The sequence below is a fragment of the Streptomyces sp. NPDC006602 genome, from assembly GCF_042870385.1.
Classification (GTDB): Bacteria; Actinomycetota; Actinomycetes; order Streptomycetales; family Streptomycetaceae; genus Streptomyces.
In genome coordinates this window covers 1-57357 of the sequence record NZ_JBIAHG010000005.1, presented here as the reverse complement: position 1 = coordinate 57357, position 57357 = coordinate 1, and the positions used below count along the sequence as shown (strand labels likewise).

At 70.0% G+C, this 57357-nt stretch carries 49 protein-coding genes, 1 tRNA gene and 4 pseudogenes (1 of these 54 only partly in view); 39 read left to right on the top strand and 15 right to left on the bottom strand.

Annotated features, from left to right (window positions below; all coding sequences use genetic code 11):
* The 7 genes and pseudogenes from ACFYO2_RS15360 to ACFYO2_RS15330 form a co-directional block, all read left to right on the top strand.
* Nucleotides 1-294, top strand: the end of a protein-coding gene (locus tag ACFYO2_RS15360; RefSeq protein ID WP_388348731.1) for a hypothetical protein. It extends 576 nt beyond the left edge of the window; only the last 294 of its 870 coding nucleotides appear in the window; the start codon falls outside the window, past its left edge; it ends in the stop codon at nt 292-294.
* A gap of 318 nt (nt 295-612) precedes the next feature.
* Nucleotides 613-2070, top strand: coding sequence for a peptidoglycan-binding protein (locus tag ACFYO2_RS15355; protein WP_388348729.1), 1458 nt, complete (start codon nt 613-615; stop codon nt 2068-2070).
* A 77-nt stretch (nt 2071-2147) separates the two neighbouring features.
* On the top strand, nt 2148-2837 hold the full coding sequence (locus tag ACFYO2_RS15350) for an ABC transporter ATP-binding protein (protein ID WP_388348727.1): 690 nt from the start codon (nt 2148-2150) through the stop codon (nt 2835-2837).
* Nucleotides 2838-2841: 4 nt separating this feature from the next.
* The gene (locus tag ACFYO2_RS15345) at nt 2842-4170 is read left to right on the top strand and encodes an ABC transporter permease (protein ID WP_388348725.1); all 1329 of its coding nucleotides are present in this window, start codon (nt 2842-2844) and stop codon (nt 4168-4170) included.
* Between the two features lie 978 nt (nt 4171-5148).
* Entirely contained in the window at nt 5149-6717 is a 1569-nt protein-coding gene (locus ACFYO2_RS15340; protein WP_388348723.1) for a serine/threonine-protein kinase, read from the top strand.
* A 497-nt stretch (nt 6718-7214) separates the two neighbouring features.
* On the top strand, nt 7215-8741 hold the full coding sequence (locus tag ACFYO2_RS15335; RefSeq protein ID WP_388348721.1) for an SDR family oxidoreductase: 1527 nt from the start codon (nt 7215-7217) through the stop codon (nt 8739-8741).
* A 30-nt stretch (nt 8742-8771) separates the two neighbouring features.
* Nucleotides 8772-9332: pseudogene (locus ACFYO2_RS15330) on the top strand (FAD-binding domain-containing protein); the annotation flags it as partial.
* 44 nt (nt 9333-9376) lie between these two features.
* On the opposite strand, the gene ACFYO2_RS15325 reads toward ACFYO2_RS15330, so the two are convergent.
* Nucleotides 9377-9450 (bottom strand) — tRNA-Gly (locus ACFYO2_RS15325).
* Between the two features lie 520 nt (nt 9451-9970).
* Here ACFYO2_RS15325 and dcd point away from each other — a divergent pair.
* Together dcd and ACFYO2_RS15315 are read left to right on the top strand one after the other, a co-directional pair.
* Nucleotides 9971-10546 (top strand): dCTP deaminase, encoded by a 576-nt coding sequence (gene dcd, locus ACFYO2_RS15320; RefSeq protein WP_388348719.1) that lies wholly within the window; start codon nt 9971-9973, stop codon nt 10544-10546.
* The gene (locus tag ACFYO2_RS15315) at nt 10543-11040 is read left to right on the top strand and encodes a phosphoribosyltransferase (protein ID WP_388348717.1); all 498 of its coding nucleotides are present in this window, start codon (nt 10543-10545) and stop codon (nt 11038-11040) included. Before dcd ends, ACFYO2_RS15315 begins: the two co-directional genes overlap by 4 nt.
* An 88-nt stretch (nt 11041-11128) precedes the next feature.
* On the opposite strand, the gene ACFYO2_RS15310 is transcribed toward ACFYO2_RS15315, so the two are convergent.
* A complete protein-coding gene (locus ACFYO2_RS15310; RefSeq protein ID WP_388348715.1) occupies nt 11129-12118 on the bottom strand; it encodes a YIP1 family protein in 990 nt (329 codons plus the stop codon).
* 142 nt (nt 12119-12260) lie between these two features.
* Here ACFYO2_RS15310 and ACFYO2_RS15305 point away from each other — a divergent pair, with 142 nt between their 5' ends.
* Nucleotides 12261-13328, top strand: a complete 1068-nt coding sequence (locus ACFYO2_RS15305) for a hypothetical protein (RefSeq protein WP_388348713.1) — start codon at nt 12261-12263, stop codon at nt 13326-13328.
* A gap of 72 nt (nt 13329-13400) precedes the next feature.
* Here ACFYO2_RS15305 and ACFYO2_RS15300 read toward each other — a convergent pair whose 3' ends face one another.
* The gene (locus ACFYO2_RS15300) at nt 13401-15677 is read right to left on the bottom strand and encodes a heterodisulfide reductase-related iron-sulfur binding cluster (protein ID WP_388348711.1); all 2277 of its coding nucleotides are present in this window, start codon (nt 15675-15677) and stop codon (nt 13401-13403) included.
* A gap of 241 nt (nt 15678-15918) precedes the next feature.
* On the opposite strand from ACFYO2_RS15300, the gene ACFYO2_RS15295 reads away from it, so the two are divergent.
* The 6 genes from ACFYO2_RS15295 to ACFYO2_RS15270 all read left to right on the top strand — a co-directional run bounded on the left by ACFYO2_RS15295 (nt 15919) and on the right by ACFYO2_RS15270 (nt 23087).
* Nucleotides 15919-16959, top strand: coding sequence for an MraY family glycosyltransferase (locus ACFYO2_RS15295; protein WP_388348709.1), 1041 nt, complete (start codon nt 15919-15921; stop codon nt 16957-16959).
* Between the two features lie 96 nt (nt 16960-17055).
* Nucleotides 17056-18900, top strand: a complete 1845-nt coding sequence (dnaK, locus tag ACFYO2_RS15290) for a molecular chaperone DnaK (RefSeq protein WP_388348707.1) — start codon at nt 17056-17058, stop codon at nt 18898-18900.
* Entirely contained in the window at nt 18897-19577 is a 681-nt protein-coding gene (gene grpE / locus ACFYO2_RS15285; RefSeq protein ID WP_388348705.1) for a nucleotide exchange factor GrpE, read from the top strand. Before dnaK ends, grpE begins: the two co-directional genes overlap by 4 nt.
* Before the next feature lie 45 nt (nt 19578-19622).
* Nucleotides 19623-20819, top strand: coding sequence for a molecular chaperone DnaJ (dnaJ, locus tag ACFYO2_RS15280; RefSeq protein ID WP_388348703.1), 1197 nt, complete (start codon nt 19623-19625; stop codon nt 20817-20819).
* Nucleotides 20820-20824: 5 nt separating this feature from the next.
* Nucleotides 20825-21277: a heat shock protein transcriptional repressor HspR gene (locus tag ACFYO2_RS15275; protein WP_053751876.1), complete on the top strand. Its 453-nt coding sequence runs from the start codon at nt 20825-20827 to the stop codon at nt 21275-21277.
* Nucleotides 21278-21980: 703 nt separating this feature from the next.
* Entirely contained in the window at nt 21981-23087 is a 1107-nt protein-coding gene (locus ACFYO2_RS15270) for a sugar ABC transporter substrate-binding protein (RefSeq protein WP_388348700.1), read from the top strand.
* Between the two features lie 42 nt (nt 23088-23129).
* On the opposite strand, the gene ACFYO2_RS15265 is transcribed toward ACFYO2_RS15270, so the two are convergent.
* Together ACFYO2_RS15265 and ACFYO2_RS15260 are read right to left on the bottom strand one after the other, a co-directional pair.
* Entirely contained in the window at nt 23130-23312 is a 183-nt protein-coding gene (locus ACFYO2_RS15265) for a DUF397 domain-containing protein (protein WP_388348699.1), read from the bottom strand.
* 10 nt (nt 23313-23322) lie between these two features.
* Nucleotides 23323-24204, bottom strand: a complete 882-nt coding sequence (locus tag ACFYO2_RS15260) for a helix-turn-helix domain-containing protein (RefSeq protein WP_388348697.1) — start codon at nt 24202-24204, stop codon at nt 23323-23325.
* Between the two features lie 230 nt (nt 24205-24434).
* Here ACFYO2_RS15260 and ACFYO2_RS15255 point away from each other — a divergent pair, with 230 nt between their 5' ends.
* Together ACFYO2_RS15255 and ACFYO2_RS15250 are read left to right on the top strand one after the other, a co-directional pair.
* Nucleotides 24435-24896 carry an ATP-binding protein gene (locus ACFYO2_RS15255; RefSeq protein WP_388348695.1) on the top strand — a complete coding sequence of 154 codons (462 nt, stop codon included), beginning with the start codon at nt 24435-24437 and terminating at the stop codon, nt 24894-24896.
* Nucleotides 24897-24999: 103 nt separating this feature from the next.
* Nucleotides 25000-25659 (top strand): Uma2 family endonuclease, encoded by a 660-nt coding sequence (locus ACFYO2_RS15250; RefSeq protein ID WP_388348693.1) that lies wholly within the window; start codon nt 25000-25002, stop codon nt 25657-25659.
* 28 nt (nt 25660-25687) lie between these two features.
* Here ACFYO2_RS15250 and ACFYO2_RS15245 read toward each other — a convergent pair whose 3' ends face one another.
* Genes ACFYO2_RS15245 through ACFYO2_RS15235 form a run of 3 tightly spaced genes read right to left on the bottom strand, consistent with a single transcriptional unit; the run spans nt 25688 to nt 29035 of the window.
* A complete protein-coding gene (locus ACFYO2_RS15245; protein ID WP_388348692.1) occupies nt 25688-26560 on the bottom strand; it encodes a transglutaminase domain-containing protein in 873 nt (290 codons plus the stop codon).
* Between the two features lies 1 nt (nt 26561).
* Nucleotides 26562-27494, bottom strand: a complete 933-nt coding sequence (locus tag ACFYO2_RS15240; protein ID WP_388348690.1) for an alpha-E domain-containing protein — start codon at nt 27492-27494, stop codon at nt 26562-26564.
* On the bottom strand, nt 27491-29035 hold the full coding sequence (locus tag ACFYO2_RS15235) for a circularly permuted type 2 ATP-grasp protein (RefSeq protein ID WP_388348688.1): 1545 nt from the start codon (nt 29033-29035) through the stop codon (nt 27491-27493). The genes ACFYO2_RS15240 and ACFYO2_RS15235 overlap by 4 nt, the downstream gene beginning before the upstream one ends.
* A 514-nt stretch (nt 29036-29549) precedes the next feature.
* Here ACFYO2_RS15235 and ACFYO2_RS15230 point away from each other — a divergent pair.
* Entirely contained in the window at nt 29550-30620 is a 1071-nt protein-coding gene (locus ACFYO2_RS15230; RefSeq protein WP_388349585.1) for a LuxR C-terminal-related transcriptional regulator, read from the top strand.
* On the opposite strand, the gene ACFYO2_RS15225 is transcribed toward ACFYO2_RS15230, so the two are convergent.
* Together ACFYO2_RS15225 and ACFYO2_RS15220 are read right to left on the bottom strand one after the other, a co-directional pair.
* A complete protein-coding gene (locus ACFYO2_RS15225; protein ID WP_388349583.1) occupies nt 30583-31563 on the bottom strand; it encodes a LuxR C-terminal-related transcriptional regulator in 981 nt (326 codons plus the stop codon). The genes ACFYO2_RS15230 and ACFYO2_RS15225 overlap by 38 nt on opposite strands.
* A 29-nt stretch (nt 31564-31592) precedes the next feature.
* Nucleotides 31593-32603 carry a helix-turn-helix transcriptional regulator gene (locus ACFYO2_RS15220; protein WP_388348686.1) on the bottom strand — a complete coding sequence of 337 codons (1011 nt, stop codon included), beginning with the start codon at nt 32601-32603 and terminating at the stop codon, nt 31593-31595.
* Between the two features lie 360 nt (nt 32604-32963).
* Here ACFYO2_RS15220 and ACFYO2_RS15215 point away from each other — a divergent pair, with 360 nt between their 5' ends.
* Entirely contained in the window at nt 32964-33299 is a 336-nt protein-coding gene (locus tag ACFYO2_RS15215; protein ID WP_388348684.1) for a hypothetical protein, read from the top strand.
* 228 nt (nt 33300-33527) lie between these two features.
* Here ACFYO2_RS15215 and ACFYO2_RS15210 read toward each other — a convergent pair.
* Nucleotides 33528-33942: pseudogene (locus ACFYO2_RS15210) on the bottom strand (pyridoxamine 5'-phosphate oxidase family protein).
* Nucleotides 33943-34120: 178 nt separating this feature from the next.
* Here ACFYO2_RS15210 and clpB point away from each other — a divergent pair.
* A complete protein-coding gene (gene clpB / locus ACFYO2_RS15205) occupies nt 34121-36727 on the top strand; it encodes an ATP-dependent chaperone ClpB (protein ID WP_388348682.1) in 2607 nt (868 codons plus the stop codon).
* Nucleotides 36728-36876: 149 nt separating this feature from the next.
* Nucleotides 36877-37404, top strand: a complete 528-nt coding sequence (locus ACFYO2_RS15200) for a YbjN domain-containing protein (protein ID WP_388348680.1) — start codon at nt 36877-36879, stop codon at nt 37402-37404.
* A 132-nt stretch (nt 37405-37536) separates the two neighbouring features.
* Here ACFYO2_RS15200 and ACFYO2_RS15195 read toward each other — a convergent pair whose 3' ends face one another.
* Nucleotides 37537-38724, bottom strand: coding sequence for a pyridoxal phosphate-dependent aminotransferase (locus ACFYO2_RS15195; RefSeq protein WP_388348678.1), 1188 nt, complete (start codon nt 38722-38724; stop codon nt 37537-37539).
* A gap of 129 nt (nt 38725-38853) precedes the next feature.
* On the opposite strand from ACFYO2_RS15195, the gene ACFYO2_RS15190 reads away from it, so the two are divergent.
* The 11 genes and pseudogenes from ACFYO2_RS15190 (at nt 38854) to kynU (ending at nt 50602) form a co-directional block, all read left to right on the top strand.
* The gene (locus ACFYO2_RS15190; protein WP_388348676.1) at nt 38854-39207 is read left to right on the top strand and encodes a hypothetical protein; all 354 of its coding nucleotides are present in this window, start codon (nt 38854-38856) and stop codon (nt 39205-39207) included.
* Nucleotides 39208-39641: 434 nt separating this feature from the next.
* Nucleotides 39642-40166: pseudogene (locus ACFYO2_RS15185) on the top strand (DUF2617 family protein); the annotation flags it as partial.
* 614 nt (nt 40167-40780) lie between these two features.
* The gene (locus ACFYO2_RS15180; protein WP_388348675.1) at nt 40781-42418 is read left to right on the top strand and encodes a polyamine aminopropyltransferase; all 1638 of its coding nucleotides are present in this window, start codon (nt 40781-40783) and stop codon (nt 42416-42418) included.
* A gap of 171 nt (nt 42419-42589) precedes the next feature.
* Nucleotides 42590-43468 (top strand): SRPBCC domain-containing protein, encoded by an 879-nt coding sequence (locus ACFYO2_RS15175; protein WP_388348673.1) that lies wholly within the window; start codon nt 42590-42592, stop codon nt 43466-43468.
* Nucleotides 43469-43627: 159 nt separating this feature from the next.
* Entirely contained in the window at nt 43628-44416 is a 789-nt protein-coding gene (locus ACFYO2_RS15170) for an aldose 1-epimerase (protein WP_388348671.1), read from the top strand.
* 10 nt (nt 44417-44426) lie between these two features.
* Nucleotides 44427-44975: an orotate phosphoribosyltransferase gene (gene pyrE, locus ACFYO2_RS15165; protein ID WP_388348669.1), complete on the top strand. Its 549-nt coding sequence runs from the start codon at nt 44427-44429 to the stop codon at nt 44973-44975.
* A 159-nt stretch (nt 44976-45134) separates the two neighbouring features.
* Entirely contained in the window at nt 45135-46166 is a 1032-nt protein-coding gene (fbaA, locus tag ACFYO2_RS15160; protein ID WP_388348667.1) for a class II fructose-bisphosphate aldolase, read from the top strand.
* Nucleotides 46167-46236: 70 nt separating this feature from the next.
* Nucleotides 46237-47703 (top strand): MFS transporter, encoded by a 1467-nt coding sequence (locus ACFYO2_RS15155; RefSeq protein WP_388348665.1) that lies wholly within the window; start codon nt 46237-46239, stop codon nt 47701-47703.
* A 282-nt stretch (nt 47704-47985) separates the two neighbouring features.
* Complete coding sequence (locus tag ACFYO2_RS15150; RefSeq protein ID WP_388348663.1) at nt 47986-48399, top strand: DUF3151 domain-containing protein; 414 nt, start codon at nt 47986-47988, stop codon at nt 48397-48399.
* Nucleotides 48400-48549: 150 nt separating this feature from the next.
* Nucleotides 48550-49389 carry a tryptophan 2,3-dioxygenase family protein gene (locus tag ACFYO2_RS15145; protein WP_388348661.1) on the top strand — a complete coding sequence of 280 codons (840 nt, stop codon included), beginning with the start codon at nt 48550-48552 and terminating at the stop codon, nt 49387-49389.
* Nucleotides 49382-50602 (top strand): kynureninase, encoded by a 1221-nt coding sequence (gene kynU / locus ACFYO2_RS15140; RefSeq protein ID WP_388348660.1) that lies wholly within the window; start codon nt 49382-49384, stop codon nt 50600-50602. Before ACFYO2_RS15145 ends, kynU begins: the two co-directional genes overlap by 8 nt.
* 51 nt (nt 50603-50653) lie before the next feature.
* On the opposite strand, the pseudogene ACFYO2_RS15135 reads toward kynU, so the two are convergent.
* Nucleotides 50654-51033: pseudogene (locus tag ACFYO2_RS15135) on the bottom strand (TetR-like C-terminal domain-containing protein); the annotation flags it as partial.
* 138 nt (nt 51034-51171) lie between these two features.
* On the opposite strand from ACFYO2_RS15135, the gene ACFYO2_RS15130 reads away from it, so the two are divergent.
* From ACFYO2_RS15130 to ACFYO2_RS15120, 3 genes are all read left to right on the top strand, one after another.
* A complete protein-coding gene (locus ACFYO2_RS15130; protein WP_388348658.1) occupies nt 51172-52095 on the top strand; it encodes an alpha/beta hydrolase in 924 nt (307 codons plus the stop codon).
* A gap of 97 nt (nt 52096-52192) precedes the next feature.
* A complete protein-coding gene (locus ACFYO2_RS15125) occupies nt 52193-53554 on the top strand; it encodes a sensor histidine kinase (RefSeq protein ID WP_388348656.1) in 1362 nt (453 codons plus the stop codon).
* Entirely contained in the window at nt 53551-54237 is a 687-nt protein-coding gene (locus ACFYO2_RS15120; RefSeq protein ID WP_388348654.1) for a response regulator, read from the top strand. Before ACFYO2_RS15125 ends, ACFYO2_RS15120 begins: the two co-directional genes overlap by 4 nt.
* A 284-nt stretch (nt 54238-54521) precedes the next feature.
* On the opposite strand, the gene ACFYO2_RS15115 is transcribed toward ACFYO2_RS15120, so the two are convergent.
* Nucleotides 54522-54812 carry a hypothetical protein gene (locus ACFYO2_RS15115; RefSeq protein WP_388348652.1) on the bottom strand — a complete coding sequence of 97 codons (291 nt, stop codon included), beginning with the start codon at nt 54810-54812 and terminating at the stop codon, nt 54522-54524.
* An 89-nt stretch (nt 54813-54901) separates the two neighbouring features.
* Nucleotides 54902-55309, bottom strand: a complete 408-nt coding sequence (locus ACFYO2_RS15110; protein ID WP_388348650.1) for an ATP-binding protein — start codon at nt 55307-55309, stop codon at nt 54902-54904.
* Nucleotides 55310-55541: 232 nt separating this feature from the next.
* Here ACFYO2_RS15110 and ACFYO2_RS15105 point away from each other — a divergent pair, with 232 nt between their 5' ends.
* From ACFYO2_RS15105 to ACFYO2_RS15095, 3 genes are read left to right on the top strand one after another with little or no spacing between them, the layout of a single operon-like run.
* Nucleotides 55542-56393 carry a helix-turn-helix domain-containing protein gene (locus ACFYO2_RS15105; RefSeq protein WP_388348648.1) on the top strand — a complete coding sequence of 284 codons (852 nt, stop codon included), beginning with the start codon at nt 55542-55544 and terminating at the stop codon, nt 56391-56393.
* On the top strand, nt 56393-56590 hold the full coding sequence (locus ACFYO2_RS15100; protein ID WP_388348646.1) for a DUF397 domain-containing protein: 198 nt from the start codon (nt 56393-56395) through the stop codon (nt 56588-56590). Before ACFYO2_RS15105 ends, ACFYO2_RS15100 begins: the two co-directional genes overlap by 1 nt.
* Nucleotides 56569-57006, top strand: a complete 438-nt coding sequence (locus tag ACFYO2_RS15095) for a VOC family protein (RefSeq protein WP_388348644.1) — start codon at nt 56569-56571, stop codon at nt 57004-57006. Before ACFYO2_RS15100 ends, ACFYO2_RS15095 begins: the two co-directional genes overlap by 22 nt.
* Nucleotides 57007-57357: the final 351 nt, after the last annotated feature.

Here is a 57357-nt window from a genome sequence, read left to right as displayed (position 1 = left end):
GCGTTCGCTGACTGGTCCGCCTGCATGAAGAAGCGCGGTTTCAACTACCAGAATCCAATGGATCCGAATAACGATCCCAACAACAACGCGCATGCCACAGCGTCCAAGCGTGAGATCGAAACGGCAGTGGCAGACGTGCGCTGCAAGCGGGAGACCAACCTCATCAGCACCTGGGCGACCGTGACCGTGGCCTATCAGAAGCGGGCGGTCGAGGAGAACGCGGAGCGCCTCAAGGTCCAGAAGCAGGCGCTTCAGACCATGCTGCGCAATGCGAACCAGGCCCAACACGCATGACGAACCACGTGTCAGATCACCCCTGAATCATCCAGAGGTTCGGGGACTCACGGGATTGATCGCGTGGGTGCCTCGGTGAGTGCGTCGGTGGGAGCGCACTCACTGTCCGGTGTGCTGCGGGTCCTGGGTTCGTCTTTCCGCGCCGTCCCCTCGTGAGAGCGGGGGCGGACGGCCGACCGCGCTGAGCGGGTGACAACGTCCCGACTCCATGGACGAAGACGTACGAGAAGTGGGGAGGCCTGAGTGGCCGGCGATCAGGGGCGGTGGGCGGCCTCGAAGGAAGCCCAGCCGTCGGCAGGGAGCACGGACGCGAATGCTGTGACACGGCCACCGGATGGCGAGGCCGACGGGCTGCCGACGCGGTCCCGGCTGTCCCGGCGCAAGCGACTGCTGGTGGGGATCTCACTGGGGGCGGTCGTGCTGTCCGGAGCGGGCGTGGCGACCGCGTCCGTGATCAAGTCTCCTGCCCAAGCCGCCGCGGAGGCCGGTCCACCGCCCGCCGACGTCCTCACCGTTCCCGTGGAGCGGCGCGTCCTGAAGGAATCGGTCGTACTGCGGGGCACTGTCACAGCGGCCCAGTCGGTCGACATCGTGCCGACGGCGGCCGGCGGCGAAGGCACGAGCAAGGCAGTGGTGACGAAGGTCCTGGTACAGCCCGGAAACACCTTCAAGGCGGGCGAGGCGCTGCTGGAGGTTTCGGGCCGGCCGGTGTTCGCGCTGAAAGGCAAGCTCCCTGTCTACCGCGACCTCAAGCCGGGTTCCCACGGCGAGGACGTCTCACAGCTGCAGCGGGCTCTGGCGTCGCTCGGTCATGGCACCGGGTCGGACGCGCCCGGGACGTTCGGCGTCGGAACCAAGGCGGCACTGTCCTCGTTCTACGCCTCGATCGGCTATGACCCGTTGTCGGCTCAGCCGGACGGCGATGAGCAGGTGAAAGCGGCGAATGAAGGGGTCATCCAGGCTGAGCGGGCGCTGGCGGACGCCCGGGACGCGGCCTCCGGGGACGGCTCGGACGAACACGAGGGGCAAGCAGGCCGGAAGCAGGTGCAGCGTGCCATCGAGGACCTGGCCAAGGCTCGGGAGGACCTGGCGGAGGCCCAGGCGGTCTCCGGTCCAATGCTCCCGGCCTCCGAAGTACTCTTCCTGCGGGGATTCCCGGCACGCGTGGATTCGGTGACCGCACAGGTGGGGACGGAAGTCACGGGCAAGGCCATGACCGTCTCGGCCGGCGAGTTGGTGGTGAAGGGCTTTCTCGCGCCGCACGAAAAGGGCCTTGTGCGTACAGGGCAGAAGTGCGTAATCCTGTCCGAACTCACCGGAGCCACGGCCGACGGCGCGGTGGTCTCGGTGGCGGAAGAGCCCAACGTGCCCGCGGAAGAAGGGACCGACGGCGGGGGGACCGCGACGGACGGTGCCGGAGAGGGGTACCCGGTGGTGATCCGGCCCAGTAAGTCGCTGTCGGCGAAGCTGGCGGGGCAGGACGTCCGCTTGACGGTGGAGGCGGCGTCCTCGGACGGACCTGTGCTCGTCGTGCCTGTGTCCGCAGTCTCCGCGGGGGCGGACGGCCGTACCACGGTGACGGTGCTGGGTGCCGACGGCGACCGGCGCCGGGTGGAGGTGCGCGTGTCCACCTCGGGTGACGGGTACGTGCAGGTGACGCCGGCGGCCCATGCGGCGCTCACGGAAGGCGACCGGGTCGTCGTCGGTGTCAAGCCTGCCGACGAGCACGAGTCCGAGACCGGGCAGCCGGACGAGGAAGACTCCGGGTGGCAGTAGTGAACCCGTCGTCGCCGCACAGCGGTCCGAAGGCCCGGGCTCGTGAGGAGTCGCACCCCGGGTGCGGTTCGGCACCTGTGATTCAGTTCCGAGGCGTGGGGCTGACCTATCCGGGACCGCCTCCGGTGACCGCGCTCAAGCCGTGCGACCTGCTCGTCAGCCGAGGCGAGTACGTATCGGTCATGGGTCCGTCCGGGTCCGGCAAGTCGACCTTCCTGAACATCGCGGGCCTTCTGGACGGTCCCACAGCGGGGAGGTACCTGCTGGACGGGATCGATACAGGAACCCTGAAGGACGCGGATCGCACCGCGCTTCGCGGACGTCGCATCGGCTTCGTCTTCCAGTCCTTCCACTTGCTGCCGCACCGGTCCGCGCTGGAGAACGTGTTGCTGGCGATGGTCTACAACGGCACTCCGCGCAAGCAGCGGACCGCGTCGGCGAGAGAAGCGCTGCACAGGGTCGGGCTCGCACACCGCGTGGACGCGTTGCCGACACGCCTGTCCGGCGGCGAACGTCAGCGTGTTGCGATCGCTCGCGCCCTCGTCGCGCACCCGTCGCTTCTGCTGTGCGACGAGCCGACCGGCAATCTCGACTCGGCGACCGCTGAGTCCATCCTGCGCCTCCTCGACGAGCTTCATGCGGATGGCATGACCATCGTGGTGATCACACACGACCCGGGGGTGGCCAGGCGAGGCCAGCGCACCTTGATGATCCGGGACGGCGTGCTGAGTGACTCCTCTGCCGACGACGATGCTGGACAGGAGTGACCCGATGCGGTTCAAGCTCGAGCGGAACGGGGTCGGTCCGTCCCGCCGCTTCTCGTTCCGGTACACCGGCCCCCTTCACGGGCTGATCCCCAGGGCATGGAGGAACGCCGACCGCTCCGTGGAACGCTCCCGCCTGGCGCCCCACGACCTGTTGGCGGAGACCGTGGCCGGGATGCTGCAGCGCCCGGCGCGCTCGGCGCTGACCGCTTTGGGCACGGTGCTGGGAGTTGGCGCATTCGTGGCGATCCTGGGGCTGACAGCCACCGCATCCCAGCAGATCGACTCCCGGTTCAATGCGCTCACCGCAACCGAGGTGGCGGTGGAGGACACGGGCGGGGAACGCCCTGACCTCGTGCCCATGGCCTTCCCCAAGGACGCCGATGCCCGGATCGAGCGGTTGAACGGTGTCGATGCGGCGGGGGTGTACTGGCCGGTTCAATTCGAAGGCGGCGCCACCGTCCGCGCGGCCCCGATCGCCGGGGCCTCCGGCGGAGAGCAAACCCAGGTGGTCGCGGCATCTCCAGGCGCTCTGGAGGCTGCCGTCCCGCACATGGCCGCAGGGCGGACCTTCGACCGATTCCACGAATCCCGTGCCGACCAAGTCGCCGTCATCGGCTCCGGCATGGCAGCCCGTCTGGGCATCACCACCCTGGAGACCTACCCGGCCATCTTCATCGCCGACCAGCCCTTCACCGTGATCGGTGTCGTCGACGATGTGGACCGAAAGGCCGACCTGCTGCTCTCCGTGGTCATCCCGCGCGCCACCGCCGAAAGGATCTGGGGTCCGCCGAGTGACGGTGCCCGCGCCAGGATGCTCATAGCCACCCGCATCGGTGCTGCCGTACAAATCGCTGACGAGGCCCCCTACGCCTTGGACGCCGCCCATCCCGAGCGGTTCAAGGCCATTCCCCCTCCCGATCCCAAGACCCTGCGCACCGGCGTCACCTCGGACCTCAACCAGCTGTTCCTCCTGCTGGCTGCGATCTGCCTGGTGATCGGCGCGGTGGGGATCGCCAACACCACCCTTGTCGCCGTGCTGGAACGCACCGGTGAGATCGGCCTGCGACGCGCCCTCGGGGCCCGCGGGCGCCACATCACGGCGCAGTTCCTGGCCGAGTCCGGCATGCTTGGAACCCTGGGCGGGCTCGTCGGTACCTCGCTGGGCACCCTGACCGTCGTGGGAGTGGCACTGGCCCGCGAGTGGACTCCTGTCATCCACCCGGGCACAGTTGCCGCTGCCCCCGCCATCGGGCTGGCCACGGGTCTCCTCGCCGGGCTCTACCCGTCATGGCGCGCCGCCCGCATCGAACCCGCCGAGGCTCTCCGCCGCTGACCACTGTCTCCGACGCGCCGATGTCGCACTCTCAGCTTGGGAAGCGACGGCGCTTTGGCGGGCTTCATGGCGTTGACCTGCGCAGATACTGTCCCGCTGAGGTGCTCGTGAAGGTCGGATCGCACCGCTGCCGACCGTGGTTGCCTGCTCCTACGGGCACGCTGTGGGCACGGGCGCCACCAGCGGCCGGACCATACGCGCGGCGATGCCTGCGCCGAGCGGAACGCGTCGTCTCTCGGGCTGATGCGGAGTGTCCGTCGCGCCTGCACATGCCGGACCCCACGCTCACAAGTGGACCCGCGAATGTCGGTGAGTCGGCCCGCCCGGGGCGCCCGCCTGCTCAGGTTTGATCGTCGGGGTGGGCCAACTGGGAGCTGGCGAGAGCCAAGACGGGCACCGCTCGCCTGTGTGTCGAGGGTCTGCCCTGCGTCGGACGATCCTGTGTCGGACGGGGCCATGTTAACCTCGCCCCCGCACTCGCGAATTGCTCAACCGCTCGCCGTCCCGGACCGGATGAGACGCCTGGCGCACCAATTCCAGAAGCCCGGAGGGTGTTGGGCCCTCAGGCACAGCCGGAACGCCGGCGTGGAGTTGCTCAGGGCGAGCGGTCGGCTGGTCGGTCCGATCGCGTGATTGTCCGCAACACCGACACCGATGGGGGACACCCGCTCACTCGATCGGAGTGGGCACCGAGGTGGTACTGCACGACCTCGGGCTCTGCGACCGGATTGACCAGTTGGTCGCGGTGGGGCTGAACAACGTGCGATGGACACCCGTCGCCGTAGGTCACGAACCACGGAATCAACATGCCTCACGCACCTGTCGACGACTGCATCCGGTTGCCCTACCGGCAGGCAGGCTCCGGTCCCGCCCTGCCGCCCGCCCGCGGAACTCGCCGAAGAGCTCACCCGGCTCACGCCGGTCGGACACTGCGTGGGCGACGCCGTCAGCCTCACGGCTGTGGGGAGCGTGGCGTTCGTGTCTGAGCAAGGACGGCTGGTGGCCGGCAGATACCGGCTGGTGGAGCGCATCGGCCGGGGCGGCATGGGTACCGTGTGGCGTGCCCGGGACGAGTTGCTCAACCGCGAGGTAGCGGTCAAGAGGCTCCACAACTCCTCCCTGGACGACGACGTCGACAGGGCCCTTGAGCGCACACGCCGCGAGGCGCGCCTCGCCGCCCGGCTCAGCCACCCCAATGTCGTCGTGGTGCATGACGTCGTGGACGACGGGGGATCGCCCGCGATCGTCATGGAATACGTGCCGTCCGTCACCCTCGCCGAGGTGATCAGGAAGCTCGGGCCGGTCCCGCCGGAGGAGGCCGCCCGCATCGCAAGCGGGGTGATCGCCGCGCTGCGCGCCGCTCATGACGCCGGGGTGGTGCACCGCGACATCAAGCCCGGCAATGTCCTGCTCGGCCGTGACGACCGCGTGGTGCTGACGGATTTCGGCATCGCCGTGGCCGCCGATACCTCCCCGCTCACCATGACTGGCGAACTCATCGGTTCCATCGACTACTGCTCACCGGAACGGCTCGGCGGTGGCACGGCGGGCCCGGAGTCCGACCTGTGGGCGCTCGGCGTGCTGCTCTACGAGGCGGTGGAGGGCGAGCCACCGTTCCGCCGGGAGACCGGGATCGAGACGGCGTACGCCATCGTGTGGACGCCGGTGCCGTCCGCGCCCGCCGCCGGGCCCTTGGCTCCGCTGATCGAAGGGCTGCTGGACAAGGACCCCGGCGGGCGGCTGACCGTCGAGGATGTGGAGCGGATGCTCCAGACACCGCAGTCGGCATCCGCAGGCGCGGCAGCCCCGGTCCGGCGCGCGGCCGCCGGACCGGGAACATCCGTGCTGCCCGCCGGGAAGCCGCTCGCCGGGAACCGGCACAGATCGGCCGGAGTCGGCAAGGGCCTCCGGCCCCGGAACAGAAAAGCGCGGTGGCTCGCCGCGACAGCGGCCGTCGTCGCCATCGTGTCATGCGCGGTGATCATGGTCGACCGGATGCGCGGCGAGACGGATCGGCCCACCCATCACGCAAGGACGGAAATCATGCCGGGGGTCTCCTCTCCGTCTCCTTCATCGTCCGAGGCCGCAGCTTCCTCCACGCCCCGTCCAACGGAGCGCACCCTGCAGGCGCCGCCGGCGGCGGAGACAGAGTACGGGCCACTGCGGTCGGACGGATCGATCGACCCGGGCAGCAATGAGTACTGGGCGCAGAGCGATATCACGGTCAGGACGACGGAGACCCTGACGTCGCTCACCGTCGAGCTGCGTGTCGCGCAGACCGGCGGTGTCTCCTCGACCGGCTCCTGGCGGACCCGGCCCGAAGAGGACTTCACCCTCAACGTGGAGGAGGCAGACGGCTTCCTCGTCTACCGCTGGACACTCAAGGACGGGCGGACGGTGCCGGCCGGTGAGCACATGTTCGCGGGACAGTACAACCATGAGACCGGCAACCGGGACGTCGGCGGCGACTCGTATGTGGCCACCGCCACGGCGGACGGCGAAACATACTCGGTGCACGGCCCCTTCGCGTCGGCCTCCACCGACTGACGCAGCGCTGGGGCTGCCGCTGGATCCATCTCCCGAGGATTGACACCGTCCACAAGTAGACCTGGGGTTTCATCCTGGAGCGGGTGATGAGAATCGAACTCGCGCTCCCATCTTGGGAAGCGACGGCGCTTGGGCGGGCTCCATCGCTTTGACCTGCGTAGGTACCTTCCCTCCGAAGGGGTCGTGAGCGCCGGATCGAGCCGCTATCGACCGTGTCTGCCCGTTCTTACGGGCACGCTGTGGGCACGGACGCCACCAGCAGCCGGGCCATGCGCGCACGCGACGCTTGCGCCCTCCGGACCGCATCGTCTCTCGGGCTGGTCCGGAGTGTTCGTCGCTACTGCGAGGTTGCGGTGCTCGCCCTCGGCCCCAAGCATGGCCTCAGGGAACAGCGACAGAGCCCCTCGGAGGGGTACGTCCCGGGAAGACATGAGAGCCATGACGTTTCTTGCGGCCCGGTCCGCCGCCCGTCGCCGGACAAAGTGCACTCGACCAGCATGCGTGCGATCGGCATGACCGACGACGACCGGCCGCTGCCCTGTCTGGTCACCGGCGCCACCGGTTACCTGGGCGGCAGGCTGGTGCCGGAGCTGCTGGCGGCCGGGTACTCGGTGCGCTGCCTGGCCCGCTCACCCGGCAAGCTGCGGGACCATCCGTGGGCAGGGCAGGCGGAGGTCGTGCGCGGGGACGTGATGGACGAGGCGTCTGTGCGCGCGGCCATGGAGGGAACGGACGTCGCGTACTACCTGGTGCACGCGCTGAACACCGGGCGGGGTTTCGAGGAGACCGACCGGCGCGCGGCCAGGATCTTCGCTGAGCAGGCGCGTGCTGCCGGAATCCGGCGGATCGTCTACCTCGGCGGGCTGAGCCCCTCCGGAGTACCCGAGAACGCACTGTCACCCCATCTGCGGTCCCGCGCCGAAGTGGGCCGCATCCTCCTGGCCTCGGGCGTGCCGACCGCCGTACTGCGGGCCGCCGTGATCATCGGTTCGGGTTCGGCGTCCTTCGAGATGCTGCGGTACCTGACCGAGCGGCTTCCCGTGATGGTGACCCCGAGCTGGGTGCGCACCCGCATCCAGCCGATCGCCGTCCGCGACGTGCTCCGCCTCCTCGTGGGGTGCGCGCGGCTGCCGTACGACGTGAACCGAGCTTTCGACATCGGCGGGCCGGATGTCGTCACGTATCAGGAGATGATGCGGCGGTACGCCGCCATCGCGGAGCTGCCGAAGCGGGTCATCCTGCCCGTTCCGCTGCTCACCCCCCGGTTGTCCAGCCTCTGGGTCGGTCTGGTCACCCCGGTGCCGGGCGCTCTCGCGCGCCCCCTGGTCGAGTCACTGAAACACGAGGTGGTCTGCGCCGAGCGGGACATCGTCCGGTACGTGCCGGACCCGCCGGAGGGGCTGGTCACCCTCGACCGGGCGATCCGGCTGGCTCTGCGGCGCGTGCAGGACGCGGACGTGGCCACCAGGTGGTCCTCGGCCTCGACTCCCCGCGCCCCCAGCGACCCGCTGCCGACCGACCCGGACTGGGCGGGCGGCAGCCTCTACACGGATTACCGCGAGCGTACGGTCGCGGCGTCGCCGCAGGCTCTGTGGCGGGTGGTGGAGGCGATCGGCGGCGAGAACGGCTGGTACTCCTCGCCGCTGGCCTGGTCCCTGCGCGGCTGGCTGGACACCCTGGTGGGCGGTGTCGGCCTGCGCCGGGGCCGCCGGGACGCGATCCGGCTGCGGGTCGGCGACAGCCTGGACTTCTGGCGAGTGGAGGAGATCGAGCCGGGCCGGCTGCTTCGGCTGCGCGCGGAGATGCGGCTGCCGGGCCTGGCCTGGCTGGAGATGGCCGTCGACCCGGATCCACAAGGGTGCGCGGTGTACCGGCAGCGGGCCCTGTTCCATCCGCACGGCCTGGCCGGGCACGCCTACTGGTGGGGCGTGGCCCCGTTCCACGCCGCGGTCTTCAGCGGCATGGCCCGCAATATCGCGGCCGCGGCCGAATCGGCCGCCCCTGAACCGGCCCGTACCCGCTGAAGGGGATCGAGGAACCGTGCGCGTCTCGGTCGCCCTGTCCACCACCAGGTCCTGGCGGCCCGCCCTGAAGCGGCCGGCCACGACTACCGTCCCCGGCACGACCGTTGACGCCGCGCCCCGAGGGAGGTCGAGGCGTGGCAGGAGGGCCGTACGGGCTATCCCGTAGTCGACGCGGGCATGCGGCAGCTGCGCCACGAGGGCTGGATGCCGAACCGGGTCCGCATGCTCGCGGCGAGCTTCCTGACCAAGACGCTGTACGTGGACTGGCGGGTGGGCGCCCGCCACTTCCTGGACCTGCTGGTCGACGGCGACGTCGCGAACAACCAGCTCAACTGGCAGTGGGCCGCCAGAACTGGCACGGACACCCGCCCGAACCGGCTGCTCAACCCCCTTGTCCAGGCACGCCGTTTCGACCCCGCCGGGGAGTACGTACGCCGCTGGCTCCCGGAACTGAGGCACCTCGACGCCAGGACGGTCCACCGTCTCGCGCATCTCGACGAAGCGGCCCGTACGGGCGTGGACTACCCCGCCCCGATCGTGGACCTGGAGGCGGCCGCCACGAGATTCAGGGAGCGGCGAAGAGCCAGCTGACCGGACAGAAACAAACCCCAGGCCACTGACCTGGGGTTTCATCATGGAGCGGGTGACGAGAATCGAACTCGCACTCTCAGCTTGGGAAGCTGATGTTCTACCACTAAACTACACCCGCGTAAGACGCCGGTATCGACCGGTGTCGGAACGCACAGTCACTTTACCTCATGTCCGGCCCCCGGTGCTGAAGCCGTGGGGCCGCGGTGCGTTTCGGGGGTGTGAAGGGTGTGACTGGGCTGCGGGGGGCCGGAGTTGGGGCGTACGGTGGAGACGTGGGAGAGGGGCCGGGTGGGTCGGAGTGCCGCCTGGAGAGTCGTCTCTTTGATCCCGTAATGTGGCTTTTGTCGTCAGGCGAGTAGCAGCCAGACGCGGCTCTTGGGGAAGGGACTCATGGACTTGATGGAGCGCACCGTCGTCCGCTGTGCCGATGGGCACGTGTTCAGCACCGCTTCGTTCCCGATGCAGCAGGCCGAGCGGCTCGGTCCCGGACGGCTCGTCCGGTGCCCTCGGTGTGCCCGGCTCCGCAGTGTGGTGCCGGTGGCGTTGGAGAAGCATTAGTCACATCCGCACAGCGAGCAGCACAGGCGCGCGGGCCGTCCGATTGTGGTCGGTCCGCGCGTCTTGCGTATCCTCGGGGCGTGCTTCTCTCAGACAAGGACATCCGGGCCGAGATCGACGCCGGGCGGGTACGGATCGATCCCTTCGACGAATCCATGGTGCAGCCGTCCAGCATCGACGTACGCCTTGATCGGTACTTCCGGGTGTTCGAGAACCACCGGTACCCCCACATCGATCCCTCCATCGAGCAGGCGGATCTGACGCGGCTCGTCGAGCCGGAGGGCGATGAGCCGTTCATTCTGCATCCGGGGGAGTTCGTTCTCGCCTCGACCTACGAGGTCGTCAGCCTCCCCGACGATCTTGCGTCGCGGCTCGAGGGCAAGAGTTCCCTCGGTCGGCTCGGGCTCGTCACCCACTCCACCGCCGGGTTCATCGACCCCGGGTTCTCCGGGCACGTGACCCTTGAGCTGTCCAACCTCGCCACCCTCCCCATCAAGCTCTGGCCCGGCATGAAGATCGGGCAGCTGTGCATGTTCCGGCTCAGCTCGCCCGCCGAGTTCCCGTACGGGAGCGAGCGGTACGGGTCCCGGTACCAGGGGCAGCGCGGGCCGACCGCCTCCCGGTCCTTCCTCAACTTCCACAGGACCCAGGTGTGACCGACATACGGGAGAACCTGACCTACGAGGTGTTCGGCACCGCCGTGCGCGAGCTCGCCCAGACCATCGTCGACGACGGGTACGAGCCCGACATCGTGCTCTCCATCGCCCGTGGCGGGGTGTTCGTCGCCGGCGGGCTCGCCTACGCCCTCGACTGCAAGAACATCCACCTCGTGAATGTGCATTTCTACACGGGGGTGGGGACGACTCTCGACATGCCCGTCATGCTCGCCCCCGTCCCCAACGTCATCGACTTCTCCTCCAAGAAGGTCCTCATCACCGACGACGTCGCCGACACCGGCAAGACGCTCAAGCTGGTGCGTGACTTCTGCGTCGACACGGTCGCCGAGGTGCGCAGCGCCGTCATCTACGAGAAGTCGCAGTCGCTGGTGAAGTGCGAGTACGTGTGGAAGCGGACCGATGAGTGGATCAACTTCCCGTGGTCGGTTCAACCGCCCGTGGTGAAGCGCAGGGGACAGGTCCTCGACGCCTGAGAGTCCCGAATGAGTGAGTGAGAAAAAGAGAAGGGCTCCCGGCCGAAGCCGGGAGCCCCTTCGCGTTTCCTGGGACGTGCCGTGTTTCCTAGAACGTGCCCAGTTTCACGATCGACAGCAGGGCGATCAGCTGGATGGCCGAGGCGCCCAGCGCCTTCGGCCACGGCAGGTCGTGGGACTTGGACACCATCAGGGTCAGCAGGGCGCCGGCCGCGACCCAGGTGACCCAGCCCAGGATCTGGACGAAGCTCGCGTCGCCGCCGAAGAACATCGCGACGACCAGGCGCGGGGCGTCCGTGAGGGACATGATCAGCATGGAGAGGCCGACCGTGGGCTGCCAGGCGCCGTCGCCGCCGAGCTGGCGGGCCAGGGTGTGGGTGACCACGCCCAGGACGAAGGAGCTCAGCACCATCGCGACGGCGGTGATCAGGACGATCGGGACCGCGTTCGACAACGTGGCGTTGATCGCGTCCTCGCGGGCGCCGTCGAAGCCGAAGACCGCGAGCAGGCCGTAGAGGAAGGACACGATGAGCGCCGGGCCCCACACCGTGTAGTCGCGCATCTGGAGGAAGGTCTGGCTGGGGGACAGGACGATGCCCCTCAGGAGGTCCTTCCAGTGCAGGCGGGGGCCGACCGGGGTCACGGGGGCCGAGCCGGCGCGGTAGGTACCGCCCTGGTTGTAGGGGTCCTCGCCGACCGAGAACGCCTGGGTGTGCCCAGGGTTGTTGGCGGCGTACGGGTCGGGCCCGGGCTGCGGCGGGTACGTGCCGCCGTCGCCGAAGTACTCCGGCTCGTCGTAGCCGCCCGCCTGGGTGCCGCCGCCGTACTGCTGCTGCCCCGGGTGGGGCTGCGGCGCCGGCGGGTAGCCGTACGACGGTCCCTGGGGCGCGCCGTACGACGGCCCCGGGGGCGGCGTCTGCTGCCCGTACGGAGGTTGTTGCGGTCGCGCGTGAGGAGCGCCGTTGTCCCGGCCGCGTCCGATCCTGAATCCAGCCACGTCTTCGAACGTACCTGGTCCCGGAGAGTGACGTGCGGGGCCCGGCGTTCCGGGCCGGGCTTTGCGGCCGAGCTGTGACATCCCCTAAGGGGAGGTCCGGGGGTGTCTCAGGGTCTGGGTGCCCAGCCGACTTCGGACCTTCGGCGGCCCGAGTGTTTGTCTGTGACGGCAGACGCGTGATGATGCAGCTGTTCGAGTGGGGGAGTCGGGGGAGGGGGCGCTCATGCGCTCTGTGATGGTCGGGGGACTGGTCTGGGGACTGGTCTGGGTCGTACGGCTCTGCGCGCTGGTGGGGTGGGTGGCGACGGCGGTCGCGTGTACGTGGCTGCTCGGCGTCGCGCCCATGCCCCAGCCGTGGAACGGCCCGTTGGTGTGGGGCGCGGTCGCGGCGGGGTGCGCGGTGGTGCGGGCGCTGGCGTTGTGGGGGCTGCGGGTGCCGGCTGCGGTGGCCTGGTGGCGTCGACGGCGGAGCGGCGTCTCACTGAGCAAGGAGCGGCTCGCGGACCGCCGGGTCCGCCGAGGCCGCTGGGCCCGCCGAGGCCGCTGGGCCGACTGGGAGGACGTCCACGAACTCTTCTTCCGCGGCCACGAGATCTGGACCAAGCTGCGCACCGCCGCCGTATGGCTGCTCGTGGCTTTCTCCTCCGGCGCGTTCTTCGTCGCGCTGCTGACCGGGTCCGAGGCGGGAGGCAAGGCCGAGACGCTGCGGGACGCCGGTGCGGAGGTCAGTGCCGCGATGGTCGTGGAGAAGCCGGCGGCGGTTCGGGCCGACGTGGACGACGAGGACGTCGTGCAGGGATATTCGTCGCGGCTCGTCGTGGCCGTGGCCGGGGGACCCGAACGGCTCACCGTGAAGGGCGCGTACACCTCCGAGAAGCCCCGTGAGGGAACCGAGGTCGACGTCCTTTGGGCTCGGTCCGCGACGCGGCTCGGTGGTTACGTCCACGAGGGCAGGGACTTGCCGGCGATCGCCGCGGGGCGCTGGAAGGCGTTCCCGGACAGCGAGTTGGGCGGCACGATGCTGTTCGCCTTCATCCTCCTCGCGGTGGTCTTCGGCGGCGTTCTGGCGCCCGTCTTCACGTTGATGGCCGATGCCGACGATCTCCAGGAGCTGGCCTGGTCGCCCCTGGCCCAGACGGTCCGCGCCGCGCTGGCCGCGGCCGTGTTCCTGGGGTGGCGGCCGCTTCTGCTGGGGGAGCAGCCGCAGCTCGCCGAACTGATCTCCGCCGGGGGCGGTTTCTTCCTCGTCCTGGTGGTGTACATCGTCACGTCCATCCGCAGCCTGCGCTGACGGTCGCGCGTACGGCAGCGCCCCCATGCCCGGTCCGGACATGGGGGCGCCTCGACGCACAAGCGAGGTCGGCTACTTCACCGGCTGCGGCTCCGTCGTGCTCTCCGCGTCCGTCTCGCCGGCCGGGGGCTCGTCGTCCACCGGCGTCCTGACGGAGTCGAGGAGCAGCTGTGCCACGTCCACGACCTGGATGGACTCCTTGGCCTTGCCCTCGTTCTTCTTGCCGTTGACCGAGTCGGTCAGCATGACGAGGCAGAACGGGCAGGCGGTCGAGACGATGTCCGGGTTCAGCGAAAGAGCCTCGTCGACACGCTCGTTGTTGATGCGCTTGCCGATCCGCTCCTCCATCCACATCCGCGCGCCACCGGCGCCACAGCAGAAGCCGCGCTCCTTGTGGCGGTGCATCTCCTCGTTGCGCAGGCCCGGGACGCCCGCGATGATCTCGCGCGGGGGCGTGTAGATCTTGTTGTGCCGGCCCAGGTAGCAGGGGTCGTGGTAGGTGATGAGGCCCTCGACCGGCGTCACCGGGACCAGCTTGCCCTCGTCCACCAGGTGCTGGAGCAGCTGGGTGTGGTGGATGACCTCGTAGTCGCCGCCGAGCTGCGGGTATTCGTTGCCGATCGTGTTGAGGCAGTGCGGGCAGGTGGCGACGATCTTCTTCGCCGACTTCGGCTTCTTCGTCGACTCGTCTTCGTCGTCCTCGCCGAACGCCATGTTCAGGGCCGCCACGTTCTCCATGCCGAGCTCCTGGAACAGCGGCTCGTTGCCGAGACGCCGTGCCGAGTCACCCGTGCACTTCTCGTCGCCGCCCATGATCGCGAACTTGACGCCCGCGATGTGGAGGAGTTCCGCGAAGGCCTTGGTGGTCTTCTTCGCGCGGTCCTCCAGGGCGCCGGCGCAGCCGACCCAGTACAGGTACTCGACCTCGGACAGGTCCTCGATGTCGCGGCCGACGACCGGGATCTCGAAGTCGACCTCCTTCGTCCACTCCAGGCGCTGCTTCTTGGCCAGGCCCCAGGGGTTGCCCTTCTTCTCCAGGTTCTTGAGCATCGTGCCCGCCTCGGAGGGGAAGCTGGACTCGATCATCACCTGGTAGCGGCGCATGTCGACGATGTGGTCGACGTGCTCGATGTCCACCGGGCACTGCTCGACGCAGGCACCGCAGGTGGTGCAGGACCACAGGACGTCCGGGTCGATGACGCCGTTCTCCTCCAGCGTCCCCACCAGAGGCCGCTCGGCCTCGGCGAGGGCGGACGCGGGGACGTCCTTCAGCTGCTCCTCGGACGCCTTCTCCTCGCCCTCCATCGTCTTGCCGCCACCCGCGAGCAGGTAGGGCGCCTTGGCGTGGGCGTGGTCCCGCAGCGACATGATCAGCAGCTTGGGCGACAGCGGCTTGCCCGTGTTCCAGGCGGGGCACTGCGACTGGCAGCGACCGCACTCCGTACACGTCGAGAAGTCCAGCAGGCCCTTCCAGGAGTACTGCTCGACCTGGGAGACGCCGAACACGTCGTCGTCGCCGGGGTCGGTGAAGTCGATCGGCTTGCCGCCGGAGGTCATCGGCTGGAGGGCACCGAGGGCGGTGGAACCGTCCGCGTTGCGCTTGAACCAGATGTTCGGGAACGCCAGGAAGCGGTGCCAGGCCACACCCATGTTGGTGTTGAGCGAGACCGTGATCATCCAGATCATGGTCGTGCCCAGCTTGATCATCGCGGTGAAGTAGACGAGGTTCTGCAGGGCCGTGAGGCTCAGGCCCTTGAAGGCCAGGACCAGCGGGTACGACGCGAAGTACGCGGCCTCGTAGTGGTCCACGTGGTGCAGCGCGCCCTCGAGGCCGCGCAGCACGTAGATGGCCAGACCGATGGTGAGGATGACGTACTCGACGAAGTACGCCTGCCCCATCTTCGAGCCCGCGAACCGGGACTTGCGGCCGGGCCGCGAGGGCAGGTTCAGCAGGCGGATGACCATCAGTGTGGCGATGCCGAGGGTGGTCATCGCGGCGATGAACTCGATGTACAGCTCGTACGGCAGGAAGCCGCCGATCACCGGGAGCGTCCAGTCGGCCTCGAAGAGCTGGCCGTAGGCGGTGATGATGGTCGGCGGCAGCGTCAGGAAGCCGATCGCCACGAACCAGTGGGCGAAGCCGACGATGCCCCACCGGTTCATCCGGGTGTGGCCGAGGAACTCCTTCACCAGCGTCACGCTGCGCTGGTAGGGGTTGTCGGTCCGACTGCCGGCGGGGAGCGGCTGGCCGAGCTTGAAGTACCGGACGAACTGGCCGATGGCGCGTGCGAGCAGCGCGACGCCGACCACGGTCAGAACCAGCGACACGATGATCGCGGCGAGTTGCATTTCGGGCTCCTCGGGCCTGCGAGGGGTTTCTTCGAGGCGGCTCCGCGGAGGACGGCCTCGAAGATTACTAAGCGGTAACTTATGTAGTCCTCTGAGAGTACCCGCAATCCTGTGCCGCACTGTAGTCAGGCGTGCGGTGATCTGTGCTACTGAGGCAGACCTCAGTATGAGGTTCGGGGCGGCGCGCCGAGCCGATCCCGCCATTCATACCAAATCATGACATTCGGCTTAGCTTTGATCCGTGCTCCATGGAATCGCCACCGAAATCGCCACCGCCACCGCCGCCCTCCTTCTCTCCGCCGTCCTCACCGCCCTCGTGCGGGTCCCGGCGCTGCGTCTCGGCGTCCTCGACCGGCGCCGACAGCGCCCGCTCCCGTTGCTCGGCGGGCTGGCCGTCGTGCTCGTCACCTGCCTGGTCACGGCGGCCGGGGAGTGGATCGGTTTCGCGCCGCTCGTGGACGGCATCGGCACGCTGCTCGTCGCCGGGGCCGCCGTCGCCGCGCTGGGGCTGGTCGCCGACGTGCGGCGGGTCAAGGCGCGGTTCCTGGTGGGTGGTACGGCCGTCGCGGCGGCCTGCGTGGTGCCGTACGCCGAGACCGGGGTGCCGGGCGGGCTGCTGGCGGTCGGCTGGATCGTCTTCGTCGCCGTCGGCTTCCGGGCGCTCGACCACGCGGACGCCGTCGCGGGCACCGTCGGGGTCGTCACCGCCTTCGGGGTGGGGGTGCTGGCGGCGGCCGAGGTGATGGACGGGCTGGCCGCGCTGCTGAGCGTGCTGGCCGCCGCGCTGACCGGGTTCCTGATGCACAACTGGCATCCCGCGCGCGTGGGGCTCGGTTCGTGCGGGTCCCTGTTCACCGGGTTCGTGCTCGCGGCGGCCGCCGTGACCATGCGGACCGGGCACGAACCGGCGGCCGGCGCGGGGGTTTTGTTCGCGCTCACGGCCCTCGCGGGCATGGACGTCGTCCTGGTCCTGCTCTCCCGGCGGCTGGCCGGGCGGCCCCTGCTGCGCGGCGGCTCCGACCATCTCGCGCACCGGCTGCGGCGGCTCGGGCTCACCCCTCAGGGCGCGACGATTCTGCTCGGTGTCGGGGCGTCCTCGGGGGTACTCGTCGCGGTCCTCGCGCATCTGGGACGGATCGCGGACTCCGGGGTGTTGTGGGTGGCGGGGGGCGCTCTGGTCGTTGTACTCGCACTCCTTCGGGTAAGGGTTTACGGGCCTCGGAGCCCCCAGCGGATGCAATCACCGCAGGTCAGAGGTCAGTTGCGCGTAAGGAACGGATAAGAGTTGAGCCCTGGTGACTCAGGTCTGTTGACCAGGGCAGGCCAGTCATGCACACTTGAGTCCGTTCCACTCAAGTCATTGCTGGAGGAATCAACCATGGCACGTGCGGTCGGCATCGACCTGGGCACGACTAACTCCGTCGTCAGCGTTCTGGAGGGCGGCGAGCCCACCGTGATCACCAACGCCGAGGGCGCCAGGACCACGCCGTCCGTCGTCGCCTTCGCCAAGAACGGTGAGGTGCTCGTCGGCGAGGTGGCCAAGCGCCAGGCGGTCACGAACGTGGACCGGACCATCCGCTCGGTGAAGCGCCACATGGGCACCGACTGGAAGATCGAGCTGGACGGGAAGCCCTTCAACCCGCAGCAGATCTCCGCGTTCATCCTGCAGAAGCTGAAGCGGGACGCCGAGTCCTACCTGGGCGAGAAGGTGACCGACGCGGTCATCACCGTCCCGGCGTACTTCAACGACTCCGAGCGCCAGGCGACGAAGGAGGCCGGCGAGATCGCCGGTCTGAACGTCCTGCGTATCGTCAACGAGCCCACCGCGGCGGCGCTCGCGTACGGCCTCGACAAGGACGACCAGACGATCCTCGTCTTCGACCTCGGTGGCGGCACCTTCGACGTGTCCCTCCTGGAGATCGGCGACGGCGTCGTCGAGGTCAAGGCCACCAACGGCGACAACCACCTCGGTGGTGACGACTGGGACCAGCGCGTCGTCGACTACCTGGTCAAGCAGTTCGCCAGCGGCCACGGCGTGGACCTCGGCAAGGACAAGATGGCCCTGCAGCGCCTCCGCGAGGCCGCCGAGAAGGCCAAGATCGAGCTGTCCTCGTCCACCGAGACCTCGATCAACCTGCCGTACATCACCGCGTCCGCCGAGGGCCCGCTGCACCTGGACGAGAAGCTCACCCGGGCTCAGTTCCAGCAGCTGACGGCCGACCTGCTGGAGCGCTGCAAGACGCCGTTCCACAACGTCATCAAGGACGCCGGCATCAACCTCTCCGAGATCGACCACGTCGTTCTCGTCGGTGGCTCCACCCGTATGCCCGCCGTCGCCGAGCTCGTCAAGGAGCTGACCGGTGGCAACGAGGCCAACAAGGGCGTCAACCCGGACGAGGTCGTCGCCATCGGCGCCGCCCTGCAGGCCGGTGTCCTCAAGGGTGAGGTCAAGGACGTCCTGCTCCTCGACGTGACCCCGCTGTCCCTGGGTATCGAGACCAAGGGCGGCATCATGACCAAGCTGATCGAGCGGAACACGACGATCCCGACCAAGCGGTCCGAGATCTTCACCACCGCCGAGGACAACCAGCCGTCCGTCCAGATCCAGGTCTACCAGGGCGAGCGCGAAATCGCGGCGTACAACAAGAAGCTCGGGATGTTCGAGCTGACCGGTCTGCCGCCGGCCCCGCGCGGTGTCCCGCAGATCGAGGTCGCCTTCGACATCGACGCCAACGGCATCATGCACGTGACCGCGAAGGACCTCGGCACGGGCAAGGAGCAGAAGATGACCGTCACCGGCGGCTCCTCGCTGCCGAAGGACGAGGTCGACCGGATGCGTCAGGAGGCCGAGAAGTACGCGGAGGAGGACCACGCCCGCCGCGAGGCCGCCGAGACCCGCAACCAGGGCGAGCAGCTCGTCTACCAGACCGAGAAGTTCCTCAAGGACAACGAGGACAAGGTCCCCGGCGACATCAAGACCGAGGTCGAGGCCGCGGTCGAGGAGCTGAAGGCCGCGCTCAAGGGCGAGGACACAGCCGAGATCCGTACCGCCACCGAGAAGGTCGCGGCCGTCTCGCAGAAGCTCGGCCAGGCCATGTACGCCGACGCCCAGGCGGGCCAGGCGACCGCCGGTGCCGGTGAGGGCGCGTCCGAGGCCAAGGCCGACGACGACGTCGTGGACGCCGAGATCGTGGACGACGAGCGTAAGGACGGTGCCGCGTGACGGAGGAGACCCCGGGCTTCGACGAGAAGCCTGACGTCCCCTCCGGCGCCACCCCCGACGACGCCGAGCCGCAGGCCGCCTCCCCCTCCGGGGAGGGGGCGGCCCCGGCCGGGGACGCATCAGCACAGTTGGCAGGCCTGACGGCCCAGCTGGACCAGGTACGCACGGCGCTCGGTGAGCGTACGGCGGACCTCCAGCGGCTCCAGGCCGAGTACCAGAACTACCGTCGCCGGGTCGACCGGGACCGGGTCACGGTCAAGGAGATCGCCATCGCGAACCTCCTGACCGAGCTCCTGCCGGTGCTCGACGACATCGGCCGCGCGCGGGAACACGGCGAACTCGTCGGCGGATTCAAGTCCGTCGCGGAGTCGCTGGAGACCGTCGCGGCGAAGATGGGTCTGCAGCAGTTCGGCAAGGAGGGCGAGCCCTTCGACCCGACGATCCACGAGGCCCTGATGCACTCGTACGCGCCGGACGTCACGGAGACGACGTGCGTGGCGATTCTGCAGCCCGGGTACCGGTTCGGCGAGCGCACCATCCGCCCCGCGCGGGTGGCCGTGGCCGAGCCCCAGCCCGGCGCGCAGACCGTCAAGGCCGACGAGGCGGAGACGTCCTCCTCGGGCGCTACGGGTGCCGCCGCCGACGACAAGGAGAGCGGTGGCCCGGACGAGGGCTGAGCTTGAACCGATCGATGTACCGATGAGAGAGGAGGGACGTCGAGGATGAGCACCAAGGACTTCATCGAGAAGGACTACTACAAGGTCCTCGGCGTCCCCAAGGACGCCACCGAGGCCGAGATCAAGAAGGCGTACCGGAAGCTCGCCCGCGAGTTCCACCCGGACGCCAACAAGGGCAACGCCAGAGCCGAGGAGCGCTTCAAGGAGATCTCCGAGGCGAACGACATCCTCGGCGACCCCAAGAAGCGCAAGGAGTACGACGAGGCCCGCGCCCTCTTCGGCAACGGCGGGTTCCGTCCGGGGCCGGGCGCGGGCGGCGGCTCCTTCAACTTCGACCTGGGTGACCTCTTCGGAGGCGGCGCCCAGGGCGGCGGCGCAGGAGGAGGCGGAGGCGCCGGCGGCTTCGGCGGCGGACTCGGTGACGTCTTCGGGGGCCTGTTCAACCGCGGCGGCGCCGGCACGGGCACGCGCACGCAGCCCCGGCGCGGCCAGGACATCGAGTCCGAGGTCACCCTCAGCTTCACCGAGGCGATCGAGGGTGCGACGGTCCCGCTGCGGATGTCCTCGCAGCAGCCCTGCAAGGCCTGTTCGGGCACCGGCGACAAGAACGGCACACCGCGCGTGTGCCCGACCTGTGTCGGCACCGGGCAGGTCGCCCGGGGCACCGGCGGGGGCTTCTCCCTCACCGACCCGTGCCCGGACTGCAAGGGGCGCGGCCTGATCGCCGAGCACCCCTGCCTCGACTGCAAGGGCAGCGGCCGGGCCAAGTCGTCCCGCACCATGCAGGTCCGCATCCCGGCGGGCGTCACCGACGGGCAGCGGATCCGGCTGCGCGGCAAGGGCGCACCGGGCGAGCGCGGCGGCCCGGCGGGCGACCTGTACGTCACCGTGCATGTCGACGCCCACCCCGTCTTCGGCCGCAAGGGAGACAACCTCACGGTGACGGTCCCGGTGACGTTCGCGGAGGCGGCGCTGGGTGGCGAGGTCAGGGTCCCGACCCTGGGCGGTCCTGCCGTCACGCTCAAGCTGCCCCCGGGCACGCCCAACGGCCGCACCATGCGCGCCCGCGGCAAGGGCGCGGTCCGCAAGGACGGCACCCGCGGCGACCTGTTGGTCACCGTGGAGGTGAGTGTTCCGAAGGACCTGACGGGGAATGCTCGTGAGGCGCTACAGGCGTATCGCGAGGCGACCGCGGACGAGGACCCGCGGGCGGAGCTGTTCCAGGCCGCGAAGGGAGCATGATCGAGATGGACGGTCGTCGACGCAACCCGTATGAACTGACCGAGGAAACCCCGGTCTACGTCATCTCGGTGGCGGCCCAGCTCTCCGGCCTGCACCCGCAGACCCTGCGCCAGTACGACCGCCTCGGCCTGGTCTCCCCGGACCGCACCGCCGGCCGGGGTCGCCGCTACTCGGCCCGCGACATCGAACTGCTGCGCACCGTCCAGCAGTTGTCGCAGGACGAGGGCATCAACCTGGCCGGCATCAAGCGGATCATCGAGCTGGAGAACCAGGTCGCCGCCCTGCAGTCCCGCGTCGCGGAACTGCAGGCGGCCCTGGACGGCGCGGCGGCCGCGATGCAGCAGCGCGAGGCCGCGGTACACGCGTCGTACCGACGGGACCTGGTTCCGTACCAGGAGGTCCAGCAGACAAGTGCGCTGGTGGTGTGGCGGCCGAAGGGCCGGCAGACGTCGGACTGAGGGCGCTGACGCGCACGGTCATGTGAAAGGGGCCCGGGGTTCGACCCCCGGGCCCCTTCCCGTTGTTCAGGTCACTCCGCCGGTACGGTGACCGCCACGGATTCCAGCGGTAGATCCGGTAACCGCCCGCGGTCTCCGGGGTGTTCTCGCCCAGGCCGTTCCACCCCATCACGTTGCCCTCGTCGCCCACTCGGGCCACACCGTGACCAACGGGGATCCCTCACCCGGTACGACGCCGCCCCCGAGACCGAGCCCCAGCTGACCCGCAGCCCCTCCGAAAGGCAGTCGGCACTCAGTCCGGCGGGCGCGGCGGACGCGGGGGCGGAGACGGCGGTGAGCAGGCCGCCCGCGGTGACGAGCACGACGGCGGCCGCGGCGGCGGCCGTCGTACGTCTGGCTGAGTTCATTCGGTCCTCTGGTCGTGATCACAGCGGCAGAGGCAGCCGCTGTGATCACGACTCGTGAGGAATGAACTTGGTTGTACGGATCTTTGCCTTCCCAAGGGGGTGCATTGAATGGAGAGTCCGCAAAGGGCGTTTGGAGGCGTTTCCGTCATGTCTTCACATGCAAAGCGGAGCGTGGCGTTGCGCACTCGTTAAGTGGTTCCGCTTGACGCTGGGCGACGCTGACGCGTTCTCTTTTGAGACACATGGGTAGCAGCGCTGCGCCCGCGTCCGAAAAGCACCAAGAAGTGAGCACCCCAATGCGTCGTATCGCCATATCCGTGGCCGCGTCCACGATGACCCTCTCGCTTGCCGCCTGCGGCGCGCTCGGGGTGACCGGGACCAGCAGCGAGGCGAGCCCGACCAAGGGGAACGACATCACCGTCGGCGTGCTGATGCCGGAGAAGACGAACACGCGGTACGAGGAGTTCGACTACCCCATCATCAAGGCGAAGGTCGCCTCCCTCACCGACAACAAGGGCAAGACCGTGTACGCCAACGGCGAGGCCGACGCGGACAAGCAGGCCGGCCAGATGCAGCGGATGATCGACGACCAGGTCGACGTCATCCTGCTGGACGCCGTCGACTCGCACGCCATCGCCGACGTGGTGAAGAAGGCCAAGGACGCGGGCATCCCGGTCATCGCCTATGACCGCCTGGCCGAGGGCCCGATCGACGCGTACGTCTCCTTCGACAACGAGCTGGTCGGCGAGGTGCAGGGCCGCTCGATCATCGAGGCGCTGGGTCAGGGTGCCGACACCTCGGACAAGATCGTCATGATGAACGGCTCGCCCACGGACCCGAACGCCGGCCAGTTCAAGGCGGGTGCGCGCTCGGAGCTGGAGGGCAAGGTGACGATCGCCGATTCCTTCGACACCAAGGGCTGGAGCCCGGACGTCGCCGAGTCCAACATGGCCGAGGCGATCGACAAGATCGGCAAGAGCAACATCGCCGCCGTCTACTCCGCCAACGACGCCATGGCCGGCGGCATCATCAAGGCCCTGAACGCCGCGGGCGTCACCAAACTGCCCCCGATCACCGGCCAGGACGCGGAACTCTCCGCCGTGCAGCGGATCCTCGCGGGCGAGCAGTACATGAGCGTCTACAAGCCGTACCCGCAGGAGGCCGAGGCCGCCGCGGAGATGGCCGTGGCGAAGATCCAGAGCAAGGACATCGAGTTCGACGCCCTCGCCTCCGACAAGGTGGACAGCCCCACCGACAAGGACATCTCCGCCCAGCTGGTGCCGGTGGTCGCCCTGACCAAGGACAACATCAAGTCCACCGTCGTCGCGGACGGCATCTACAAGGTGTCCGACATCTGCACCAGCGACTTCGAGGCGGCGTGCGAGGAGATCGGGCTGAAGTAGCCCCCCTCGCACCCTCGCAACGCCGGCCCCGTGACCGGCCTGTCAGTCGGCGTCCGTGACGTACTGGATCAGGGCGGCGAGGCCGGCGGGGGCGGTGGCCAGGATGACGTCCGGGGTGTCGCTCTCGCGGAGGCGGATCGTTCCGTCGGGGGCGGTGGCGACGTAGAGACACTCGCCCTGCGGGCCGCCGCTGTACGTCGACTTCTGCCAGGTGAGTTCGGCCATCCGGGCCTCCTTAAAGGGTGTAGAGCACGTGCTGGATGAGGGCCAGCGAGTCCTTCACGGAGTGTGTTTCCGGGGCCAACGATACGTCGATGGGGGCGAGGGCGTACTCGGTGAGGTACTCGAACAGTGCGCTGTACTGGGCCAGGCTGTCGCGGTTTCCCAAGTACTGGAAGCCGGAGGGGTATTCGAGGACCACGGTGCCGAGTTCGGGAACGCCAGGGATGACGTGGACGAAGTTGCCGGTGAGGGCTGCGTGCGGCTGAGAGGTGAACGGGTAGATCTGAATGGTCACGTTGGGGAGGCGGGTCAGTTCGATGAGGTGAAGCAGTTGACCGCGCAGTACCTCGATACCGCCGAACCGCATGTGCAATGCGGACTCGTGGATGACGGCGTGCACGGACGGCGGGTTGTCGCGCGTCATGACCTGCTGCCGTTCCATGCGGAACCGCAAAGCATCCTCGACGTTGGCGAAGTCCAGGTCAGGGCTGGCGAAGAGGGCTCGGGCGTAGTCGGCCGTCTGGAACAGGCCCGGGATGAGCAGCGATTGGTGCATGCGCAGCGCGACGGCGCCCGACTCTAGTTCCGCCAGGTTCAGCGGTCCCTGTTCCATGGGCTTCTTGTAGGCGGTCCACCAGCCCTTGCCGGTCGCCTCGGACATGGCGACGAGAGCCTCGACGTACGTCTCATCTTTGCAACCGTAGAGGCGGCACAGCTCGCGCAGCCGATCCGTCAGGATCGTGGTCTTCGCCGTCTCGATCTGGCTCAACTGGGCCCGTCCCATGCCGATCCGCTCGGCGACCTCTCCCGCACTGAATCCCGCTTGTTCGCGCAGTTGTTTGAGTTCGTAGCCGAGTCGCCGCTGGCGTTCGGTGATGGTGGTGCGCAGTCCCACGGGTAACTCCTTCTCCAGTCGCCCAAAGTGTCCCGGGATCGGGGGAGTTCGTCCATCGATCTCGCGAACAGCTTGAAAATTGTAAACCTACACCTCTACCGTGAGTGCAGGATCAGTCACACAGTGAGACGGTCTCCCTTCTCCCTGCCCATAAGCCGAAAGAGCACCCGCACCCACACCCGGGCACCGCCATCGCCGGGCAAGCCACCCCCTCGTACCCAGGAGCCCCCATGGACCCAGCCCGCCACCCCGCCGCCCACCGCCCCACCCAACTCACCCACGAATACAGCCTGTTCGCCCCCGCCGACGCCACCGCTCCCCGCGTCTGCCGTGACTTCGTACGTGCCGTCCTCTTCACCCACGACCGGGAGCCCCTCGTCATGCCCGCAGCCCTGTGCACCTCGGAACTCGTCACCAACGTCCACCTGCACACCAAGGGCACCGCCATGCTCCGCGTCCGCCTGACCCCGGCGCGCTTCCACGTGAGCGTCTTCGACGAGAGCCCCGACCCACCCGTCGTCACCCACCCTGCCGCCGGGGCAGTCGCCTGCTGGGGGAGGGGGCTCGCGCTCGTCGCGGAGATGGCGGACACATGGGGCGTAGCCGCCGAGAGGGCGGGGCGCTTCGCCAAGGGCGTCTGGTTCGAGCTGGGCGGGAGCGGTGGATCGTTCCGCCCTCGCTCGAACGGGTGAACTGGGGTCATTGCCCCTGGTCAGCCGTACAGCCGTACCTACCGTGATCGCGTTGCTTGTGCCCCAAGCACACCCAGCCCACACTTGAGGAGGTGATGCTGCCATGACCGCTCTTGCGCACGAGAGGCCCGAGACCATGCCTGAGACCAGGACCGCGTCCGTGTCCCTTGCCGCGAACGGCCCCGAGCTGGACGAGGTCCTGTGGCAGGCATGGAAGGCCATGGAACTCCCCGAGGGCTACCGCGCTGAGATCATCGAGGGAGCCATCGAGGTGTCGCCCACCGGTCGCCTGTCCCACGCGCAGATCATCAATCGACTGCGCCGGATGCTGGACAAGCTTCTGGAAGAGGGCGAGTACGCCTGCTTTCAGGACACCAACGTCATCCACAAACGCAAGGGATGGATCCCCGACGCCTTTATCGCCCCCGAAGACGCGGAGCCGTACGCGGATGAGGACGGCCTGGGGGTACAGGCCAAGGCGCTTCACCTGGTCGTCGAAGTCGTCTCCCCCGGCCGACGCAACCAGGACCGCGACCGCATCCGCAAGCGCCGCGAGTACGCCCGTGCCGGCATCCCCGTATACGTCCTGATCGACGACTACGACGGCCAGGGTGCAGTCACCCTCTTCACCGGCCCCCGTCCCGACAAGGCCGACTGGGAGGACATCCACCGTGTCCCCTACGGCACCGACGTCACCATCCCCGAAGGCCCCGCCAAGGGCTTCGTGATCGGGGAGACGATCACGGGCCCGAAGCGGGGCTGAGCGTAACGGGCCTCAACGCCGGGGCGTCTCACGCCACCCGCGTGAACTCCACCGTCACCTCCGGCAGCCCGCCCGCCACCCCCCGGTACACGCCCTTGTGCGGGGTCACGTCGTCATAATCACGCCCCCGCCCCACCACCACGTGGGACTCGTCGGCGCGAGTGCGGTTGGTGGGGTCGTAGCCGCACCAGTCGCCCGCCCAGTACTCGACCCAGGCGTGGCTCTGGCCGGCGACCGGTCGGTGCAGTTCCGCGTCCCGCTCGGGGTGCAGGTAGCCGGAGACGTACCGCGTCGGTAGCCCCAGCCCCCTCAGCAGGGCGAGCGTGACGTGGGCGATGTCCTGGCAGACGCCCGCGCCCTGTTCCCAGGCCTCGGCGGCGGAGGTGGTGACGCCGGTGGAGCCGGGGAGGTAGGAGACGCGGTCGGCGACCAGGGCCGAGACGGTGGCGGCCGTCTCGTGCGGGTCGAGGCCGGCCGCCGCGTCCCGGGCCTGCGCGATCAGCTCGGCGGGGAGCCTCGTACGGGGAGTCTCGCCCGCGAACTCCAGGAGGCGGGAGCGTGCGGTGTGGGCGGCGACTTCCGGCCAGGTCGGTGGTTGCGGGAGAGGGTCCGGGGCGTGGGTCTCGACCAGGCTGGACGCGGTGATGGTGAGGTCGGCGTGCGGGTCCATGAGGTCGAAGCCGGTGACCTGGGTGCCCCAGTAGTCCCAGTACGACCAGGTGGTGGCCGTCGGGCTGACGGTGACCCGGGAGTCCAGGGTGGTCTGGTGGGGCAGGGTCAGCGGGGTCATGCGGACCTCGTTGTGCGAGGAGACCGCGGCCTGGGCGTAGGAGACCCGGGTGACGTGCCGGATGCGGAGGCGGCGAACGCTGTTGGTGGTCGTCGTGGTCGTCGTCGTCATCTCAGGCTCCTTCTGTGGCCCACTCCACGGGGCCCTGGTAAGGGAAGAACCGCTCGGCCACCCCGTCCGCGGACGCCATGCAGGCCTGCTGCAAGTCCTGGAGGAGGTCGGGGAGTTGGTCTTCCATGGCCTGTGAGTCCAGGTACTCCAGGCGGGTGCGCAGCCGGCCGATCGGGCGGCGTGCCGGGTCCTGGCGGGGGCGGCCGAGCGCCGCCAGGCACTCCTCCGCGGTGGTCAGGGCGTGCAGCGCGGAGCGCGGGAACTCCCGGTCCAGGAGCAGGAATTCGGCCACCCGCGGGGTGTCGCCGAAGCCGCCGTACACCCGCGCGTACGCCTCGTCGGCGCCGGACGCGCTGAGCAGGGTCGGCCAGTCGGGCGCGTGCGCCGCGTCGAGTACGCGCACGGACAGCAGTCGTACGGTCATGTCCACCCGTTCCAGGCTGCGGCCCAGGACGACGAAACGCCAACTGTCGTCGCGGCTCATGGTGGAGTCGGCCAGGCCGAAGAAGAGGGCCGCCCGGCGCCGTACCAGTTCCAGGTACGCGTACGGGCCCGTACGGCGGGCCGCGAGCCGCTGGTCGGCGAGGGCGTGCCAGGTGGAGTTGAGGCACTCCCACATCTCGGAGGAGACCGCTTCGCGGGCGCTCCTCGCATTGAGTCGGGCGGCGCCGAGCGCGCCCTCGATGGAGCATGTGGAGCGGGCGTCGAAGGCCAGCTGCTCCAGGACCTGCTGCATGTCGACGCGCTGGTCGCCCGCGTCGACGCCGAGGATCGCGTACAGCGACCGGCAGGCCACGTCCTCGTCGCGCCAGGGGTCCTCCAGCATGCGGTGCAGGTAGGCGTCGAGGATGCGGCCGGTGTTGTCCGCCCGCTCGACATACCGTCCGGTCCAGGTGAGGGACTCGGCTATCCGGGACAGGATCACGTCGTTCACTGCTGCTGGGCCCCTTCCTGTACGACGGCGGGGGCGCCGTCGGGTCCGAGCTGGCGGGGGGCCACGTCGGGCAGCGAGCCGGAGCTGACCGGAGCGGGCTGCTCGGCGGGTCCCTCGGCCAGCACCCAGGTGTCCTTGGAGCCGCCGCCCTGGCTGGAGTTGACGATCAGGTTGCCCTCCTGGAGGGCGACCCGGGTGAGGCCGCCGGGCAGGACCCAGACGTCGTCGCCGTCGTTGACGGCGAAGGGACGCAGGTCTATGTGGCGCGGCGCCATGCGTTCGCCCGCGAGGGTGGGGGAGGTCGACAGGGCGACGGGCCGTTGCGCGATGAAGCCGCGGGGGTCGGCGATGACGGCCGCGCGGGTGCGTTCGAGGGTCTCGCGGTCGGCCTTCGGGCCGATGACGATGCCCTGGCCGCCGGCGCCGTCGACCGGCTTGATGACCAGCTGGTCGATCTGGTCGAGGACGGCGTCCAGCTGGCCGGGTTCGTCCGGCCGGAAGGACTCCACGTTGGGGAGAATCGGTTCTTCGGAGAGGTAGTAGCGGATCAGGTCCGGGACGTACGTGTAGAGCAGCTTGTCGTCCGCGATGCCGTTGCCGACGGCGTTGGCGAGGGTGACGTTGCCCGCGAGGGCGGCGCCCATGATGCCGGGGCAGCCGATCACCGAGTCGGGGCGGAAGTGGAGCGGATCGAGGAAGTCGTCGTCCAGGCGCCGGTATACGACATGGACGGGTACCTCGCCGCGGGTCGTGCGCATCCAGACGCGGTTGCCGCGGCAGACCAGGTCGTATCCCTCGACCAGTTGCACGCCCATCAGGCGGGCGAGCAGGGCGTGTTCGAAGTAGGCGGCGTTGTTGGGCCCGGGGGTCAGGACGACCACCCGCGGGTCCTGGGTGCCGTCGGGGGCGGCGGCGCGCAGGGCGGCGAGCAGGCGCTGGGCGTACCCGTCGACGGGCACGACGTGCTGTTCGGCGAAGAGGGACGGGAAGATCCGGGTCATCGCCCGGCGGTTCTCGATGACGTACGACACCCCGCTGGGCACGCGCACGTTGTCCTCGAGGACGCGGAAGTCCCCGGCCTCGTCCCGTACGAGGTCGATGCCGGCGACGTGGATGCGTACGCCTCCCGGGGGCTCGACCCCGTGGGCCGCGCGGTGGAAGTGGGAGGAGTTGAGGAGCAGCCGCCAGGGCACGACCCCGTCCTCGAAGGCACGGGCGGGTCCGTAGGCGTCGGCGAGGTAGGCCTCGAGGGCCCTGACTCTCTGACTCACCCCGCGTTGTATGAGATCCCATTCCAGGGCGTCGAGGATCCTGGGCACGAGGTCCAGCGGCCAGGGCCGCTCCTCACCCGCGAAGGCGTAGGTCACGCCCCGGTCGGTGAACGCCCTGGCCATCTGGTCCGCCCGGAAGCGCAGTTCGCTCGGCTCGATCGGTTGAAGTGCTGCCAGCACCGGCTCGTAGGCGGTCCTGACCTCACCCGGCCGCTCAAACATCTCGTCCCACGCGTCGGCCAACGCGTATGCGTCAAATATGTCCGCCATGGCCTGACGTTAGAGGCGGGACGTAACGCGACGATCACTCGGGGATTTCCGGCAGCTCACGCGGGAACGAGGCGGGTGCCGGGCGGACCCGGCGGGTGCTGGGCGAGTCCTGGGCGGGGGCCGGCGGGGGGCGCGGCGGAGTCGAGAGGGCGCGGACCCGTGGGCGCGCGCGGCCGTGGTGCGGTGCGGGTTCCGGGGCTGCCATTGGCCGGACCCGTCCTCGCCCTCGGCGGGTTCTGGTGCTCGCCTTCCGCGGGTTCCAACCCGGCGCTCAGGGGGTTCCGGGCCCCGCCCTCCGCGGGTTCCTCCCCGGACCTCCGCGGATTCCGCCCCGTGTCCCACGGTACTGAACACCGCCATCAGCTTGTTGCAACCCGACTGGCGGAGGCGCGGATTTAGTGGGGCGTACCGGTGCATTGTCCCTGTCGCGAGGGGAGGAGGCGTGTTGCGCAGCCGGTCCGGTCCGCGCATAGTTGCGCTGCGGAAGACGCTGGAACCGGGGGTGGGACGGGCGATGGCCGGGCACGGGGCGGAGGAGCACCCACACGGTGCCGACCGACTGTGCGAGGCCGGGGATCGCGTGTATTCCCGGGCCGTGCGGCGGGGCCGCGTGCCGCGCGGGGACGCCGAGCCGGTGCCCTGTCTGCTGGATCTGGCCCTGCTCCACCCGGACCCCGACGACATGGCCTGGCTGGTGCCGACGGCCCCCCAGGAGGTCATGACGCGGCTGCTGCGCGGGCTGTATGACGAGGTCAGCGCGAGCCAGCGGCGGGTGGGCTCGGCGGTGGCGGCCTTCGAGTGGTACGCGGGCATCGGCCCACAACCGCAGGCGGCGTCCGCCGAGGGCGGCGCGATCCGCGTCCTCGACGGCCTCTCCCGCATCCAGGCGGCGATGGACGAGGCGACGGAGGCCTGCACGACGGAGGTCCTGACCGTCCAGCCCGGCGGCATCCGCCCCGAGCACGAGCTGACGGAGGGCCTGCACCGGGCGTTGGCGCTGCGCGGCCGGGGCGTTCGCATGCGCGATCTGTACACCCACGTGGCCCGGCACGGACAGGGCCTGCTCAACTACCTGGAGCTGATGGGCGGCACGGTCCAGGCGCGCACCCTCGACGAGGTCATCGACCGCCTGATCCTCTTCGACCGCACGGTGGCGTTCATCCCGGCGAACGCGGACCGCACGCTGGCCCTCGAACTACGCCACCCCGCGCTCGTGGAGTACCTGGGCACCGTCTTCGAACGCCTCTGGCGCCTCGCGATCCCGCTGACCGCCCCCCTCCCCGACACCGGCATCGAGGGCATCTCGCACCGGGAGCGGTCCATCGCGGCGCTGCTCGCGGAGGGGCATCAGGACGCGGTGATCGCGGAGCGGCTCGGGATCAGCGTCCGTACCTGCCGGGCGCACATCGCGCGCCTGTCGGAGACCCTCGGCGCGGCCAACCGCACCCAACTCGGCGTCCGCATCGCCCAGGTGGGCCTCGACGGCGCCTCCCGTCCCGCCGACTTGGGGCCGGGGCCGGGACCGGGGCCGGGACCGGGGCCGTCCCTCACCCTTCCTGATCAAGGATCCCGGACCGTCCGATGAGGAAGCCGAGCTGCGCCCTGCTCTCGCTGCCGAGGGTGGAGGCGAGTTTGGCGATGTGCTCGCGCACGGTGCGGATGTTCATGCCGAGGCGGTCGGCGACGACGGCGTCGGTGTGGCCTTCGACCAGAAGGGCGGCTATGGCTCGTTGGCGGGGGGTGACGCCGTTCATGGCGGGCTGCTGGACCGCCTGGGGGTACATGGGGGTGGCCAGGCGCCAGAGGCGGTCGAAGGTGGTGGCCAGGAAGGTGACGATGGCCGGGTGGCGGATCTCCAGGGCCAGCGTCCGGTCCGCGTTCACCGGGATGAAGGCCACCGCACGGTCGACGATGAGGATGCGCTCCGTCACCTCGTCAAGGGAGCGCGCTTCCACGTCACCCCGCAGTTCTTCGTAGCGGCGCAGGACGGTCGGCGCGTGCCGGAGGGTGTGCTGGTAGAGCGTGCGGATGCGGCCGCCACGGTCGAGCAGGGCCTGGTCGCGGACCATCGCCTCATCGAGGACACCGGGGGCCAGGCGGGTGTGGCTGGTGTGTGGCTGGATGGCGAGGAGCTCGCCCGAGGTATCGGCCATGGCCTGGGCTATGGCCCGCCTGATGCGGTCGAGGCCGCTGAGAACGGTGACCGTGGGGATGCTCTCGGCTCCCGTGCGGCCGTCGATCCGCATCAGCGGTTCGAACATGTCCGCCAGCCGCTGCTCGCGCCTGCGCTCGTCCGCGATGCGTTCCTCGGCGGTCCGCAGCATCCGGTGCAGGGCGACGGCCGGAGGGACGGGTTCCAGCCGGTTCAGGTCCGCCACGGAGGGGTGCAGGAGCCCGAGGTCGACCAGACAGGGCGCCGCTTCCGCGTCGGCCGGGCTCACGTGCCCCTCACGCAGGGCAGTCTCGTACAGCTCGCCTGCGGCCACGCACAGGTCTTCCACGTCGTGATCCTGGTGCGGCGCGCTCACTTCCTCCGTCGTAGGGGTGTGGACCTCGCTCACGGATGACCGTCTTCCTTCGTGCCCGCGTGAACCTGGTCCAGGATCCCCGACTGCGCGATGAGGAAGCCCAGTTGTGCCCGGCTCCCGCTGCCCAGGGCCGCGGCGAGTTTGGCGATGTGGGCGCGGCAGGTGCGCACGTTCATGCCGAGGCGCCTTGCGATCGCCTCGTCCACGTGGCCGTCGATGAGGAGCTTGGCGATGGATCGCTGGACACCGCTGATGCCCTCGGGCGTCGATTCGTACCGGACCTCGTCCATGAGGGGGGTCGCTCGCTGCCAGAGCTGCTCGAAGACCTTGATGAGGTATTGCACGAGACCGGGGTGGCGCAGCTCCAGGGCGACCGTCCGGTCGTCCTGCGCGGGGATGAAGGCGACCGTGCTGTCGCAGATGATGAGCCGCTCGATGAGTTCCTCGAGCGTGCGGATCTCCACCTTGGCGCCGGCCATCTGGTCCATGTAGGCGTAGGTGCTCTGGCTGTGCCGGACCGTGTGCTGGTAGAGGGTGCGCATGGAGATGCCGCGCTCGATCAGCGGCTTGCTGCGCTTCAGCGCCTGGCTGAGGATGTGCTCCGGCCGGCTGCCGCCGGGCTGGACCGTCAGGACTTCGGTGCGGGCCTCGGCGATCGCCACGTCGAGCGCCGAGTGGATGCGGTCGATGCCTTCCAGCACGGTGATGGCGTGCGTGGTAGCGGGTTTCTGGGCACTGATCTCCAGGAACGGCTGGAAGGTGCCCGCGAGGTCGAGCGTGAGCCGGCGGCGGTCCTGGATCTCGCGTTCCAGGGGCTGGAGTTGCTGAGCCAGCACGACGGACGGCGGAACCGGGCGGAGCCACTGGGCGTCGTCGGGATCGGGGTGGAGCAGCGCGAACTCGAGCAGACACGGGGCAGGTTCGACCTCACGGCGAGAGACGCGTCCCGCGCCGAGGGCGGTGGCATAAATACGCGCACCTTCGGCACATAGGTCGGCTATGCCATGCGGATGTATCCCTTTTGTGCTCTTCGATGGCAAATCTCCACCCCCCAGGGTCCTGAACGTGCAGGAACATGATGCATCTCTTGTGTGGCATTGACGTGCCTGAATGAGCCATCGTCTTGTTTCACGGGGGAGAGGAAGCCATCAAGTGAGGACGAAGCCGACTATGAAAAAGAGAATGCTTCGCTCGGTGCTTGCCACTGCCTTCGTTGTTGCGCTGGCCAGCGGTGCGGCCGGTCCTCTCGACGTCGGCTGGGCGAGTACCACTGGGAAGGCGAGCACGGCTGGGGATGTCGGCTGGGCGACTGTCGCCGGCGCCAGTGACGACGTCGGTTGGATTGTCACCCCCGGCGCCAGTGATGACGTCGGCTGGTCCACCCCGGCGGGCGCGGACGCATGACCACTCCACCCGACGACCGCTCCTTCCGCCGCGAAATGGCCACGGCCTACCGCTCCGGCTGGCACTTCATCGACCTCGTCACCGCGATCCCCCATGCCGGTGACTCGCTGATGGTGACCGTCTTCGGTGAGCCGGTCGTCGTGACGCGCGACGAGGACGAGGACGTACGGGCCTACCGGTGCCTGAGGAAGCCCCGGGGTGCGCCGCAGCCTGTGCGGTGTGCCATTCGATACGGAATGATCTTCGTGAACCTGGACCAGCGAGACCATCGACTGGTGGAGTCGGACGCTCCGCCCGTAAGGACCATCTCAGCCACCCCCCGCAGTGCCTGACGCGATTCCCCCGTCGTAACAGATCGCTCAGGTACTTCCCCCCGCAGCGGCGTCACCGTGACCTGAACACGGTGACGCCGCTGCAGTTTTGCGGAACATTTCCGGTTATCGGCGGGATCGACGTGTGGCTGAAAGCAGTCGATCTTGCGTGCGGAGTGGGCTTCGACAGGCCGGAAAGACCGACCGTCCCGTCTTTTTTCGTCCTCGGCCCCTCGGCCCCTCAGGCCCTCAGCCCCGCCCCATCGCCCGCGTCAGCCGGATCTCGATGACCACCCGCGTCGGGTTCGGGCGCGGTGCGTGCCCGTAGCGCTCCTCATAGCGGCGCTCCGCCTCAGTGACCTGTTCCGCCCTCCGTGCGTACGAACGCCAGGCCCTCCAGCGTGGCCCAGCGGCCGCCGGCGACCTGGCAGGCCGCGACCCGGGCGCCCGCCGGTCCCGCCGCCAGGATGTTGCGCACCTTGGTGCTGCCCTTGTCCGAGATCACCCGAGCAAGCCGGGCCTCGGGGTCGTATGTCACTCCGACCGGTACCACGTGCGGGCTGCCGTCCGGGCGTGGTGTCGTCAGGGTGCACAGGTGCCGTTCGCGCCAGAAGCTGAGGTACGACGCGTCCGGGGCACTCGGGTCCTGGGGATATGCGGCCATGTATCGGAACTTAGCCGCTCCGGGGCTGCCGCCGACCACCTTGAGTGGAATAGACTCAAGTTTGTGTACGTTGATTGAGTCAGTGTGATGAGTCAGTCGATGTAAGTCGATGTAAGTCGATGAGTCGGTGTGACGGGACGGCTGACGCAAGGACGCCGAGGAGGAGGAGACAGCGAACGTGGACGCCGAGCTGACCAACCGGAGCCGGGACGCCATCAACGCCGCCGGCAACCGGGCCGTGACCGAGGGGCACCCGGACCTCACTCCGGCCCACCTGCTCCTGGCGCTGCTTCAGGGGCGAGGCCCTCAGGCAAACGAGAACATCGTCGATCTGCTGGCCGCCGTCGACGCCGACCAGGCCGCCGTGCGGGTCGGCGCCGAGAAGGTGCTGGCCTCGCTGCCCAGCGTGACCGGGTCGACCGTCGCGCCCCCGCAGCCCAACCGCGAGCTGCTCGCCGTGATCGCGGACGCCCAGGAGCGGGCCAAGGAACTCGGCGACGAGTACCTCTCCACCGAGCACCTGCTGATCGGGATCGCCGCGAAGGGCGGCCCGGCCGGCGACGTACTCTCCGGGCAGGGGGCCACGGCGAAGAAGCTGTCGGAGGCCTTCCAGAAGGCAAGGGGAGGACGCCGCGTGACCACCGCCGATCCTGAGGGCCAGTACAAGGCCCTGGAGAAGTTCGGGACCGACTTCACCGCCGCCGCGCGGGAGGGCAAGCTCGACCCCGTCATCGGGCGGGACCAGGAGATCCGCCGGGTGGTGCAGGTGCTGTCCCGGCGGACCAAGAACAACCCCGTGCTCATCGGCGAGCCCGGCGTCGGCAAGACCGCCGTGGTCGAAGGGCTCGCCCAGCGGATCATCAAGGGCGACGTGCCCGAGTCCCTCAAGGACAAGCGGCTCGTCGCGCTCGACATCAGCGCCATGGTCGCCGGGGCGAAGTACCGGGGTGAGTTCGAGGAGCGCCTGAAGACCGTCCTGGCGGAGATCAAGGACTCCGACGGGCAGGTCATCACCTTCATCGACGAGCTGCACACCGTCGTGGGCGCCGGAGCCGGCGGGGATTCCTCCATGGACGCGGGCAACATGCTCAAGCCCATGCTCGCCCGCGGTGAGCTCCGCATGGTCGGCGCCACCACCCTCGACGAGTACCGCGAGCGGATCGAGAAGGACCCGGCACTGGAGCGCCGCTTCCAGCAGGTACTGGTCGCCGAGCCGACCGTCGAGGACACCATCGCGATCCTGCGCGGCCTCAAGGGGCGCTACGAGGCCCACCACAAGGTGCAGATCGCGGACAGCGCGCTGGTGGCGGCCGCGACCCTCTCCGACCGGTACATCACCTCCCGCTTCCTCCCCGACAAGGCCATCGACCTGGTCGACGAGGCGGCCTCCCGCCTCCGTATGGAGATCGACTCCTCGCCCCTCGAGATCGACGAACTCCAGCGCGCCGTAGACCGGTTGAAGATGGAGGAACTCGCGCTGGTGAAGGAGACCGACCCGGCCTCGCGCGAGCGCCTGGAGCGGCTGCGGCGTGACCTCGCCGACAAGGAGGAGGAGCTGCGCGGCCTGACCGCCCGCTGGGAGAAGGAGAAGCAGTCCCTCAACCGCGTCGGTGAGCTGAAGGAGAAGCTCGACGAGCTGCGCGGCCAGGCCGAACGGGCCCAGCGAGACGGCGACTTCGACACCGCCTCCAAGCTGCTGTACGGCGAGATCCCCACCCTGGAACGGGACTTGGAGGCCGCCTCGCAGGCCGAGGAGGAGGCCGCCAAGGACACCATGGTCAAGGAGGAGGTCGGCGCCGACGACATCGCCGACACCGTCGCCGCCTGGACCGGCATCCCCGCCGGGCGCCTGCTGGAGGGCGAGACGCAGAAGCTCCTGCGCATGGAGGAGGAGTTGGGCCGTCGCCTCATCGGGCAGACGGAGGCCGTGCGGGCCGTGTCGGACGCGGTACGGCGCACGCGTGCCGGCATCGCGGACCCCGACCGTCCCACCGGCTCCTTCCTCTTCCTCGGCCCGACCGGCGTCGGCAAGACCGAACTCGCCAAGGCGCTGGCCGACTTCCTGTTCGACGACGAGCGGGCGATGGTCCGCATCGACATGAGCGAGTACGGCGAGAAGCACACCGTTTCGCGGCTCGTCGGCGCGCCCCCCGGCTACATCGGCTACGAGGAGGGCGGCCAGCTCACGGAGGCGGTGCGGCGGCGGCCGTACAGCGTCGTCCTGCTCGACGAGGTCGAGAAGGCGCACCCGGAGGTCTTCGACATCCTCCTCCAGGTCCTGGACGACGGACGCCTGACGGACGGTCAGGGTCGCACGGTCGACTTCCGCAACACGATCCTCGTCCTCACCTCGAACCTGGGCAGCCAGTTCCTCGTCGACCCGATCACGAGCGAGGCGGAGAAGAAGGAGCAGGTGCTGGAGGTGGTCCGGTCCTCCTTCAAGCCGGAGTTCCTGAACCGGCTCGACGACCTGGTCGTCTTCTCGGCCCTGACGAAGGACGAGCTGAGCCGGATCGCCCGCCTCCAGATCGACCGCCTCGCCCAGCGGCTCGCCGAGCGGCGCCTCACCCTGGAGGTCAGCGACGAGGCCCTGGCCTGGCTCGCGACCGAGGGCATGGACCCGGCGTACGGCGCCCGCCCGCTGCGCCGCCTCGTCCAGACCGCCATCGGCGACCGGCTCGCCAAGGAGATCCTCTCCGGCGAGATCAAGGACGGCGACACGGTCCGCGTGGACGTCTTCGGGGACGGCCTGATCGTGGGTCCTGCCAGCGGAAAGACGCTCTAGTACGTCGTATGTCCTGGGCCGGGTACTCGGCCCAGGGCTGCCCCGGTGACCGGATCGAGTCAGCCGACGGCTGACAGACTCGCCGGGGCTTGCCACCCCCCTCCCCGCATGGGGGAGGATGGCGGGATCCGTACGAAGGGAAAATCACGGTGACCATCGACCCGTCCTCGATTCCTAACTTCGGGGGCCAGCCCGAGCCGCAGCCGTCAGGTTCGGCGGGCCCCGTCGTCCCGGATCAGGATCTTGTGAAGCAGCTCCTCGACCAGATGGAGCTCAAGTACGTCGTCGACGACGAGGGTGACCTCGCGGCGCCGTGGGAGCAGTTCCGTACGTACTTCATGTTCCGTGGTGAGGGTGACCAGCAGGTCTTCTCGGTGCGGACGTTCTACGACCGGCCCCACAAGATCGACGAGAAGCCTCTGCTGCTCGAGTCGATCGACGACTGGAACCGGCGCACCCTGTGGCCCAAGGTCTACACGCACACCCATGACGACGGCACCGTCCGTCTGATCGGTGAGGCGCAGATGCTGATCGGCACCGGGGTCAGCCTGGAGCACTTCGTCTCCTCCACGGTCAGCTGGGTGCGGGCCGCCATCGAGTTCGACAAGTGGCTCGTCGAGCAGCTCGGCCTCGAGCAGGAGGTCAACGACGCGGAGAAGCCCGAAGAGGACGAGTAGGTCCCCCTGGGCTTCCGGGCCCACAGGACCGAGCCGTCCGGGCGAGCGTCCCTGGGGGCTCCGCCCCCAGCCCCCCGGCCCATGCCCACCCACCACCCGACTCGATCGGTCGATGGGTGGGCGTCGGCTTGTCTACGCCAGTGTCTTCAGGCGCTTCACCGCCTCCTCCAGTACCGCCGTCTGCTTGCAGAAGGCGAAGCGGACGAAGGGGGCGCCCGCCTCGCGGTGGTCGTAGAAGACGGCGTTGGGGATGGCGACGACGCCTGCCCGTTCGGGGAGCGCGCGGCAGAAGGCGAAGCCGTCCGACTCGCCGAGGGGGCGGATGTCGGTGGTGATGAAGTAGGTGCCCGCGGGCCGGAACACCTCGAAGCCTGCCTCCGCGAGCCCCGTCGCCAGCAGGTCCCGCTTGGCGAGCATGTCGTCACGGAACGCGGTGAAGTAGCTGTCGGGGAGGGAGAGGGCCTCGGCGACGGCGTACTGGAAGGGTCCCGACGCCACGTACGTCAGGAACTGCTTCGCCGAGCGCACGGCCGCGACCAGCCCCGGAGCGGCGGTCACCCAGCCCACCTTCCAGCCGGTGAACGAGAACGTCTTGCCGGCCGAGCCGATCGAGACCGTCCGCTCGCGCATCCCCGGGAACGTGGCGAGGGGCAGGTGCTCGGCCTCGTCGAAGACCAGGTGCTCGTACACCTCGTCCGTCACGACGAGCAGATCGCGCTCGACGGCCAGCTCGGCGATCGCGGTGAGCTCCGCGCGGGTGAGGACCGTGCCGGTCGGGTTGTGCGGGGTGTTGATCAGCAGCAGGCGGGTGCGATCGGTGACGGCGGCGCGCAGCTCGTCGAGGTCGAGGCGGAAGCTTCCCTCGTGCGGGCGCAGGGTGACCGGCACGCGTGTGCCGCCCGCCATCGCGATGCAGGCCGCGTACGAGTCGTAGTACGGCTCGAGGGCGACGACCTCGTCGCCGGGCTCGACCAGTGCGAGCAGCGCGGCGGCGATCGCCTCGGTCGCGCCGGCGGTGACCAGCACCTCCGTGTCCGGGTCGTACGACAGGCCGTACCGGCGTTCCTGGTGCGCGGCGACCGCCGTACGCAGTTCGGGGATTCCCGGGCCCGGCGGGTACTGGTTGCCGTGGCCGTCGCGCAGCGCCCGTACGGCCGCCTCCCTGATCTCCTCGGGCCCGTCGGTGTCGGGGAAACCCTGGCCCAGGTTGATCGACCCGGTCCGCAGGGCCAGGGCGGACATCTCGGCGAAGATCGTCGTCCCGAACTCGGCGAGGCGGCGGTTGAGGAGGGGGCGTGCGCTGGAGGTCATGCCGGTCATCCTGCGCCCAAGCTCTGGAGTTCCTCAACTCTGCTTTGACCGGTGAGGCGGAGGGGCATCTCCACGTCACGCACCAAGCGAGGCGCCCACGGGGGGCCGCTTCGGGGGAATCGGAAGGAGGGTGACGCCATGATCATCGGCATCATCCTGGCGGTTGTCTGCTTCATCCTGGTCGTGGCTTTCATCGCCACCCGCGCGGGTCGCAGGCACAGCGCGGTACGACCGGTGGGCCGCGGTGGTGGCCGCGGTGGCCGGTCGTCCGGGAGCAGCCACAGCCACAGCAGCGGCGGCAACGACACGAGTTGGTGGGTCGCGGGCGCCGCCATCGGTGACAGCGGCTCGGGATCGTCCGACAGCGGCTCGTCGCACCACGGCGGGCACTCCTGCGGAGGCGGGTCGTCGTCCTGCGGTGGCGGATCCTCGTCGTCCTGCGGAGGCGGGTCGTCCTGTGGAGGCGGGGGCGGATGCGGGGGAGGCAGCTGACACGGGGCAGCTGAGCTCCCGGAAGGGGGAACCGCATCCGCAGCGGGGGCATCGGGGCGTGGAGTCCATACCTGGGTCGGACTCCGCGCCCCGTTGTCGTGTTCGGCTTCCGGCCGGTACCACAGCGACCGGGCGCACGCCCCTGCCGCCCCGGCGCATGCCGTAGTTGAACAGTTGAGCTGTGGAGCCCTCGGAGGGATGGAAACCGCACGAAGTTGGGTAAAAACCCTGTGGTGGCGCCACAGTTCATGATTCCCTCTGAAACCAACGCGGCCCCCCGGGCGCTGTCATCAGGACATCCCGCGGACACCCGACCCGACACGCCGACGGGGCCGACCGGGCAGACCGGGCCGACCGGGCCGCATCCCCCGGCGTCGACCGGGGTGCGCCGGATCCACACCTCCCTATTCTTTGCGTGCTAGCGGAGCCGACCCATGCTCACGACCCTGAAGACCTCCTACACCGACACGCGCGCGGCCGACCTCGCCTGGGCCCTAGGGCGCGAGCCGCTCCCCGCCCTAGCCACACTCGACCTCGAACTGACGGGCGCAAAGCTTCAGTTGAGACTCCTCGGCGCATCCCACCAGGTGCTCCTGGAGGAGGATCGGGGCAGTTGTTCGGAGACGGTGGCGTGCATCGCGGGCAGCAGCACACCGCTCCCGCTGGGCGTGGCCAAGCGGGTGGGCGACTGGGAGTACGAATTCGCGGCCCGGGTCGAGGTCCTCTCGCCGGGCTCCTTCGCGGGCCGCGCCCAGGAGTTGCTGGCCCTGGTCGCCGACCACCCGAACGGCCTCGCGGGCGTCTTCCCCGGCAGCCCGCACGCCTTCACGGCCCTGCTGGCCCAGCATCACGAGGGACAGGTGCACTGGCGGACGTGGCACGCGTATCCGCAGGACGGGCAACTGGTGGCGACCAGGACGCGGGTGGGAGTGAGAGTGCCGTCGGCCCAACTCGGCCCGCGCCGGGCGCGACTCAGCCCGTCGGGGGTTGGTAACTGCTCGCCGGGGGGTGCGCACGAGGTCGAGTTAGCTCGATCGTGTGATGGTCCGGTCGCGGGCTTGCGGGGCCCTGGGCCGATCGGGTTAACGTGATCGTGCGATCTGGGACGCCGGGTACGGCGCCAGCGTGCGGGGCCCCCGCTCCACCAGAGAGATGGTCCGGGGCCTCCCCGTCGCCTCTGGCCGTACGCATATGGCCAGGTCGTGCAGGGAGCTGGCCTCCCGGGATCGGACCACGCACAGGATGCGTGTCGCCGCCCTGGGGTTGAGTACGCCGGGGACCAGTGCGCCCAAGACCGTTCGGGGCGTGCGGCTGAGTGTCATCACTTCTGCTCAGTCTTCAGGAACGGTCTGAGGCTCCCGGGCGGAGTCCGAACGGATCCCGTGGGGTCCCGGAGGCGCGGCTCCCGAGGGACCGGAGGGGTCCCGGAGGCCCGGTTCACGAAAGACCGGAGGAGTCCCGGAAGCCCGGCTCCCAGGGGATCTCCGCGGGTCCCCAACACCGTGGCAACTGACCGACAGTTCCACACGTGTGGGTGACGAAGCGTGCGGTTGCGGTGACGTAACGTCGCAACGTGATCGAACCGCACGCGCCCGCCCCACCCGGCACCACGCTGCCCTGGGCGGGCCCCGCGCGGCTGCCCGTCCGCCCAGGCACGGGCCGGTTCTTCGTCCTCGCCTGTGTCTTCGTCTGCGCGTCCTGCGGACTCGTGTACGAACTCGAACTCGTCACCTTCGCCACGTATCTGATCGGCGACTCGGTCACCCAGGCGTCCGTCGTCCTGTCCGTCATGGTCTTCGCGATGGGCATCGGTTCCCTCGCCGCCAAACGGCTGCGGTGGCGGGCGGCGGCCGCCTTCGGCGCGGTGGAGGCGGCACTCGCCCTGGTCGGCGGGTGCAGCGCGATGGCCCTGTACGCCGTCTTCGCCTGGACCGGCGACTGGGGCGGCCTGTGGGCGAGCGGCCCACGCTGCCTGCTGGTCGCCTTCTCGCTGGCCATCGGCCTGCTGATCGGTGGCGAGGTCCCGCTGCTCATGGAGCTGATCCAGCGCATCCGGCGCCAGGACGCGGGCGGCGCGGTGGCCGACCTGTTCGCGGCGGACTACGTGGGCGCGCTCGTCGGAGGCCTGGCCTTCCCGTTCCTGTTGCTCCCCCTCCTCGGCCAGCTGACCGGCGCACTCCTCACCGGCACGGTCAACCTCATCGCCGGCGGGGCGCTCGTCCTCGGTCTGTTCCGCCGCGACCTGACCCGCCGCGCCCGCTGGGTCCTGCTGCTCACCAACGTGGCCGTGTTCGCCGTCCTCGCCACGGCCGCCGTACTCGTCGACGACTTCGAACATGCCGCGCGGCACGCGGTGTACGGGCAGGACGTACGGGTCGCGCTGCAGAGCGACATTCAGGAGATCGTCCTCACCGGCGGCGCCGACGGCCGTCCCCTCGACCTCTTCCTCGACGGCCGCCTCCGCGTCAGCGGCCGCGACGAGCACCGCTACCACGAGGCTCTGGTCCACCCCGCGATGAACGGCCCGCACGCGCGCGTGCTCATCCTCGGCGGCGGCGACGGACTCGCCGCCCGCGAGGTACTGCGGCACGACGGGGTACGCCGGGTCGATGTCGTCGAACTCGACGAGGCGGTCGTCCGGCTCGCCCGCCGATACCCGGCCCTCGCGCAGCTCAACGGCCACGTCTACGGCGACCCGCGCGTCCACGTGACGACCGCGGACGCCTTCGACTGGCTGCGCGGGGCGCCGCCGGCGACGTACGACGTGGTGATCTCGGATCTGCCCGACCCGGGCATCACAGCGAGCACGAAGCTGTACTCGCAGGAGTTCTACGGCCTGGCGCGGCAGACGCTGGTGGACAGTGGCCGCCTGGTGGTCCACGCCGGTCCGGTCGCCTCCCGCCCCCGCGTCTTCTGGACGGTGAACACCACCATGCGCGAGGCCGGCCTGCACACGGCCCCCTACTGCGTCGGCGGCCGCGACTCCGGCTTCGCCGCGGGCCCCGACCGCTCGGCCGGTGCGTCGAGGGCCCCGCACGACTGGGGGTTCGTGCTCGCGGCACCGGGGGAGCGGCCGGAGCTGCGCCTCGACCCGTCCGGGCCGCCTCCGCGGACGATGACGCAGGCGACCCTCGCGGCGGACGCGCGGGCGGCGGCGAGGGGCAGGATCGGGGGGTTGCCGGCTTCGACGCTGGTGCATCCGCGGTACTGAGTCGGTCGGTGAGGGGGCGTGCGGGGAGCGGTACGAGGACCGGTGCGGAGGCCGGTGCGGAGGCCGGTGTGGAGGCCCGTGTGGAGGTCCGTGTGGAGGCCGGTACCGACGCGCGGTCACTTTCGACCAACCGGGGTGCACGACGGCGCTCACTGGGTAGTCTCGGCTGACATGGAGCATGAGGTGTTCGTTCCGGTTCCGGTCGATCGGCTCAGAGAGGCGCTGGCCGACCCCGCGCGGGTCGCCCGGGCGGTTCCCGGGCTCCAGCAGGACGCCGGTGCCGAGCCCGTCGCGGGGCGGCTGAAGGTACGCGTCGGCAGCCACTCCATCACCTACCGCGGCTCCGTCCGCGTCTCCGGGCAGGACGACGGTTCGTACACCGTCGAGGGCGATGCCGTCGAGGCTCGCGGCACCGGTTCGGTCAAGCTCGCGCTCACGGTTCGTCTGCGCGACGCGGAGGACGGCTCCGGCTCCACGGTGACGTTCGACGGTACGGCGTCGGCGGACGGGCGTGTCACGGAACTTCCGTCGGATGCGGTGGCCTCGGCGGTGGGGCGGCTGCTGGGGCGGTTCGCGGAGAATCTGGGGGTTGCGGGGGAGGAGCCGCGGCCGGAGGCGGCCGAGCCTGAGGTGCCGGAGCCTGAGGTGACCGAGCCTGAGGTGACCGAGCCTGAGGTGACCGAGCCTGAGGTGTCCGAGCCTGAGGCGCCGGAGTCGGCGGCGCCGGAAGTTTCGGAAACAGGCCCCGAGCCCGCCTCCGTCTTCGACACCGAGGTGCCGCCGCCGTCTCTGTCCGACGCCTCCGAGGACCTTGTGGAGCCTGTCGTACCGCCCGTCGAGCCGCCTGCCGAGGCTGCGCACGCGCGGCGGACGATGATCGGGCGCAGCGCGGAGGAGGTCGACCACGCGCCGCCGCGGGGGCGGTACGCGCCTGTTCCCGCGCCGCATGCGGGTGGGGCCAACTCGGCGTTGCGGTGGGTGGCGCCGGCGGCCGCGTTGGTGCTGGCTTCCGCGATCGTCGTGGGCAGGGCGTTGCGCCGACGTCGCTGAGCAGTGGCCCGGCGTGGGGCCGCGCCGGGGGTGGGTGCGCAGCCCGGCGCCGGCGGGGTGCCGCCGCGCCCACCCGTGCCGCCCTGCGGCACGACTGCCCGCGGCTACGGCTGGGATTGATGCCCCGCGCCCCCTTGATCAGCCCAGTAGGGTCGTCGTGTGAGTAACGATGACATCACGCTGACCGCGGGTGACGCGGAAGTGATTGTGCAGCCGGGGAACGGTGGCCGGGTGGGTGGGCTCCGCGTGGGTGGGGTCGAACTGCTGCGGCAGGGGGAGCGGTTCGGCTGCTTCCCGATGGTTCCCTGGTGCGGCCGGATCAGGGACGGCCGGTTCCGGGACGGCGCGAGCGTCCACCAGATGCCGCTCAACAGCCCGCCGCACGCCATCCACGGCACCGTGCGCGACGGTGCCTGGCGCACGGCCCGCGTCACCGCGGACGAGGCGGTCATCACGTACGACCTGGTCGAGCCGTGGCCCTACCCTGGCCGCGTCACCCAGGTCGTCGCCCTCGCCGAGGACGCCCTGACGCTGACCATGTCCGTGGAGACGTACGACTCCTCCTTCCCGGCCCAGATCGGCTGGCACCCGTGGTTCAACCGGAACCTGGGGCAGGAGGACGTACGGCTCGACTTCGACCCCGCCTGGCAGGAGGAGCGCGGCGAGGACCATCTGCCCACCGGCAACCGCCTCGACCCGAAGCCCGGCCCCTGGGACGACTGCTTCGGCATGCCGGACGGTGTCGACGTCACGCTCACCTGGCCGGGGCAGCTGGAGCTGAAGGTGGCCAGCCGCGAGAAGTGGGTCGTGGTGTACGACGAGCAGGAGGCGGCCGTGTGCGTGGAGCCGCAGACGGGGCCGCCCAACGGGCTGAACACGCTGCCGCGCCTGGTCACACCGTTGGAGCCGCTGGAAGCCGCGACCACCTGGACCTGGCGCCGCCTCTAAGCTGACAGGCATGACTGACGTACGCGGCGAGCTGCTGCAGCAGATCAAGGACAAGGCCGTGGTGCACGGCAAGGTGACCCTGTCGTCCGGCAAGGAGGCCGACTACTACGTCGACCTGCGCCGCATCACGCTGGATGGCGTGGCCGCCCCGCTGGTCGGTCAGGTCATGCTCGACCTGACCGCCGAGCTGGACTTCGAGGCCGTGGGCGGGCTGACGCTGGGCGCCGACCCGGTGGCGACCGCGATGCTGCACGCCTCCGCCGCCCGTGGGAAGACGCTGGACGCCTTCGTCGTACGGAAGGCGGGCAAAGCGCACGGCCTGCAGCGCCGTATCGAGGGTGCCGAGGTCGAGGGCCGCCGGGTGCTGGCCGTCGAGGACACCTCCACCACCGGAGGTTCGGTGCTGACCGCGGTGGAGGCGCTGCGCGAGGCCGGTGCGAACGTCGTGGCGGTCGCCACGATCGTGGACCGTGCCACCGGCGCCGCCGAGGCGGTCGAGGAGAAGGCGGGGGTCCCGTACCTCTTCGCGTACTCGAAGGACGACTTGGGCCTCGACTGATCCGGGGTGATCCGGCCCGGTTATCCACAGGCTGGACACGGGGGAGGGACCATCCGGCCAAGTCTGGAAAGATGGGACCGACGATGACGTCACCCCCAAGGTCTAGGTCAGGGCCGTAGGACGCAGAACGCCAACCCGCACATACCAAGGAGCGGACAGATGCCCATCGCAACCCCCGAGGTCTACAACGAGATGCTCGACCGGGCGAAGGCAGGCAAGTTCGCCTACCCGGCCATCAACGTGACCTCGACCCAGACCCTGCACGCTGCGCTGCGCGGCTTCGCGGAGGCCGAGAGCGACGGCATCATCCAGATCTCCACGGGTGGCGCGGAGTTCCTGGGCGGTCAGCACAACAAGGACATGGTGACCGGCGCGGTCGCCCTGGCCGAGTTCGCGCACATCGTCGCCAAGAAGTACGACATCACGGTCGCGCTGCACACGGACCACTGCCCGAAGGACAAGCTCGACGGGTACGTACGCCCGCTGCTCGCCGTGTCCGAGGAGCGCGTCGCCCGCGGCGAGAACCCGCTGTTCCAGTCGCACATGTGGGACGGCTCGGCGGAGACCCTGGCCGACAACCTGTCCATCGCCCAGGAGCTCCTGGAGCGCGCCCGCGCCGCCAGGATCATCCTCGAGGTGGAGATCACCCCGACCGGCGGCGAGGAGGACGGCGTCTCGCACGAGATCAACGACTCCCTGTACACGACGGTCGACGACGCCGTTCGTACGGTCGAGGCCCTCGGGCTCGGCGAGAAGGGCCGCTACCTGCTGGCCGCGTCCTTCGGCAACGTCCACGGCGTGTACAAGCCGGGCAACGTGGTCCTGCGTCCCGACCTGCTCAAGGAGCTGAACGAGGGCGTCGCCGCCAAGTACGGCAAGCCGGCCGGCTCCCAGCCGTTCGACTTCGTCTTCCACGGCGGCTCCGGCTCCTCCGCTGAGGAGATCGCGACCGCGCTGGAGAACGGCGTCGTCAAGATGAACATCGACACCGACACGCAGTACGCCTTCACGCGCCCGGTCGCCGATCACATGTTCCGCAACTACGACGGCGTCCTGAAGGTCGACGGCGAGGTCGGCTCCAAGAAGACCTACGACCCGCGCACCTGGGGCAAGCTGGCCGAGGCCGGCATGGCCGCGCGCGTCGTCGAGGCCTGCGGGCACCTGCGCTCCAGCGGCACGAAGATCAAGTAGTTCGTACGCCCGTACGACGGTTTCAGCGAGCCCGGTGCCACAGCACCGGGCTCGCTGTATACCTGGGGGCATGCCCGATGTCCGGCTGGCCTCGCCGCAAGGCAAATGGATCCTGTTCACCACCGTCCTCGGCTCCAGCATGGCCCTGCTGGACTCGACCGTCGTCAACGTCGCCCTGCCCCGCATCGGCCGCGATCTCGACGCCGACCTCGCCGCCCTGCAATGGACGATCAACGCGTACATGCTGACGCTGGCCGGGCTGATCCTGCTCGGCGGGGCCCTCGGGGACCGGTTCGGCCGCCGGAAGATCTTCGTGATCGGCGTGGTCTGGTTCGCCGCCGCCTCCCTGCTGTGCGGGATCGCCCCGAACGCCGGCTTCCTCATCGCCGCCAGGGCGCTGCAAGGGATCGGCGGCGCGCTCCTCACGCCGGGCTCGCTCGCCATCATCCAGGCCTCCTTCCATCCCGACGACCGGGGACGGGCCGTCGGTCTGTGGTCCGGGTTCGGCGGGGTCGGGGCGGCGGTCGGGCCGTTCGTGGGCGGCTGGCTGGTGGACGGGCCGGGCTGGCGGTGGGTGTTCCTGCTCAACGTGCCGCTGGCGCTGCTGTGCGCGCCGATCGCGGTACGGCATGTTCCCGAGTCGGGGGACGGCCGTGCGCACACCCGCTTCGACGTGCTGGGAGCGGTGCTTGGCGCGTTGGCGCTCGCGCTGGTGACGTACGCGCTGATCGAGGCCCGGGAAGGCTCCGTGATCGTCGTGCTCACGGCGGTCGCCGGGGTGGCCGCCGGCGTGGCCTTCGTCCTCGTCGAGCGGCGCAGGGCCGATCCGATGATGCCGACGGACATCTTCGCGTCCCGCCAGTTCACCGCGGTCAACCTGGTCACCCTGTGCGTGTACGCGGCCTTCGGCGGGTTCTTCTTCCTCGCCGCACTCCAGCTCCAGGTGGTCGTCGGCTACTCGGCCCTCGGCGCCGGCACGGCACTGCTGCCGACGACCGCCCTGATGCTGCTGTTCTCCGCCCGCTCGGGCGCCCTGGCCGCCCGCATCGGGCCGCGTATCCCGCTCACCGTCGGGCCGCTGCTGTGCGCCGGCGGGATGCTGCTGATGCTGCGGGTCGGGCCGGGGGCGTCGTACGTCGTGGACGTCGTGCCGGCGCTGCTGGTCCTCGGACTGGGGATGGTGACCCTGGTCGCGCCGCTGACGGCGACCGTCCTCGGGTCCGTGGACACCGCGCGGGCCGGGCTGGCCAGCGGCATCAACAACGCGGCGGCCCGGGCGGCGGGCCTCATCGCGGTGGCGGCGCTGCCGCTGATCGCCGGGATGGGGGAGGAGGCGTACCGGTCGCCGGGGGCCTTCGACGACGCGTTCGGGCGGGCGATGGTGGTGTGTGCGGGGGTGCTGGTGGTGGGGGCGGCGGTGGCCTTCACGACGGTGCGGAAGCTTCCGCCGGACTGCCGCAGGCCGGAGTGCATCACGCACGGGTCCGTGACGGCGCCGCCGCTGGAGGGGCAGCGGGCGCGGGGGAGATTGGCGTAGTGGGGTGCGGGTGCGGGTGCCGTGCGTGTGCTGGTGCCGCTTGCTGGTGCCGGCGGGGTGGGTTGCGCAGCCCGGCGCTGCGGGGTGCCGCTGCGCCCACCCGTGCCGCCCTGCGGCACGACTGCCCGCAGCTGCGTCGGCGCGACTGTCCGCAGCTGCGTCGGCGCGACTGCCCGCAGCTGCGTCGGCGCGGCTGACCGCGGCTCGTCGGCACGACTGTCCGCAGCTACGGCGTTGGTACGGCTGCCCTCGGGTGGGTGGGAATGGAGGAGACTGGGGTCCATGTCCATTCACGAAAATCTCCTCGGGGGACCGCCCCCGACCCACCTCCCCGACGACCCGGAGCCGCGGGAGCTGCTCGCGAACGGCACCGCGCCCGCCGCCGTCGCCGCGAAGTACCCGACCTCCTCGCTGGCCTGGGCACAGCTGGCCGACGAGGCGTTCGAGCGGGGCAGTGTCGTGGAGTCGTACGCCTATGCCCGTACGGGCTACCACCGCGGCCTGGACTCGCTGCGCCGCAACGGCTGGAAGGGGCATGGGCCCGTGCCCTGGGAACACGAGCCGAACCGTGGCTTCCTGCGCGCCCTGCACGGCCTCGCCCGCGCGGCGCAGGCGATCGGCGAACAGGAGGAGTACGAGCGCTGCTCGCAGTTCCTGAAGGACTCCTCGCCGACGGCCGCCCAGACCCTGGGCTGAGACGTTCTCCCGGTACGGCCCGCCTGCGCGATCAGGCGGGCCTTGCCTTTTCGGCGGACCATCGAAGAAGATGCCCGGCGGGGACCGGGGCCCCCGTGTCGGTAACGGCAGGGGCGGACCGCTACCCGGAGTACACATCAGGAGACAGCGATGTCCCAAGAGGCTCACGAAACGCAGGAGCCCGAGACCCCGCATCTCGACTTCAACGGCACGACCCCGTACGAGGACTACGTACAGGCGGACGTGCTCACCCACCTCCAGCACACCCTCTCCGACGACCCCGGAGAGATGGTCTTCCTGGTCACGACCCAGGTGATGGAGCTGTGGTTCACCGTCATCGTCCATGAGTGGGAGACCGCGGCGCGCGCCCTGCGCTCCGACGACGTGCCCACGGCTGTCGCCGCGCTGAAGCGTTCCGTACGGGAGCTGGAGGCGCTGAACGCCTCCTGGAAGCCACTCGGACAGCTCACGCCGGCGCAGTTCAACTCGTACCGCAGCGCCCTCGGCGAGGGCTCCGGCTTCCAGTCGGCGATGTACCGCCGCATGGAGTTCCTGCTCGGCGAGAAGTCCGCGTCCATGCTGGTCCCGCACCGGGGCGCGCCCCGCGTCCACGCGGAGCTGGAGAAGGCGCTGCACGAGCCGAGCCTGTACGACGAGGTGCTGCGGCTGCTCGCCCGGCGCGGGCACGCGATTCCGGCTGCTGTCGTGGACCGTGACGTGTCGCGCCGCTACGAGCCGTCGCCCGAGGTGGAGGCGGCCTGGACCGCCCTCTACTCCGGTGACGAGAGCGCCGAACTCGCCCGCCTCGGCGAGGCGCTGACCGACGTGGCCGAGCTGGTGTGGCGCTGGCGCAACGACCACCTGGTCGCCACCCGGCGCGCGATGGGATCCAAGACCGGCACCGGCGGCTCCGCCGGGGTGGCCTGGCTGGAGAAGCGCGCGCAGAAGAACGTGTTCCCGGAGCTGTGGACGGCGCGGGCCCATGTCTGAAATCACTGAACTGGCCTTTAAGGCACGGGAGTTGGACGCCGGTGACGAGCTGGCGGGAGTTCGCTCGCAGTTCGTGCTCGACGACGTGGTCTACCTGGACGGGAACTCGCTCGGCGCGCTGCCCGTGGCGGTCCCCGGCCGGGTCCAGGACGTCGTACGGCGGCAGTGGGGCGAGCTGCGCATACGGTCCTGGGACGAGAGCGGCTGGTGGACCGCGCCCGAGCGGATCGGCGACCGGATCGCCCCGCTGGTGGGCGCGGCGGCCGGGCAGATCGTGGTCGGCGACTCGACAAGTGTCAACGTGTTCAAGGCACTGGTGGGAGCGGTGCGACTGGTTCGGCTCAGCGACTCCGCTCGCGACGAGATCGTCGTCGACGCCACGACCTTCCCCACGGACGGGTACATGGCCGAGTCGGCGGCCCGGATGACGGGGTGCACCCTGCGTCCGGTGGCGCCGGCCGAGGTGCCGGGGGCGCTGGGCGACCGTACCGCCGCCGTCCTGCTCAACCACGTCGACTACCGCACCGGCCGGCTGCACGACCTGCCCGATCTGACCGCGGCCGTGCACGCGGCGGGCGCGGTCGCGGTGTGGGACCTGTGCCACAGCGCGGGCGCCCTGCCCGTCGGGCTCGACGAGCACGGCGTCGACCTGGCCGTCGGCTGCACCTACAAGTACCTGAACGGCGGCCCTGGTTCACCGGCGTACCTCTACGTCCGCCGTGAGCTGCAGGACCGCTTCGACTCCCCGCTGCCCGGCTGGAACTCCCACGCCGAACCCTTCGGCATGCGCCCCGACTACGAGCCGGCCTCCGGCCCCCAGCGCGGCCGCGTCGGCACGCCCGACATCCTCTCCATGCTCGCCCTGGAGGCGGCCCTGGAGGTCTGGGACGGCGTCTCGATCGACAGCGTCCGGGCCAAGTCCCTCGCCCTGACGGACTTCTTCCTGGAGTGCGTCGCCGAGTACGTCCCACCGGGCCGGGTGGAGTCGCTGACGCCGGTGGCCCACGAGGAGCGGGGCAGCCAGGTGGCCCTGCGGTGCTCCGACGCCGGTGAGGTCATGGAGCGGCTGATCGGGCGGGGGGTCGTCGGGGACTTCCGGCGCCCGGACGTGCTCCGCTTCGGCTTCACGCCGCTGTACGTCGGGTTCGCGGACGTGGAGCGGGCGGCGAGGGTGCTGGGGGAGGTGCTGCGGGGCGGTGCGGGGAACGGCTGACCAGCTGGACAACGACTCCGGTCAAGCGACCTGAGGAGGCGGTCATGGCGGTCAGGCCGAGGTGGCGTACACCCCGGCCTGCGCCGCCGCGACCGCCGCGTCCGCCGCCCGTTCGGCGTCGGCGGGGTCCGGGGTGGTGCCGGTGGTGAGGAAGCCGTGGTGGAGGGGCGCCGAGACCGCCCGTACGACGGTCGCCGGGGCCGTGCCGGCCGGCAGCTCGCCCCGGGCCACGCCCTCCGCCACGCAGGGGGCCCACTCCGCCACCCGTACCTCGTAGAAGCGCCGCAGCGCCTGGGCCGTACGTTCGTCGCACGCCGCCGCGGCGATGACCGCGCGGAACAGGGCGCCCTGCCGGGGGTCGGCGAGGGTCCGCCGGACCAGCGCGGCGTGGGCGCAGGTCGCCCCGTGGAACCGGTGCGCGTGCGCGGCAGCCGTTTAACCCTCACCGAGCGTGACATCCCCGTGTCCGCGCACGTCATCGGCCTGATAGCGTCCCGCCAACGGCCGAATTCTCTCCACGGATTGCATCCCGGTCCGCCAAGTCCGTTTCGCCGCTGAGAGGTTGGAGCATGCCGGACGACGCCGCAGCACTCGATGCCGCAGCTGCCCGTGCCGCCGCCGAAGAGGAGTCGGCCTTCTCGCACACCGCGGTCGACCCCGACGCCACCGCGGCGTACGGCGATCACCCCGACCAGGTGATCGACTTCTACGCCCCGCACGTCGAGGTCGTACCGGGGGTTCCCGCTCCGCTGGTCGTCGTGCTGCACGGGGGTGCATGGCGGGCGCCGTACGACCGCCGGCACATCTCGCCGTTCGCGGACTACCTGGCGCGTCGGGGGTTCGCGGTGGCGAGCGTGGAGTATCGGCGGGGCGGAGGCGCTGGTGAGGGCGGTGGTGGTGGTGCGGATGCCGGTGCCGGTGCGGGTGCGGTCGCGGGCCGGTGGCCGGACACCTTCGACGACGTCGCCGCCGCGCTGGAGGCGCTGCCCGCCCTCGTCCGCGAGATCCTCCCGCAGGCCGACCCGCGCCGCATGGTGGTCACCGGCCACTCGGCGGGCGGCCACCTCGCCCTGTGGGTCGCGGCCCGTCATCTGCTGCCGGCCGACGCCCCCTGGCGCACGGACCGTCCGGCGCCGCTGCGGGGGGTCGTCGCCCTCGCGCCGATCGCGGACCTCGCGGTCGCGGAGAAGCTGGATGTGTGCGGCGGGGCGGTGCTTCAACTCCTCGGCGGGGAGCTCGGGTTCGCGGAACGGCAGCCGTACGCGGACCCCGCGCTGCTGCTTCCCACGGGTATCGCGACGACACTCGTCCAGGGCCGTGCCGACCTGGTCGTCCCGCAGGCGGTCGCCGAGTCCTACGCGGACGCCGCGGCGAAGGCGGGGGAGGTGGTGGGCCTGACGTTGCTGGAGGACGTCGGCCACTTCCCGCTGATCGATCCGGCCGCGGACGCGTGTGCGGTGGTGGCGGAGGAGATCGCGCAGTTGGCTTGGTGACCCGGCCCGGAGGCACCCGTAGTACCTGAGAGGGATGCCGAAGGACCCCTCTCACTGGTGACGACCGCGGCCCGGTCCTCCCCCTACCGTTCTGTATGTGACCGAGACGACCCAGACGCAGCCGCTGCAACCGCCGCAACCGACGCCGCCGCACGACCCGTTCGCGGCGTACAAGCCGCGCAGCCCCGAGTTCCGGCTGGCGGCGGACGCCCTGCGCGGACTGCGGCAGGACCTGTTCCACGATGCCTTCGCCTACCGTCCGCTGCACCGCAGGAGCGTCGACGGCCCCCTGACCAGGCGGCTGCCCGGGCGCACCCGGGAGTACGCGGCCTGGACGCCGCACGCCGTGATCACCGCGGCCGCCCTGCTCGCCTTGTTCGCCGCCACCGTCGACGGGGGCTTCGGTCTGCTGCTCGGCGCGCTCGCCGTGATCCCGATCCTGCTGACCATGGCCCGGCCGGTCGGAGCGTTCTGGCTGTCCATGGCGGCCACGCCGTTCGCTCTCCCGTTCGGCGACTCGTGGGGCGAGTGGCCGTGGCTGCCGGGCAGCTTCGTCTGCCATCTGACGGTGCTGACGGTCGTGGCCGTGCGTACCAGGCCGCGCACGGCCGCGTGGATGTGGGCGCTGACCGCGGCGTACGGCATCTCCGCGGAGACGCTGTTCGGCTCGGGCCACTACTCCACCAACAGCGGCCCCATGCTGGTCGTCTCCGCGCTGGTCCTGCTCGCCGTCACCGTCTGGCACATACGCCGTGACGCCGAGCAGGAGGTGACCGCCCAGCAGACGGTGACCGCGCACGAGCGCTCCCGGCGAACTCTGCTGGAGGAGCGCACGACGATCGCCCGCGAGCTGCACGACGTGGTCGCGCACCACATGTCGGTCGTCGCCATCCAGGCGGAGGCCGCCCCCTACCGGGTGGAGAACCCGCCGCCCGAGCTGGAGCGGGCCTTCGTCACCATCCGGGAGAACGCGGTCGCGGCCCTCACCGAACTGCGCCGGGTCCTGGGCGTCGTCCGCGCCGAGGACTACGAGGCGCCGGACGCCCCGCAGCCGACCCTCGCCGACCTGGACGCGCTGCTGGCCAACGTGCGGGACGCGGGGCTGGGCGTCGACAAGACGGTGACCGGAGCGGTGCGCGAGCTGCCGCAGGGCGTCGAGCTGTCGGCGTACCGGATCGTGCAGGAGGCGCTGAGCAACACGCTGCGGCACGCGCCCGGCGCGAGCGCCCGGGTCGAGATCGGTTACGTCCTCGGCGGGCTGGGCCTGCGCATAGTCAACGACCCGCCGCCCGCGCCGGCCCTGGTGAAGCCCTCGCCCGGCGCCGGGCACGGCATCACCGGCATGCGGGAGCGCGTCTCCATGCTGAACGGCGAGATGACGGCGGGCGCGACGGACGAGGGGGGATACGAGGTGACGGTGTTCCTGCCGGTGCCCGTCGTGAGCGAGGGCGACGCGTGACGCCGGGCACGACGCCGGGCACGATCCGCGTCCTGATCGCGGACGACCAGATGATGGTGCGCGAGGGCTTCTCGGTACTGCTGAACGCGATGCCGGACATCGAGGTCGTCGGCGAGGCCGTCAACGGACGGGAGGCGGTGGACCGGGTGCGTGAGCTCGCCCCGGACGTGGTGCTCATGGACATCCGCATGCCGGAGCTGAACGGCATCGAGGCGACCCGCGAGATCGTCGCCGCGGACGGCACCGCGAAGGTGCTGGTCCTCACCACCTTCGACCTCGACGAGTACGTGTACCAGGCGCTGCGGGCGGGAGCCTCCGGCTTCCTCCTCAAGGACGCCTCGGCCCGCCAACTCGCCGACGGGGTGAGGGTGGTGGCGTCGGGGGAGGCTCTGCTCGCCCCCACGGTGACCAAGCGCCTGATCACCGAGTTCTCGAAGCTGTCCGAGGCCCCGCGCCTCATGCCGTCCGCGCAGGCGGCGTACGGCGACCTGACCGAACGGGAGACGGAGGTACTGGTCCTGATCGCCCAGGGCCTGTCGAACGCGGAGATAGCGGAGCGGCTGGTGGTGGCCGAGTCGACGATCAAGACCCACGTCAGCAGGGTCCTGGTGAAGCTGGGGCTCAGGGACCGGACACAGGCGGCGGTGTTCGCCTACGAGGCGCGGTTGGTGACGCCCGGCTAAGCGCTCCGCGGGAAGTGCCGCGATGGGCCGTCGGTCGTCTGCGGCGCGGTCGTGGCTGATCGCGCAGTTCCCCGCGCCCCTTCAGGGCCTTGCCGAACCGCAGTGAACTTCGCCCGGCCCGGTTAGGCCCCGACGGCACCCTGTGCTCGCCGACCGAGTGTCGGGTTCTTCTCCAGTTCGGCTCGCAGGACCTCGACGGCCTCCAGTGCCCCCGCCGCCGATGTCGAGGCAGCGGGCTCGGGCCTCACTGGTGATCTCGGCTACGGTCGGCTGCTGGTCGTCGCTCACCGATCGTTTCCCCGAGCCGTGTGGATTTCGGCGACGGCCGCGGCGACGGCCGTGTCGAAGCCGGGATCCTGGCGCGCGACGACCCGGCCGCGGAACTCCTCGACGAGGCGGACAACCCCGGACAGGTCCGCGGGATCGGCATGGTTGATCTCACGGGCCAGCTCGGCCTCGAAGTCGTCTGCGTCGCCGGGGAAGCCGTAGCCCATGGTGAGGGCGGCACGGAGCTCCCCGATGGTGCGCATGGAGGGGAGGTGGGGCTGGCCGGGCTCTGCCGGTTGGCTGGTCATGGCGTCGGCTCCCTTTCGCCGTGTCGCTTTCACCGTAACCGGAGGATTCCGCGACCGGCTGCTGCTAACACCGCGTTCGTCGCGGCGACTCACGCCGCGGCCAGTTCGCACCAGACGTACTTTCCGCGGTTGCCGTTTCTGGACTGCGGCTGCCACCCCCACAGGTCGGCGCAGGCGCGGATCAGGGCGAGACCGCGGCCGTCCTCGGCCTCGGCGAGGTGGGCCAATGGTTTCGGCGGCTCGGGCGGCTCGGGGTCCGCGTCCCACGCGCCGATCCGTAGGACTCCGGCCGAGTACCGCACACGGAGGGCCGCCGGGCCCTTGGTGTGCAGTACGGCGTTGGAGACCAGCTCTGCGGCGAGGAGTTCGGCCGTGTCGACGAGGGTGATCAGGCCGTGGAGGGTCAGGATCAGACGGAGGGTGCGGCGGCAGACGGTGACGGCTCGGGGGTCGTTGGGGATGTGGAGGGAGTATTCCCACGGTTCGCTTTCGGGCATGCGGCAACTCCGGCTCACTGGTGAGGGTTTCGGACGGCTGCGGGTATCGGACGGTGGCATTGCCGCAGCCGTCATGGCAGGACGGAGTGGTGCGCTTCCGGTTACCCGATGTTCCGCAGTGTGTGCGTCGCGTCACTGACGGTAGAGGAGAAATTTCTCCTAATGCAACCCGTTGCCGTAATCTGGCACCCGAACGTGGCACGTCTGCATGGGCGTTGGGACGGGAGAACGTATGGCGCCGAGGATCAATCCCACCGCTCGGCAGGTGCGGCTGGGGGCCGAGCTGCGCAAGCTGCGTGAGGCGGCAGGGCTGAAGGCGCGTGAGGTGGCGGCGTTCCTGAACTCGACTTCGGCGCAGATGAGCCAGATGGAGGCGGGTATCTCGGGCGTCAGCCCGGAGCGGGTCCGTCGGCTTGCGGCTCATTACGGCTGCGGGAACGAGGAGTTCGTCGACGCCCTGGCGGTCATCGCCGGCGAGCGCTCACATGGCTGGTGGGACGACTACCGGGGCATCCTGCCCCAGGTCAACATGGACGTGGCCGAGGCGGAGCATTACGCGACGTTCCTACGGGAGGTCGTGATCACGTATGTTCCTGGGCTCCTCCAGACACCCGACTATGCCCGCGCGGTCTTCAGGTACATGCGCCCGGAGCTGCCCGAGAGCGAGCTGGCACCGCGCGTGGAGCACCGGATGAGGCGCCGCGCCGTCTTCGAGGGCGACACCCCGACGCCTTACGAGACGGTGATCCACGAGATGGCCCTACGTTGCCATGTGGCCGATCGCGGGACATCGCGTTCCCAACTCCGCTTCATTCTGGACGAAATCGAAGAGGGCTACGTCGGCGTGCGAGTCATCCCGTTCGACCAGGAAGGTTTTGCGGGTGCTGGAGCCTCGTTGGTGTACCTGGGGGGCCCGGTTCCCCAGCTGGACACCGGGCTGCGCGACTCGCCCACCGGCGTTGTGTTCTGCGATGCAGAAGCGCAGTTGAAGCACCTCCGGACGCTGTTCCATAAGGTGGCGGAGGCGTCGCTGGACCCCACAGCGTCGCGGGACTTCATCCACCGACTGGCGAAGGAGCTGTGATGAACTGGCGGAAGTCGACGTACTCCAGCGGCGGCGAGGGTGACACCTGCGTCGAGATAGCAGAGGACCCCACCCGCATAGCCATCCGCGACTCCAAGGCCCCCGCCCGCGCCACCCTCTCCTTCCCGACCCCCGCCTTCACCGCCCTCATCGACCACCTGAAGGGCCAGCCCTCATGGAACAGCGAGTCACTCTGATCACCCTCGGCGTCTCCGATCTCGCCCGATCCAAGGCCTTCTACGAAGCCCTCGGCTGGCGGGGCCAGGAGGTCGAGGAGACCGTCTTCTTCCAGGCGGGGGGCTTGGGACTGGTCCTGTGGGGGCGGGACAAGCTCGCGGCGGACTGTGGGCTGGAGGCCGGGAAAGCGGACGGGTTCGGCGGCATCGTGCTCGCGCACAACGTTCGGTCCGACGCCGAGGTCGACGAACTGCTTGCCGCTGTGGAGCGAGCCGGCGGTACGGTCACCAAGCCCGCCGCTGTCAATGAGATCGGCTTCTACTCCAGCGCGTTCATCGACCCGGACGGCCACGCCTGGGAGGTTGCCCACAACCCGGGGTTCCCGCTCGCCGAGGATGGCACGGTCGCGCTCCCCGACTTCGGCCAGACCTCCTAGCTGTGCCGTCTCATGAGGTTAGATCCGCGATTGGCTGAAGCCTTGGTGTAGAAGTCTGCCCGTGTCAGTGGCCGTCGTTCCGTTGACGGAACCGGCCGCTGCACATCGGCCTGATACCGAGCCGACGCAGGGTGTGGCGACCGAGGACAGAGGGCGCCGCGCACGCGGTGCAGCCGCCTGTCCGTGGTCGGGTTGGACTGTGCACCCAGCGGCGGTGTGGTCGACGAGTGCACGCCCTCGCTCGACAAGGGGACCTCCCTCCGTGCCGGTCCGGTCGACAAGACCGGCGACTGGCGGGGAGGGGCCGGTCCCTCCCCGGTCCGCCGCGTCTGCTTGGGTGATCGTCACGTT

Bases quoted from the DNA above. Each gene is read 5' to 3' on its own strand.
- ACFYO2_RS15345 (WP_388348725.1), top strand. From the start codon at position 2,842: ATGCGGTTCAAGCTCGAGCGGAACGGGGTCGGTCCGTCCCGCCGCTTC.
- ACFYO2_RS15335 (WP_388348721.1), top strand. From the start codon at position 7,215: ATGCGTGCGATCGGCATGACCGACGACGACCGGCCGCTGCCCTGTCTG.
- ACFYO2_RS15310 (WP_388348715.1), bottom strand. From the start codon at position 12,118: ATGTCACAGCTCGGCCGCAAAGCCCGGCCCGGAACGCCGGGCCCCGCA.
- ACFYO2_RS15305 (WP_388348713.1), top strand. From the start codon at position 12,261: ATGCGCTCTGTGATGGTCGGGGGACTGGTCTGGGGACTGGTCTGGGTC.
- ACFYO2_RS15300 (WP_388348711.1), bottom strand. From the start codon at position 15,677: ATGCAACTCGCCGCGATCATCGTGTCGCTGGTTCTGACCGTGGTCGGC.
- dnaK (WP_388348707.1), top strand. From the start codon at position 17,056: ATGGCACGTGCGGTCGGCATCGACCTGGGCACGACTAACTCCGTCGTC.
- dnaJ (WP_388348703.1), top strand. From the start codon at position 19,623: ATGAGCACCAAGGACTTCATCGAGAAGGACTACTACAAGGTCCTCGGC.
- ACFYO2_RS15275 (WP_053751876.1), top strand. From the start codon at position 20,825: ATGGACGGTCGTCGACGCAACCCGTATGAACTGACCGAGGAAACCCCG.
- ACFYO2_RS15270 (WP_388348700.1), top strand. From the start codon at position 21,981: ATGCGTCGTATCGCCATATCCGTGGCCGCGTCCACGATGACCCTCTCG.
- ACFYO2_RS15265 (WP_388348699.1), bottom strand. From the start codon at position 23,312: ATGGCCGAACTCACCTGGCAGAAGTCGACGTACAGCGGCGGCCCGCAG.
- ACFYO2_RS15255 (WP_388348695.1), top strand. From the start codon at position 24,435: ATGGACCCAGCCCGCCACCCCGCCGCCCACCGCCCCACCCAACTCACC.
- ACFYO2_RS15250 (WP_388348693.1), top strand. From the start codon at position 25,000: ATGACCGCTCTTGCGCACGAGAGGCCCGAGACCATGCCTGAGACCAGG.
- ACFYO2_RS15245 (WP_388348692.1), bottom strand. From the start codon at position 26,560: ATGACGACGACGACCACGACGACCACCAACAGCGTTCGCCGCCTCCGC.
- ACFYO2_RS15235 (WP_388348688.1), bottom strand. From the start codon at position 29,035: ATGGCGGACATATTTGACGCATACGCGTTGGCCGACGCGTGGGACGAG.
- ACFYO2_RS15230 (WP_388349585.1), top strand. From the start codon at position 29,550: ATGGCCGGGCACGGGGCGGAGGAGCACCCACACGGTGCCGACCGACTG.
- ACFYO2_RS15215 (WP_388348684.1), top strand. From the start codon at position 32,964: ATGACCACTCCACCCGACGACCGCTCCTTCCGCCGCGAAATGGCCACG.
- ACFYO2_RS15195 (WP_388348678.1), bottom strand. From the start codon at position 38,724: ATGACCGGCATGACCTCCAGCGCACGCCCCCTCCTCAACCGCCGCCTC.
- ACFYO2_RS15190 (WP_388348676.1), top strand. From the start codon at position 38,854: ATGATCATCGGCATCATCCTGGCGGTTGTCTGCTTCATCCTGGTCGTG.
- ACFYO2_RS15175 (WP_388348673.1), top strand. From the start codon at position 42,590: ATGGAGCATGAGGTGTTCGTTCCGGTTCCGGTCGATCGGCTCAGAGAG.
- pyrE (WP_388348669.1), top strand. From the start codon at position 44,427: ATGACTGACGTACGCGGCGAGCTGCTGCAGCAGATCAAGGACAAGGCC.
- fbaA (WP_388348667.1), top strand. From the start codon at position 45,135: ATGCCCATCGCAACCCCCGAGGTCTACAACGAGATGCTCGACCGGGCG.
- ACFYO2_RS15155 (WP_388348665.1), top strand. From the start codon at position 46,237: ATGCCCGATGTCCGGCTGGCCTCGCCGCAAGGCAAATGGATCCTGTTC.
- ACFYO2_RS15150 (WP_388348663.1), top strand. From the start codon at position 47,986: ATGTCCATTCACGAAAATCTCCTCGGGGGACCGCCCCCGACCCACCTC.
- ACFYO2_RS15145 (WP_388348661.1), top strand. From the start codon at position 48,550: ATGTCCCAAGAGGCTCACGAAACGCAGGAGCCCGAGACCCCGCATCTC.
- kynU (WP_388348660.1), top strand. From the start codon at position 49,382: ATGTCTGAAATCACTGAACTGGCCTTTAAGGCACGGGAGTTGGACGCC.
- ACFYO2_RS15130 (WP_388348658.1), top strand. From the start codon at position 51,172: ATGCCGGACGACGCCGCAGCACTCGATGCCGCAGCTGCCCGTGCCGCC.
- ACFYO2_RS15115 (WP_388348652.1), bottom strand. From the start codon at position 54,812: ATGACCAGCCAACCGGCAGAGCCCGGCCAGCCCCACCTCCCCTCCATG.
- ACFYO2_RS15110 (WP_388348650.1), bottom strand. From the start codon at position 55,309: ATGCCCGAAAGCGAACCGTGGGAATACTCCCTCCACATCCCCAACGAC.
- ACFYO2_RS15105 (WP_388348648.1), top strand. From the start codon at position 55,542: ATGGCGCCGAGGATCAATCCCACCGCTCGGCAGGTGCGGCTGGGGGCC.
- ACFYO2_RS15100 (WP_388348646.1), top strand. From the start codon at position 56,393: ATGAACTGGCGGAAGTCGACGTACTCCAGCGGCGGCGAGGGTGACACC.
- ACFYO2_RS15095 (WP_388348644.1), top strand. From the start codon at position 56,569: ATGGAACAGCGAGTCACTCTGATCACCCTCGGCGTCTCCGATCTCGCC.